Raw genomic sequence first — 57671 nt, 5'->3', positions numbered from 1 at the left:
GTGAACGCGAACGTCTGACCCGCGCACTGGAAGATGCTGGTGCTGAATTCCGTCGTTTCAGTAAGCGTTTTACTGCCAGTGCGCAGAAAGAAAGCGCTGCGATTTTCGATCTCTATTCCCACCTGCTTAACGATGCACGCCTCAAGCGCGAGTTGTTCGCGCAGATTGATCAGGGCGCTGTGGCGGAGTGGGCGGTCAAAAAGGTGGTTGAGGAGTTTGCCGCTCAGTTTGCCAGTTTGCAGGATACTTACCTGCGTGAGCGCGGCAGCGATTTACGTGCGCTGGGTCAGCGACTGGTTTTCCATCTCGATGACACGATCCAGGGCAATACCCAGTGGCCTGAGCGTTTTATTCTGGTTGCCGATGAGCTGACGGCTACTTTGCTGGCCGAAGTGCCGCAAGACCGGCTGGCCGGTGTCGTGGTTCGCGACGGCGCCGCCAACTCCCATGCGGCGATTCTGGTGCGCGCAATGGGCGTGCCGACCATTATGGGCGCTGATATTCAGCCTGCACTGCTGAGCCAGCGACAACTGATTGTTGATGGCTATCGTGGCGAGTTACTGATTGACCCCGAACCCGTGCTGGTCACGGAATATAAACGTCTGATCAGCGAAGAAATGGAGCTGAGTCAGAAAGCTGAAGACGACGTTGAGCAACCCGCCGCGCTGAAAAGTGGCGAACGGGTGAAAGTGATGCTCAATGCCGGTCTGAGTGCCGATCACGAAAAACTGTTCGGCAGCCGCGTTGACGGTGTCGGGCTGTATCGCACGGAAATACCGTTCATGCTGCAAAGCGGCTTCCCTTCTGAAGAAGAACAGGTCGCGCAGTATCAGGGCATGTTGCAGCTGTTTCCGCAAAAACCGGTCACCCTGCGCACGCTGGATATCGGTTCTGATAAACAACTACCGTATATGCCGATCAGCGAGGAGAACCCTTGTCTGGGCTGGCGTGGTATCCGTATTACTCTCGATCAGCCTGAAATTTTCCTCATTCAGGTACGCGCGATGCTGCGTGCTAATGCGGCGACCGGTAATCTCGGCATTCTTCTGCCCATGGTGACCAGTCTTGAAGAGATTGACGAGGCACGTCGTTTAATCGATCGTGCCGGACGTGAAGTTGAGGAACAACTCGGTTACGAGCTTCCACGGACACGTCTTGGCGTGATGATCGAAGTCCCTTCCATGGTCTTTATGCTGCCAGCGCTGGTCGGAAGGGTTGAGTTTATCTCCGTCGGTACCAACGATTTAACGCAGTATCTGCTGGCGGTGGATCGCAACAACACCCGCGTGGCCGGGCTCTATGACAGCCTGCATCCGGCGATGCTGCGCGTGCTCAGGCAGATTATCACCAGTGCAGAAGTCGCCGGACTGGACGTCAGTTTGTGTGGCGAAATGGCGGGTGATCCGATGGGCGCATTGCTGCTTACCGGCATGGGGTTCCGTAACCTCAGCATGAATGGACGCAGCGTCGCCCGTGTAAAATACCTGCTGCGACGCATTGATTTAGCCGATGCAGAAGAGCTGGCCGGACGGGTGTTACAGGCGCATTTCACCACGGACGTGCGTCAAATGACCGCCGCATTTATGGAAAGACGCGGACTGGGCGGCCTTATCCGCGGCGGTAAATAAGCGCCGGACGCCAGGTTTTGCGCTGCAGTATTCTCATCCTGATCGCACTCTGGTGCGGGATGAGATGATTTTTTACAGAACTTTTCCAGCGGCTTAGCCCCGGAAAACCTTCCGGCTATGCTACTATTCGCTCCCTGCTGGCCCCTGACCGGGCAATAATGATAAACAATTTGTGGTGATAGATGAGCAACAGCTATCTGGCGTTTCCCCAGTTTGATCCGGTGATTTTCTCAATCGGACCGGTATCTCTTCACTGGTACGGACTGATGTATCTGGTCGGTTTTGTCTTCGCAATGTGGCTGGCGGTACGCCGTGCTAACAAGCCAGGCAGCGGCTGGACCAAAGACGAAGTTGAAAATCTGTTGTACGCGGGTTTCCTCGGTGTCTTCCTCGGTGGTCGTATCGGTTACGTATTCTTCTACAATCTGCCTTTGTTCCTCGAAAACCCACTGTATCTTTTCAAAGTGTGGGACGGCGGCATGTCCTTCCACGGCGGCCTGATTGGCGTAATCGTGGTCATGCTGATTTTTGCCCGTCGCACTAAGCGCAACTTCTTCCAGGTTGCCGATTTTATCGCTCCGCTGATCCCGTTTGGTCTGGGCGCGGGTCGTCTTGGTAACTTTATCAATGGCGAGCTCTGGGGCCGCGTGACCACGGATGTGCCATGGGCAATGCTGTTCCCGGGTTCCCGTCAGGAAGATATTGCGATTGCCGCCGCTGACCCGAAATGGCAGCCGCTGCTGAACCAGTACGGCGTGTTGCCGCGCCATCCTTCTCAGCTGTATGAACTGCTGCTCGAAGGTATCGTACTGTTCATCATCCTGAACGTATTTATCCGTAAATCCCGCCCGATGGGCGCGGTATCAGGCTTGTTCCTGATCGGTTATGGCTTATTCCGCATCATCGTTGAACACTTCCGCCAGCCAGATGCACAGCTTGGTTTGTTCGACGGGATCATCAGTATGGGACAGGTGCTGTCCATCCCAATGGTTGTCATTGGCCTGATTATGATGGTCTGGGCATATCGCCGTCCGCAGAAACAATTGTCGTGAGGTAACATGAAACAGTATCTGGATTTAATGCAGAAAGTGCTCGATGAGGGCACCCCTAAAGCCGACCGTACCGGTACGGGCACGTTGTCGATTTTTGGTCATCAGATGCGTTTCAACTTGCAGGAAGGTTTCCCGCTGGTCACGACCAAACGCTGCCATTTACGCTCCATTATTCATGAACTCCTGTGGTTCCTGAAAGGCGAAACTAACATTGCTTATCTGCGTGAAAACAATGTCAGCATCTGGGACGAGTGGGCTGACGAAAACGGCGACCTTGGACCGGTTTACGGCAAGCAATGGCGTGCCTGGGGTGCGGCTGACGGCAAGCAAATCGACCAGCTGGCAAATGTGGTTGAACAGCTGAAGAAAGACCCTGACTCGCGTCGTATTATCGTGTCTGCATGGAACGTGGGCGAACTGGATAAGATGGCGCTGGCACCTTGCCACGCTTTCTTCCAGTTCTATGTGGCCGACGGTAAATTGTCCTGCCAGCTGTACCAGCGCTCATGCGATATCTTCCTCGGCTTGCCGTTCAATATCGCCAGCTACGCACTGCTGGTGCATATGATGGCGCAACAATGCGACCTCGAAGTGGGTGATTTTGTCTGGACGGGTGGCGATACGCACCTGTACAGCAACCACATGGAACAGACGCATCTGCAACTGAGCCGTGAACCTCGTGCGTTGCCAAAACTTGTTATTAAACGCAAACCGGCCTCCTTGTTTGATTACAACTTCGAAGATTTCGAGATTGAAGGGTACGATCCGCACCCTGCAATCAAGGCACCTGTCGCTATCTGATCCTTCGTTGTATGCCGCCTGACGCTTGCGTCAGGCGGTCATTCCCCCTCTTCTCCTGCTTTCCAGCTGCCCCACTTTTTACGCCTTTTCCTGACAATTGCTATCCCGATTTATATCCCGGTGCTATCCCTGCGAGACATCACGCAACTTTTTTGTCGCGTGGATTTCGTTGCATCGAAAGTCCTCACGACATCCTGGAAAAAATGACTCTGCCAGTGGCAGAAAAAATCTAAATGCCTATTTTGGCCGCATGAAAACATTTGAGCGGGCAGGGGAAGAGGGAATGTCGCTGATTGAAATGATGGTTGTCGTGGCTCTGGTCGCCATGTGTACGTTGTGGGGGATCCACAGCTGGCGCAATTACCAGCAGGCATTAAAGCTTGAGCAATCTGCTCAGCAGCTGCGTTTGTATCTGTTCGGGGTGCAGGCAGAAGCCAATAATTACAATCGCTCTGCTGTCTTATGGGGCATTGCCGGCACTGATGGATGCGTGGGAACCGGAACTTCTCCTTCAGGTTGTGATAATGCTGTGGGAAAAATATTCGCCACCCGTGGATCCGGTGTGGAGTTACTTGCTGTCAGTGAAAAAAGCATGGGCTTTTACGGGCTGCGTAATGCGGCGCTGGCCGGGCATATCACACTGAAAAATTCAGCGGGAAGTTTGCGGATCGTACTTTCTGTCAGAGGACGGTTGCGTACGTGCAGTGAAGCGCAGCCATTGTTGGGCATCGGCTTATGCCAGTGAGCATACCCCGCTGTCAGGGGTTCACGTTACCAGAAGTCATGATAGCAATGGGGATTGGCAGCATGCTGATGCTCAGTGCCGCACAAATCTATCCGCTGATGCGTCAGAGAAGCCAGAGCCTGGGCCGGCATTATCAGCTCGAGCAACTTTTACGCCAGACTACTTTTGCTATTGGCAAAGATATTCGTCGGGCCGGTTTCTGTAACGGAACCTGTGAGGGCAAATCTGTCATCATCGGCAATGCTGCGGGTGAAGCGGCGAGTTCCTGCATCCTTGTTATCTATGACCTGAACCGTAACGGAAAATGGGATAAGCCCGGGACGGCGGAGTCTGAATACTTTGGTTATCGTTTACGTCAGGGCGGTATTGAGGTTCAGCGCGGGGCAGGTGATTGCAGCAGTTCAGGGTGGGAAAAATTTCTCGACCCTGCTGAAGTCAACGTGACCCGGTTTGTGGTAACCGAGGTAGCAACAAGTGGCTCCGGCCGCCTGTATTCACTGCAACTTGACGCCAGCTGGAGCAAAAATCCTTTTATCCACCGGCAGGTGACCGAAATGATTGCAGGCCACGTTTTATGACAGCGGCTGAAATGCGCGATTCGGTCAGACAGCGGGGTAGTACGATGATCCTGAGTATTATGGTGATGATGGGGTTGGGGTTGATTGCCCTAAACTCACTGCAACAGCAACTTTCCGCGGGACTGGCGCTGACATCGAATCAGCATCGTTATGTTATTGCCTGGGAAAATGCAGCATCAGCGTTAGCGTGGGGTATACGCCAGTCATGGAAAGACAGCAGCGAACCTTTCTGGCAGTGCCGGAATGTGGCAGCAGGCATCATCGCTTCAGGCACCGGCAGAGTGTGTGTCCGGCCTTCATTGCGCCAGGATATTTTCCTGTTTCGTGGCGAAGGAAAAATGGCAGAAGGCAATGAATCTGTTATGCAATATCAGCAGGTCAGTGTGAAAAAGCAGGCCAGCGGAGAGATGATTTTTTCACCCCTAAAACAGGGATGGCTGGATTTTTGCCCTGAGGCTGATGAGCAGGTCTGCAATGAATGAAATCCAGAAAGAACAACAAGGCTTTAGTCTGACAGAGGCTCTGATTGCAATGTTGTTGCTGTCAGTGTCGATACTTGGACTCCTGAACTACTACCAGTCGCTGACATACGGGTTTATGCGGCAGTGGCAGGTTCAGCAGGCGTGGGCAGAAGCACATTCTCAGCTTGAAGCCTATTCATTGACAGGAAAGGGCACTGAGCCTTTTGTCGCGGGTTGGGAATTTCAGCTTACTGGCATTTCAGATGCACAATCCTGCAAGTTAGTCAGTGCTAAGATTCAAACGCCGGCAAAATATCATGCAATGTTGCAGCGCCTGATATGTAATTTCAGCCCCTGAAACGGTGTCCGTCAGCGGCATAACGAAGGACAAAAATACGCTCAAGCCACTTGCAATGGTGAGCTAACAGCTTAGAGTGGTTTAACAGGGTTATTTTTCCCTGTTGGAACATTTGGCTTTATGGCTAAAACGTGACGGAACACAGGAAGAAAATCCCAATGCGATTTTTTTCACAACTATCCTGTTTCTGCGGGGTCTGAACAGACTCATCTGCTCAAAACAGCTTGTTGAGGTTCATCTGTTGTTGAACCCTGTATTTATTGCCCGTGTGGCACGTTTATTCGATTTAGGGAGTGTGGCAATGTTAAAACAGGTTACCCGTATTTCCGGGTTACTGTTGTTATTGACCTTTTGGGCCCCTGTTGTTTCAAGTGCAGCCGACTGGCAGCCTTATCCACAAGCTATCAATAAAAGTCAGAACGACCCGCGTCAGTATCAGGCCATCAAACTGGCGAATGATATGACCGTTTTGCTGGTATCTGATCCTCAAGCCCCCAAGTCTCTCGCTGCACTGGCTATTCCTGTCGGATCACTGGAAGATCCCGGTTCCCAATTAGGCCTGGCTCACTATACCGAACACATGTTGCTGATGGGTTCTAAGAAATATCCTCAGCCTGAAAGCCTTTCTGAATTCCTTAAGAAACACGGCGGTAGTCATAACGGCAGCACGGCGTCTTACCGCACGGCCTTTTATCTGGAAGTGGAAAATGACGCTCTGCCTGAGGCCGTTGATCGCCTTTCCGATGCCATTGGCGAGCCTTTACTGGATCCCGCTAATGGCGACCGCGAGCGTAATGCGGTCAACGCTGAGCTGACGATGGCACGCTCCCGCGACGGAATGCGCATGGCGCAGGTTCGCGCAGAGACATTGAACCCTGAGCATCCGGCAGCCCGTTTCGCCGGGGGGAATCTGGATACCCTGAAAGACAAACCCGGCAGCAAGCTGCATGATGAACTGACGGCTTTTTATCACCGCTATTATTCCGCTAACCTGATGGTCGGCGTGATTTACAGTAATAAGTCTTTGCCGGAACTGGCAGAACTGGCCTCAACGACCTTTGGTCAGATAGCCAATCATCACGCGGTGGTTCCGCCAATCACGGTGCCCACGTTAACCGCTGAACAGAAAGGGGAATTCATCCATTTTGTTCCTGCACAACCCCGCAAAGAATTACGCATTGAATTTGCCATCGATAACAACAGCGCAGATTTTCGCAGTAAAACTGACACCTATATCAGCTATCTGATTGGCAACCGCAGCCCGAATACACTCTCTGACTGGTTACAGAAACAGGGTTATGCTGACGGGATAAGTGCCGGTGCTGATCCGATGGTGAACCGTAATATGGGCGTCTTCAATATCTCGGTTTCCCTGACGGATAAGGGTCTCGCACAGCGTGACACCGTGATTGCTGCTGTATTCAGTTATCTCAACGAGATGCGCGCCAGGGGTATTGAGAAGCCCTATTTTGATGAAATTGCGCACGTGATGGCGCTCGACTTCCGGTATCCGGCATTAACGCGGGATATGGATTACGTCGAATGGCTGGTGGATACCATGCTGCGCGTACCGGTTGAGCACGTTCTCGATTCGCCTTATCTGACAGATCAATACGACCCCAAAGCCATTGGGTCCCGTCTGGATGAAATGACGCCGCAAAATGCGCGCTATTGGATAATCAGCCCAAATGAGCCGCACAATAAAGTGGCTTACTTTGTGAATGCGCCTTATCAGGTCGATAAAGTGCCGCCTCAGACTTATGAGCAATGGAAAACCATCGGGCAAACTATCGCGTTATCACTGCCGGCACTGAATCCCTATATCCCCGAGTCACTCGCGCTGGTGACCAAAGACTCTAAAGCGACAAAACCTGAACTGCTGGTGGACGAAAAAGGTTTACGGGTGTTCTACATGCCCAGCAGATACTTCGCTGACGAGCCAAAAGCCAATGTGACCGTTTCTTTCCGCAACGATCAGGCGCTCAGCACGGCTAAAAATCAGGTGCTGTACGGTCTTACGGATTATCTGACTGGCGTAGCGTTCGATCAACTGAGCTATCAGGCGTCCATCGGTGGGATTACTTTCGGCACATCGCCGGACAATGGCCTGCAATTTACAGCTACAGGTTTTACCGAGTGCCTGCCTGATTTGCTGGCAGCGCTGGTAGACAATTATCCTGACTTCAAACCGACTCAGGAACAGCTGGATCAGGCGAAATCGTGGTATCTCGAACGACTGGCTTCGGCAGATAAAGGAAAAGCGTTTGAACTTGCGCTGCAACCTGTTCAGCTGCTTTCCCGCGTGCCTTATACCGAGCGCAGCGAACGAGAAAAACTGGTTTCCGCCATCACCCTTGAAGACGTGAACGCTTACCGTGAACAACTGGTACATCATGCCGCCGTAGAAGTGATGGTTGTCGGTAATATGACTGCCGCTCAGGTTAAAGCCATGTCGCAACAGATCATGCAAAAGCTTGGCGCACACGGAGACAAATGGTGGCGTGGCGAGCAGGCGCAGGTGACTGAGCCGGTAAAAGCCAATATTCAGCGTGTCGGGACCAGTTCGGACTCCGCGCTGGCTGCCGTTTATGTGCCAACAGGTTACGATGAAGTCCAGAGTATGGGATACAGCGCACTGCTCGGGCAGATTATTCAGCCCTGGTTCTACAGCCAGCTGCGTACTCAGGAGCAACTGGGATACGCTGTCTTTGCTTTCCCTATTCCTGTCGGAAAACAGTGGGGGATTGGTTTCCTGCTACAAAGTAACAGCAAACAACCTGACTATCTGTATCAGCGCTATCTGGCATTTTATCCACAAGCCGAAAAACGCCTGCGTGAAATGAAAGATGCTGAGTTCCTGCAGTACAAGCAGGGTCTGGTCAACGAAATGCAGCAGAATCCGCAAACCCTGGACGAGGAAGCCGACAGATTCGGTAATGATTTTAGTCGCGGAAATGCGCAATTTGATACCAGAGCGAATGTCATCCGCGTGATTGCCGGTCTGACACAAACCCAGCTGGCGGATTACTTCCAGAAAGCGGTGATTAAGCAAGAAGGGCTGGCGATGTTGTCTCAGGTTTCGGGCAATGACAGCAAAACACCGCAATATGCCGCACCGGAAGGTTTTAAAACCTGGCCAGATACGTCGACATTGCAGAAAACGCTAGAACCCAATTCTGCTGAATAATTTTGCAGGAACCAGCAGAAAACTAAAAAAGGACGCTTTTGCGTCCTTTTTGTTTTCTATAAGTCACCGTTCAGTACGGAAAGTTACAGCTCAGATATCAGGATTTTTGAACGGCGCTGATAGTTGTACATTTCCTGTTTCTGGATCGGCAATACATCTACCTCTGCCGGTTTAAAACCGCGCTCCTGGAACCAGTGAATGCTGCGCGTCGTAAGGACAAATAAACGGTTTAGCCCCATCATTTTTGCCTGGCTGGCAACACGCTGCAGCAGCATCTCACCCCGTGAAGAACTGCGGTAATCCGGATGAACGGCAACGCAGGCCATTTCGCCAATGCCTTCGTCATGGAACGGATAGAGCGCGGCGCAGGCGATGGTCAGATTATCCCGTTCGATAATCGTGAATTTATCGATTTCCATTTCCAGCTGTTCACGGGAACGGCGCACCAGAATGCCCTGTTGCTCCAGAGGGCGGATCAGTTCAAGGATACCGCCGATGTCGTTAATGGTGGCGCGGCGAACCTGTTCAGCGCTCTCCATGACGATTTGCGTACCGATGCCATCGCGGGAGAACAATTCCTGAACCAGCGCACCGTCTTCCTGATAACTGATCAGGTGGCTGCGACGAACGCCGCTGCGGCAGGCTTTCACCGCACCACGTAGGAAGCGCACTGTGCCGGAAAGATAATCGCCACTGGATTCCATCTGATCAATCCGTTCCTGCGCGTCATTCGGGAATAATTCGGAAATGATATTACCTTCCTCATTAATAACCCCCTGCGACGAACAGAAGCCGATCATTTTCTCGGCTTTAAGCTTAATCGCCAGCTGCGTTGCCACTTCTTCTGATGTCAGATTGAAGCTTTCACCCGTAACGGAAACTGCAACCGGACCAAGCAATACAATGGCATTGCTGTCGAGCTGACGATGAATGGCTTCTTCATCAATACGGCGGATACGGCCGCTGTGGCAGTAATCGATACCGTCATCTACACCCAGCGGCTGCGCGATAATAAAGTTGCCGCTGACCACGTTGATGTGAGCGCCCTGCAGTGGCGTATTATTCAGGCTCATTGAAAGCCTGGCGGTGATATCAAGCTGTAAAAGGCCGGCAGCCTGCTTAACCAGTTCCAGTGAACGGGCGTCAGTGACGCGGATATTTTTATGGTAAATCGGTTCGTAATTGTGCTCAGAAAGGTTCGCGTCAATCTGCGGACGGGCACCATAAACGACCACCAGACGAATACCTAAGCTGTGTAACAGACCGATATCATTGACAATATTACTGAAGTTCTCATGTTCGATGGCTTCACCACCGAGCATGACAACGAAAGTTTTGCCACGGTGAGCATTGATATAGGGAACTGAGTGGCGAAATCCCTGAACCAGTTCAGTACTACGTTCCTTCACGGCAAAACCTCGTTTGAATTTTTATTCGTAATTTTTGTATTTTTATTCTTTTGGAGCCGTGTGGCAAGTAAGAAATCTCTGTTTTTGAATTAACACTCATTACAAACAGGCAACAAATTGATAAATCGAATAAATGCTAGGGAATGACATGCGGGATTCGATTCGCTAGAATTCGCAAACTGATTTTTTTATCACCTGTTTTTTACTTTTAGATACTTTTGAGACTGCATGACTGACGATAATCACAATCCCGGACGACGACGCCTTCTTCAAACCGTAGCTGCCTCCTGGATGCTTAGTGTCAGTAAAGTAGGTTTTGCCGCCAGCTCACAGGTTATCGCGGTACGCATCTGGCCTTCCTCGACGTATACCCGTATTACTCTTGAATCCAGCACTCCCTTAAAATATAAGCAGTTTCTGCTTAATGATCCGCCGCGAGTGGTCATTGATATTGAGGGCGTCCACCTGAACAGCGTGCTTAAAGGTCTGGGCGAGAAAGTTCAGCAAAGCGATCCTTATATCCGTCAGGCGCGGGTAGGGCAGTTCGATACCAAAACGGTTCGTATGGTGCTGGAACTCAAGCGGGCCATCAGTCCGCATGTCTTTACGCTTAAACCAGTGGCGGAGTTTCATAACCGTCTGGTTGTCGACCTTTATCCGCAAGAAGGGGACGTCAGTGTTCAGGATGATCCTCTGCTGGCGTTACTGGAAGATTACAATCGCGGGGATGTCGCAAGAACGCTGCCGCCGGAAACCAGGAAAGACGGTCAGGCAGGGCGCAGCAGGCCGCTGGTGATCATGCTTGATCCCGGCCATGGTGGAGAAGACCCGGGCGCTATCGGAAAATACAAAACCCGCGAGAAAGATGTCGTATTGCAGATTGGCCGAAGGTTACAGAAGCTGATCGCGCGTGAACCCAATATGAAAGCGCATATGACCCGCAACGAAGACGTATTTATCCCGCTGAAAGTCCGCGTGGCAAAGGCGAGAAAGCTGCGGGCAGATCTGTTTATCTCTATCCATGCGGATGCGTTTACCAGCCGGGCTGCCAAAGGATCGTCGGTGTTTGCGTTATCAACGAAAGGCGCAACCAGTTCAGCGGCACGTTTTCTGGCACAAACGCAGAATGAATCCGACCTGATAGGCGGCGTCAGCAAAAGCGGTGACCGCTATCTCGATCATACGATGTTTGATCTGGTTCAGACGGCGACCATCAGTGACAGCCTGAAATTCGGTAAAGAAGTGCTGACGCGGATGGGCAAGATTAATCATCTGCACAAAAACAAAGTCGATCAGGCGGGATTCGCTGTGCTGAAAGCGCCGGATATTCCTTCGATTCTGGTCGAGACGGCGTTTATCAGTAACATCAATGAAGAGAAAAAACTTCGGACTGCGCATTTTCAGCAGCAGGTGGCGGAGTCCATTCTGGCGGGGATCAAAGCGTACTTTGCTCAGGGCGGGATGTCTGCGAGGGGATGAGTTCGATGTGACGCGGGAAGTGCGTTCCCGCTGTTTACCGGAATTCAGATACAAAAAAACACCCGTTAAGGTGCCTGATGTTTTACTGCTTAATGATACTGATTTTTAGTAGTTGGTTGCGGGGGCCGGATTTGAACCGACGACCTTCGGGTTATGAGCCCGACGAGCTACCAGGCTGCTCCACCCCGCGTCCGTCACTACTTAGCACTGCTTTACTTCATCACATTATCCGAACTGAGCATCTTCATACTTCAGTCTCGAATTGGTTGCGGGGGCCGGATTTGAACCGACGACCTTCGGGTTATGAGCCCGACGAGCTACCAGGCTGCTCCACCCCGCGTCCGTATACTGCTTTACTTCATCGTACAATTCAACTGAGCATTTCATACATCGAAATCGAATTGGTTGCGGGGGCCGGATTTGAACCGACGACCTTCGGGTTATGAGCCCGACGAGCTACCAGGCTGCTCCACCCCGCGTCCGATGGAGGCGAACTATACTCCCCATGAGATTTCGTGCAACCCTTTTTTGAATTTATTCAAATAAAGCACTTAGTTGCTGGCTTTTTATCCACAAAATGGCCGTTTGAAGCACAATTTGGGTCAGTACACTTTTTTCGACTGTGACAATTCCTTTCTGACAGGCCGTTTGTTATCGTTTCGCCAGTCATTTCCCTGAATGTAAGAGAGCGCGGCAATAATGAAAGGACGTTGGAGTAAATATCTGCTGGGTGGTCTGGTGATAGCGGTACTGGCGGGATGTTCCTCGCGACCCACCGACCGTGGCCAGCAGTATAAAGATGGTCGCCTCGATAATGCGCTTGAATACGTGAATGAGCCGAATGCGACGGGCAAACCGGTTAATGCGCTGGATTACTCCAATCAGGTTGCCGCAGTTCAGATTGCCTCTTCTTCTTTATACGGTCGTAACAACACGACATTTCAGGCTGTCGAACAATGGTTACGATCCGGCGCGGATACCCGCAATCTGAGCCAGTACGGCATCAGCGCTTATCAGATGGAAGGTGCTGACAATTTCGGTAACGTTCAGCTGACCGGCTATTACACGCCAGTGGTACAGGCGCGTTATACGCGTCAGGGTGAATTCCAGTATCCGCTTTACCGTATGCCACCAAAACGGGGTCGTCTGCCTGACCGTGCCTCGATTTATTCCGGAGCCCTGAGCGATAATTACGTCGTCGCCTGGACCAATTCCCTGATGGATAACTTCATGATGGAAGTGCAGGGCAGCGGGTATGTCGATTACGGCGATGGTCGCCCGTTCATGTTCTTTGGTTATGCCGGCAAGAATGGCCATGCTTACCGCAGTATCGGCAAAGTGCTGATCGACCGTGGTGAAGTGGCGCGCGAAAACATGTCGATGCAGGCTATCCGTCAGTGGGCCGATACACACAGCGCGGCAGAAGTCCGTGAACTGCTGGAGCAAAACCCGTCATTCGTGTTCTTCAAGCCTGAGCCTTTCGCGCCAGTTCGCGGTGCCAGCGGCGTTCCGCTGATTGCCAAAGCCTCGGTAGCGTCTGACCGTTCGCTGATCCCGGCGGGGACAACATTGCTGGCAGAAGTGCCTGAGCTGAATGATAAAGGCAAGTTTACCGGTAAATATCACATGCGCCTGATGGTAGCACTGGATGTCGGCGGAGCGATTAAAGGACAACATTTCGATATGTATCAGGGTATTGGCCCTGACGCCGGACATTCTGCCGGATTTTATAATCACTATGGACGCGTCTGGGTGTTAAAATCAGCGCAGAACGGCAAACCGCTGTTCACGGCCTACGCGCCCTCTAACTAGATTTCGACACAACGCACTGAGGTTTATCTTTTCATGACAGCTACCTATTCCGACGCTTATCAGCAACGTTTTGGCGGAACTGCCCGGCTTTATGGTCAGCAATCGCTGGAGTTGTTCTCGCAGGCGCATGTCTGCGTTATTGGTATCGGCGGAGTGGGCTCATGGGCGGCGGAAGCGCTGGCGCGAACCGGCATTGGCGCGATAACGCTGATTGATATGGATGACGTCTGCGTGACCAACACCAACCGTCAGATTCATGCCTTGCGTGAAAATGTCGGGCAGGCGAAAACAGAAATCATGGCGCAGCGTATTCTGGCGATTAATCCCGAGTGCAAGGTGACGTGTATAGACGATTTTATTACGCCTGATAACGTCGCTGAGATGCTCGACCAGGGTTTCAGCTACGTTATTGATGCTATTGACAGCGTGCGGCCAAAAGCTGCTCTGCTGGCTTATTGCCGTCGTTATAAGATCCCGGTGGTAACGACAGGCGGTGCGGGCGGGCAGATCGATCCGACACAAATCGCGGTCGTGGATCTGGCGAAAACTATTCAGGATCCGCTGGCGGCAAAACTGCGTGAGCGTCTGAAAAGTGATTTCAACGTGGTGAAAAACAGCAAAGGTAAGCTCGGAATTGACTGTGTATTTTCCAGCGAACCGCTGATGTACCCGCAGGCAGATGGTTCTGTGTGTGCCTCAAGGGCAACGGCAGAAGGGCCGAAACGGATGGATTGCGCTTCCGGTTTTGGGGCGGCGACGATGGTTACCGCGACGTTTGGCTTTGTCGCGGTATCTCATGTGCTGAAGAAAATGATGGCGAAAGCACAGCGTCAGGCTCAGGCCGCCTGACGGGCAAGAGCGATAACGCCTGCTGCCAGCGCGTTAAGTCCGCTTGTGCGGCTGGTGCTGAGCTGCTCACGCAATCCTAATACATCAAATAACGCCAGCGGATCCCGCTTTAAGATCTCGTCTGGCGTTTTGCCTTCTACGGCAGTCAGTAATACGGCCAGCAAACCTTTCACGATCCGACCTTCACTGTCGCCATAAAAATGCATCGTCCCGTTCTCTGATTTTTCCGCGCCAAGCCAGACCCGGTTTTCACATCCAGATAGCTCATTTTCTGGTGTTTTCAGCGCCGTATCCAGCGGTGGTAGGGATTTTGCGAGCAGGATTAACTGGCGGTAGCGGTCTTCCCACTGACGAAATGACGCGAATTTTTCGGTCAGTGAGGCTTCAGTGATCTCATGGCCGAAAGGATGTGGCGCTGACATGGTATTCCCCAAACAATGAATTAATCGGCTAACAGGTCGAGAGCGTATTTTACCGCACCGACCAGCCGCGTGACGTCCTGTTCATTATTATACGGCGCAAATGAGGCCCGTAATGTTCCGCTGATGCCCAGAGCATTCATCAGTGGCTGAGCGCAATGCTGTCCGGCGCGCAAGGCGATCGCCTGTTCGGCCAGCAAAGCTACCAAATCACTGTGATGTACACCGGCAATATCGAATGCCAGAACGGACGAATGGTGACAGCGGAAACTGCGGAAGCCTTCAATCTGCGCAAGTTGTTCTTCAGCCAGTGTCGCCAGCTGTTGTGCATATTTCTCTGCTGCGGGCAGATCGACAGTTTTTAACCATTCCAGCGCAGCAGACATGCCGATCACACCGGCAATATTTGGCGTTCCTGCTTCGAAGCGGTGCGGAACAGCCTGCGGCGTGAAATCTGTCATGGAAGCCTGCGTCAGCATTTTCCCGCCGCCCTGCCATGGCGACATACTGTCGAGTAATGCTGTTTTGCCATACAGCACGCCGATGCCGGTCGGGCCGTAAAGCTTATGACCCGAGAAAGCATAAAAGTCGATATCGAGACGTTGTACATCTGACGGACAATGCACCACACCTTGTGCGCCATCGATAAGCACGGGCGTGCCGTTTGTGTGCGCCAGTTCAACGGCGCGGGCAATATCAGGCATTGCGCCCGTCACGTTCGACATTTGCGTCAGCGCCAGCAGGCGTGTCTTATTGCTCAGCAGGCGGGGAAGGGCGTCGATCTCGGGTATGCCCTGTTTATCCACCGGCAGCGTAACAACGTGCGCCTGACATTGCTGCGCCACCATCAGCCACGGAATAAGGTTCGCGTGATGTTCTGCCTGACTGACGATAATCTCATCACCCGGTTGCAGTCGTGGGCGCAGCCAGCTTTGTGCCACCAGATTGATAGATTCCGTGGTTCCCCGCGTCCAGACGATATTTTCGCTACGTGGCGCATTAATCCATTGCGCCATCTTTACTCTGGCCTGCTCGTACTGTTCCGTCAGGGTTTGCGCCGCACGATGCTGGCTGCGGTGAACGGTAGCGCCTTCCTGAGAGTAGAAATTCACGGTGGCGTCGATCACTGCCTGCGGCTTCAGCGCGGTGGCTGCACTGTCGAGATAGCATTGTCCCTGGGACAGTGCAGGAAAGTGCTGACGGAAAACGGCGGGGTTAAAGTCTTTCATACCAATTCAGATCCTTCAGCCTGAGTTCAAAAATGCAGGTTTTTTGTAACACAAGCCGCTTATTCATTTTAGGAATGGTTACCTGGAAATTTATCAGAAGTTTGTTATGCTGAATTACGTTAACTAAATACATTAGCCTGGAAGTTTAACCAGGATTTTTAAGCATTTTAATCTGCAAGGAGTCTATGATGAAGAAGATCGCCGCCGTAATTTCAGCTGCACTGCTGACCACAACACTTGCCGCCTGTTCAAGCAACTACGTGATGCATACCAACGATGGCCGTACCATTGTTGCTGATGGCAAACCTAGCACGGACAATGATACCGGTATGATCAGTTATACCGATGCGTATGGCAACAAGCAGCAGATCAATAAATCTGAAATCAAAGAAATGGCAGAAGGGAACTAATCCCTCAGGTGCCCCCCCCGAGTGTATGAATCCGGGGTAACCTCACGTTCTGCTCTATGACAAAACCGGCTCTTCTTGCGATGAGGCCGGTTTTGTCACATTATGCGCCCGCATTCCTGTCTCTTTGCCCCAAACTTTTTGCTCCATATTTTTTGCCCCAAACACAGGCAAAAAAAAAGCACCGCAAATAGCGGTGCTGAAAAATCACTTTGGACAGACAGGGTAATGTACAGGAAGTGAAAAGTTTGTAGCATTCAAGCTACGTGTCTGGATTGCCAGACAATTGCAAACACAACATCACAACCACAAGCCAAAAGTATTTCAGCATCCTCATACCAATCTACTTTTCGTTCCGGCTCAGGAAGTGGCGCCACTATAGGTTTTTGCCTGTACATCCTCAACGGACAAATTATAATGTCTCGGATTAAAAAAACTAATATCTAAATCCGCGGACAGGTGCTCCGCTTACCGGCGAATAAGAAGTACCCATTCTATGTCAAAACGTTTACCGCCTTTGAATTCTCTGCGGGTATTTGATGCCGCAGCGCGCCACCTTAGTTTTACTAAGGCTGCCGAGGAATTGTTCGTCACGCAGGCCGCCGTTAGCCACCAGATTAAGTCACTTGAGGACTTTTTAGGGTTAAAACTGTTTCGCCGGCGCAATCGCTCATTGTTACTGACCGAAGAAGGGCAGAGCTATTATCTGGATATTAAGGAGATATTCTCATCCCTGAATGAGGCGACGAGAAAACTCCAGGCACGCAGCGCGAAAGGCGCTCTGACGGTGAGTTTGCCGCCGAGCTTTGCGATTCAGTGGCTGGTGCCAAGATTGTCTGGCTTTAACTCAGCTTATCCGGGCATCGATGTGCGCATCCAGGCTGTGGATCGCGAAGAAGACAAATTATCCGACGATGTCGACGTGGCGATTTTCCACGGCCGGGGCAACTGGCCGGGGCTGCGGGCCGAGCGTTTATATGCTGAGTATTTACTTCCGGTTTGTTCTCCTTCTTTACTGATGAGCGATAATCCGCTGAAGGAACCGGCAGATTTAAGCCACCACACTTTGCTGCATGATGCTTCCCGCCGCGACTGGCTGGCCTACACCAAACAGCTCGGGTTACAACAAATCAATGTCCAGCAGGGGCCTATTTTCAGCCATAGCGCGATGGTGGTTCAGGCCGCCGTCCACGGGCAAGGTATTGCGCTGGTGAATAATGTCATGGCGCAGACTGAAATTGAGGCCGGACGTCTGGTCTGCCCGTTCAGCGAAGTTTTAATCAGTAAAAATGCTTTTTATCTGGTTTGTCATGACAGTCAGGCAGAACTGGGTAAAATAGCCGCCTTTCGTCAGTGGATCCTCGCGCGCGCAGCCAGCGAGCAGGAAAAACTGCGCTTTCGTTTCGATCAGGCATGAAGCCGGATCGCCTGGGAGAGAAAGTCCAGGGTCTGCTTATCAGACTGATTACTTGGGATTTTCATCGGCTAATAACGATAACAGGTAACGCACAATGACCAGTCGTTCAATGTTGATCTTCGCCGCAATCAGCGGCCTTATCTACGTCGCTTTCGGTGCCTTTGGCGCACACGTGTTGAGTCAGTCGCTCGGCGAAGCAGAAATGGCGTGGATCCACACCGGATTAACGTATCAAAGTATTCATACGCTGGCGGTGATGATTTTAGGTGTTGCGATGCAGCGCCAGCGTAATGTGTGGTTCTACTGGAGCAGCGCTTTTTTAGCGCTGGGAACCGTGTTGTTCAGCGGCAGCCTTTATTGTCTGGCGCTGTCGCATCTCCGTTTATTCGTTTTTGTAACTCCGATTGGCGGTACCTTGTTCCTGGTCGGTTGGATTTTGATGTTGATCGGCGCACTGCGCCTGAAGAAAAAGGCCGAACGCCATGAATAAAGTTGCTCTCTACTGCCGTCAGGGTTTTGAAAAAGAATGCGCAGCAGAAATTACCGACAAAGCCGCAAAGATGGAAATCTTCGGTTTTGCCCGCGTTAAAGAAAACAGCGGATATGTGTTGTTTGAATGCTATCAGCCAGATGATGCTGACAAGATTGCGAAGAATTTGCCGTTCCGCGAACTGATTTTTGCCCGTCAGTTAATCGTGGTAGGCGAATTGCTGAAAGATTTGCCGCCGGAAGACCGTGTTTCTCCGATCGTCGGCATGGTACAGAACGTGATCACCAACGGCGGTGAGCTTCGCGTTGAAGTGCCGGACACCAATGAAAGCAAAGAGCTTACCAAGTTCTGTCGCAAACTGACGGTGCCGCTGCGTTCAGCGATGCGTGAACGCAAAGTGCTGGGTAAGAAAGAGAATGCGCTGCGCCCTGTGGTGCATGTGTTCTTTATTGCGCCGGGCTGCTGCTACGTCGGGTATTCCTACAGCAACAACAATTCACCCTTCTATATGGGTATTCCGCGCCTCAAGTTCCCGTCTGAAGCGCCAAGCCGTTCGACACTGAAACTGGAAGAAGCTTTCCACGTCTTTATTCCGGCGGATGAGTGGGATGAACGTCTGGCGAGTGGCATGTACGCGGTCGATTTAGGCGCGTGTCCGGGCGGCTGGACGTATCAGCTGACACAACGCAGCATGATGGTCACGGCTATCGACAACGGTCCGATGGCGCCAAGCCTGATGGAAACTGGCCAGGTTATTCATCTGCGCGAAGACGGCTTCCGCTATAAATCCACCAGTACCAAAAACTACTGGCTGGTCTGTGACATGGTAGAGAAACCGGCGAAAGTGGCTGCACTGATGTGTGACTGGCTGGTCAACGGCTGGTGTCGCGAGGCGATTTTCAATCTGAAGTTACCGATGAAAAAGCGTTACGAAGAAGTGTCTAATATTCTTGAGCGCATCGATGAACGTCTGAAAGAAAATGGCGTGAACGCGGAGATCTTCGCGAAACAGCTTTATCATGACCGCGAAGAAGTCACCGTGCATATCCGCCGTTTCTGGTCGGCGATTGGCGGGCGTCGCGATGAGCGTGATCGCTGATACTCTTCATACTTCGAGTTGCTGATGCGTTGGCTGCATGCACTCACCCGAATCACTTACTCAGGTAAGCTCATCGGGATTCACTTACTTGCCGCCTTCCTGCAACTCGAATTATTTTGAGTATCCTGATTATGGCGTTTCTTAATTAAGAAGCGCCTTTTTTACACCCATTTTATGGCAGGCGCAGTTGCTGTAAGTTGCCATCCAGCGCGACGTCGGTTTGCAGCGTTGAAACCCGTTTGCAGATATAAGCCTGTTCACGGTGTTCCTCCAGCTTCTTACGCCACTTTTCCGGTACGCCTTCCAGATTATCGTAAAGTTCATCCAGCGAGCCGGTTTGCTTCAGTAGCGTGACCGCCGTCTTCGGGCCAATGCCCGGCACGCCCGGAATTTTACTGCTGCTGATCCCCGCCAGACCCCAGTAATCGGTCAGCTGTTGCGGCAGAACACCAAAGATTTCCTGCACAAAAGGCATATCCAGCCAGCGTTTCTGGAAGTAATCGCGGATCTGAACATTCGGTGCCAGAAGCTGGCAATAACCTTTATCGGTTGAAACGATAGTGACCTGATGACCGCCAGACGATACTTTTGCCGCCAGCGTGGCTGCCAGGTCATCCGCTTCATTGCCCGCAGAATGCCAGCAGGCGATGCCCTGCGCTTCGAAACCGGCTTTCAGGCTAGGCATTTCTGCAAACAGATTGTCCGGCATCGGTGTGCGTCCGGCTTTGTAATCAGGCAGGCTCTGATGACGCCAGCTGTCGGCGCGGTCATCTTCGTCAAATACGGCAACGGCGTGCGTGGGCTGAGTATGCTGAATCAGCTGGCCGATGGCATTCTGGCAGGTAACAAGACAAGGCGAGCCCTGAACTGCATGAATACGGCGGATCAGGTTCAGGGCGTCGATAATAAGCAGATGTATTGCCATAATAATCTCCATAATAAAGGCGACTTACGTCGCCCTTAGATCTGCTTTAGAAGTGTGCTTGCCGTGTGAGCGGTCGGTCAGGCACAAATCTCATAACAAGGAATGTACGCGCTGCCCGGCAATTTCATGCGGTGCTGTGCGACGAACCCTTGCAGCAGGCTGTCCATTTTTTTCATTAATGCCGGATCACCATGCAGTTTGAAGCGACCATGTTGCTCGATGGCGTGGATCCCAAACTCTTTCACGTTACCGGCCACAATACCGGAGAAGGCGCGGCGCAATGCAGCGGCCAGTTCCTGCGGCGGCTGGTTTGGATAAAGGTTCAGGTTCGCCATGTTTTCATGGTTTGGTTCGAACGGATGCTGTAAATCAGGCGCAATGCGAATCGACCAGTTAAAGCTGTAAGCATCGCCACTGTTACGGCGGTTTTCTTTTACCAGCGGCATCGCGCGTTTCATCTGACGGGCCACTTCTGTCGGATCGTCGATAATGATGGTGTAGAACTTACAGGCTTCTTCACCGAGCGTTTCTTTAATGAAAGCATCGAGAACGTGGAAGTAATCGGCACTTTCTTTCGGACCGGTCAGGATCAGCGGGAGAACCTGATCGCTGTTTTCCGGATCCATCAGGATCCCCAGCAGATACAGCAATTCTTCTGCGGTACCGACGCCGCCAGGGAAAATAATGATCCCGTGGGCAATGCGAACAAATGCCTCAAGCCGTTTTTCAATATCAGGCATGATGATCAGTTCGTTGACCAGCGGATTAGGCGGCTCAGCGGCAATAATTGAAGGTTCTGTCATGCCTATAAAGCGGCCTGATTTGTAACGCTGTTGTGCGTGACCGACGGCGGCACCTTTCATTGGCGCTTCCATCGCACCCGGGCCACAGCCGGTACAAATGTTCAGTTCGCGCAAACCCAGCTGGCTGCCGACGTTACGGGCGTACTGGTATTCGATTTCATTAATAGAGTGGCCGCCCCAGCACACGACCATGTTTGGATCTTCATCCAGATGCAGGGCGCGGGCGTTGCGTAAGATTGAAAACACCAGGTTGGTCAGATGCGCTGAATTTTCGGTATTCAGATGCTGAAAACGACCAGCGTTATCAATTTGCCCGCTGACGAAGAGGATATCGCGCAGCACGGCAAACAGGTTGGCCTGCAATGAACGGATAATCCGGCCATCCACAAAGGCATCTTCCGGCGGGTTTACCAGTTCAAGTTTCACGCCACGCTCTCTGCGCAGCACGTTGATATCAAAGCTTTCGTAACGTTCTAAAAGTTCTTTACTGCTGTCAGTCTGGCTGCCGCTGTTGAGGACGGCCAGTGAACAATTTCGGAAAAGGCGATAGAGGTCGCTGCTCGCCGTGCGTTTGAGCATGTCGACTTCCAGCTGCGACAACAAATCCATTGAGCCTAACGGGCTGATATGTGTAATCAAAGTTGCTCCTTGACACCAACGGGTGCAGTGATTCTTTCTGCTACCTGATTGCGGCGCATGATTTTTCGGATCATGTTTTTTGCGCCGTATGCAATTTAACAGTAACCCTGTCATCAGGCTTTTACCAATGCTCACAGAGCGTTAGCTCAGTTCTTGAGCAACGTCTCGCATTATTGTCTGACAAGTCTCGCTGTTGCAGGTTCAAACGGGAAGTTGGATCTCCACGGATTGATATCCAGCCCGCCGCGACGAGTGTAGCGGGCGTACACGGCGAGTTTTTCCGGCTGGCAGAAACGCAGCATATCGTTGAAGATCCGTTCGACGCATTGTTCGTGGAATTCGTTGTGATGACGGAAAGACACCAGATAGCGCAGCAAGGCTTCGCGGTCGATTTTCGGGCCACGATACCGGATTTGCACGGAACCCCAGTCGGGCTGATGGGTAATCAGACAGTTTGATTTCAGCAGATGACTCACCAGTGACTCTTCAACGATTTCCTCACCTTTGGCACTGGCCAGATAATCAGTGCTGAATTCGTAGCTGTCGATTTCAATATCCTGCTCATCAATACAGATACCGTCGAAACGTCCTACCCGCGTGCCTTCAATTTCAGACAGGCGGCTGACCGTTACGGTCACGTCACCTTGCGCACAGGCGCTCAGGTCACGGGTTAAGGTTTCCTGTACTGTTTCCCAGTCGGGGAAGACGGTCTGATTAAAACTGTTCAGATAGAGTTTGAAACTTTTGGATTCAATCAGGTTCTGACTATTAGCATTCAGGCTGATTTCGCCCACAGCAACCTGTGGCAATCCCTTCGCGTTGAGCCAGGACAGTTCATACAGCGTCCAGATATCTGCGCCATGAAACGGTAAGTTATCCGGATATAAGCCCAGCGGCTCACGGTTCATGCTGCGCGGAACGGCCTGTAATAAAGACGCATCGTAATGGTCAACGTAAGCCGTACTTTTGCCCAGCGTCAGTTGCGCCAGAGCGGGGTTATCCTGATATGAGGACATGCTGTCACCTTGCTTAGAGATCGGTACAATAGAGAATAGTCACCAGTTTAACCCAGCCTTAGCGGAAGATGAGAGAATTATGGAGTCTGAAGTTTCAGTAGCATTGCGTGAATTTACTCAGCGTTTTGTCGATCTCTGGCAACAGGAAACCGGCATGCCGCCTGCCAGTGAAGCTCTGTTTGGGGTGGCTTCGCCGTGCGTGGTGAAGACGGAAGAAGACAAAGTCTACTGGCTGACTCAGACGTTCAGCCCGCAGGCGACCCTGGAAAATGTTGAACGCGCGATGGAATTACAACTGCGCCCGGAGGCGCATGCGTTTTATACCACGCAGTTTGCCGGAGACATGACCGCCAGCTGGCAAGGCAATGCGCTGACACTGTTGCAGGTCTGGAGCCCGGAAGATTTCACCCGTTTGCAGGAGAATCTGATTGGTCATCTGGTGACGCAAAAGCGTCTGAAGCTGACGCCAACGACTTTTCTGGCGACCACAGATTCCGAGCTGGATCTGGTTTCGCTGTGTAATGTGACCGGGAATGTTGTGCTGGAACAGTTCGGCAGTAAAAAACGAACTATACTCTCGCCATCGTTGTCAGAATTCCTTACAATGCTGACCGCTGTTTACCCCGCCTGATTTTATTGTCGATGTACCCCATTCCGCAGAGCACAAATGGCTCACAAGCGTGTGAGAGATCTCTCACAAAGACTGTAAGAGATCTCGCTAATTTGACTTAATTACTTCACGATAAAAACTCATATAACAATCAATATCAATAAGTTAACTCACTTATTCTTCGTGAGGCGGCTTACATTCCCTGATATTGGCTTACAGCCTGTCTTGTCCGGAAGGGCAAAATCAACGATTCTAGTCGTGCACCAAGGAAGCATGAGACAGAACATCAGGATGATGGCTGAATCATTAAAGAAGGGGACGGCTCAGGAAGAGTCAGGACGGCATCGGATTATGCCAGGATGTTTCAGGATGAAACCAGGGACACCTCCAGGACGGAGAAGAGAGCTCACAAAGGAAGCTGAGCGGGTCACAGATGACCAAGGGATATCAGTCAGGATGACTTAGGATAGAACGTCAGGATGAAAGTTGGACGATGCGAAGGACAGCCGGTTAGGATAACCGCAGGAAAAGTTTTCAGGGATTGAGCAGGGAGCACTTAGGTAGCTGGATTGCTATAAAACGAACCGGGGGCACTGTGTAAACAGTGCCCCCAACTTTTTGTCTGAATCTTTTCTCGCACGCCTGAATATTCTGATAACAGAAGGCGTTCCGCGATATCCGAAGCGCCTCTTAGTTATTAACCAATTGCCCCTAAGACATCATCCTGCCCCTGTTTTTTCGGCAGCAGGAATAACGTGGCGAAGATATCCAGCAGGTAAATCGCAGCCAGTAACGTAATCGCTGCGGTAAACGACACCTGCGCGACCAGTATCCCGATCACCAGCGGACCAAAACCGCCCACACCACGTCCGAGATTAAATAACAGATTCTGCGCCGTCGCCCTGACGTGTACCGGATAGAGATCGGATATCAGTCCGCCGTAACCGCCAATCATGCCATTCACAAACATGCCCATCAGCGCACCCGCGAACAACATCAGCGTCGGATCGGTTAGCTGCGCATAGCACACCACCATAATGACCGCACCGACCTGATAAATCAGGAAGATTTTCCAGCGCGGGAAACGGTCAGAAAGCATGCCGAACAGCCAGATCCCAAACGTCATCCCTACAACCGTGACCGCCGTCCACAGGCCGGATTTAGTCAGCGAGAAGCCGAAGTTTTTCGACAGATAGCTTGGCATCCAGATCATCAGACCGTAATAGCCAAAGTTCTGCACAGAACACAGGATCAGAATGCCGATACTGGCTTTCGTCGTGACTTTATCGCGAAACAGTAACTTAATGCGGCTGAACAGTGAGCCATCATTGTTGCTGGCAGTGTGTTTAACGAAAGCTTCCGGTTCGCCCATGGTGCGGCGGATAAGGAAAGAAGCCAGCGCCGGTAACAGGCCGACCAGGAACATGCCGCGCCAGCCGATAATGCCGAGCAGCATTGGCGTCAGGAAGGCTGCCATTAACACGCCGAGCTGCCAGCCCATGCCGACATACGCTGAGGCGCGGTTACGTTTTTCCGCCGGCCACGCTTCTGCAATCAGCGCCATGCCGATACCGAACTCGCCACCGAGCCCGACGCCTGCCAGCGTGCGGTAAATCAGTAAATCCCAGTAGCCTTGTGCGAAAGCACATAAACCAGTGAACAGGGAGAACATCAGAATGGTGAAGGTCAGTACACGGATGCGGCCGAAGCGATCGCTGATGGGGCCGAAAATCACGCCGCCCAGTACGGCACCAATCAGAGTCCAGGTGACCAGAGAGCCACTTTGTGAGGATGACAAACCAAATTCGCTGGTGATAGCGGGAAGCATGAAGCCGAGGATCAGTAAATCAAAGCCGTCCATGGCGTAGCCGGTGACGGAGGCCAGCATAGCTTTTGCCGGTGTTGCGTGTGCTTTTTGAGTATGTTGTGCGGACATTTTTACACATCTGTGAAGAAAAAAGTGGCGGTAGTTTGCCCGTAACGGGCGTTTATCGCCACCACGAAAAACTTATGGCTGGATTGATTAATTGGATACGATGCAGAAAGTTGGGGCATCAGTCCTTCAATGTTATGCTTTGCGCCCCCGGCGGAGGCTGCCCGGGGCCATGAAAGAAGAGAGTCATTGATGAATACAGAAAACCAGGTTCGCCAGATTTTAGAAGATATCGAGCAGGTCATGCGTGATGACAAGTTGTGGCACGCCACACCGCCGGAAGCGGAAGCCTTTGAAAGCAAAGAGCCGTTTTCTGTGGATACTATGTCTGCTGAGCAATGGCTGCAATGGGTGCTGGTTCCCCGTATGTACGCGTTGCTGGAAGCTCAGGCGCCACTGCCAACCCGTTTTGCAATCACCCCCTATTTTGAAGTGGCGATGCCGGAAGCACTCCGTTTGCTGACACAGCTGCAACGCCTCGACGATTTGCTGAATATAGAAGACTGACATGCTGGAAATTTTGTATCAGGACGAACATCTGGTCGCAGTGAATAAACCTGCGGGCATGCTGGTTCATCGCAGCTGGCTGGACCGCCATGAAACGGTGTTTGTGATGCAAACATTGCGTGATCAGATTGGTCAGCATGTGTTTACGGTTCACCGGCTGGATAAACCGACGTCAGGCGTTTTGCTGCTGGCGCTGTCCAGCGAAGTGGCTCGTTTGCTGTCGCAGCAGTTCGAAAATAATCAGATGAGCAAAACCTATCACGCCGTAGTTCGAGGGTATGTGCCACAAGACGGCACCCTGGATTACGCGCTGATCGAAGAGCTGGATAAAATCGCTGATAAGTTTGCGGATCCGGATAAAGCGCCACAGCCTGCGGTGACGCATTATCGCGTCGTCGCACAGGTCGAAATGCCAGTGGCTGTAGGACGTTACGACACCGCGCGCTACAGTCTGATGGAACTGAAACCAGAAACTGGCCGTAAGCATCAGTTGCGCCGTCATATGTCGCATTTGCGTCACCCGATTATTGGTGACAGCGCGCACGGCGATTTAAAGCAAAACCGCGGCATGACGCAGCATTTTGGCTGTTCGGGGCTGATGCTCCACGCCAGCCATATGCAATTGCCACATCCGGTAACCGGTGAACCTCTGTCGATTCAGGCGCGCTGGGATCCTCGCTGGCAGAATGTGGTGACACAGTTTGGCTGGCAGGGAAAAATCCCTGAGCTTGAAAGGGTTGAGTTTGCAGAAACTTGCGGTCAGGATAGTCCACAAATTTAAGTCCTTTGATTGAAATATTGGCATCACACAGGAGTGAAACCCATGGCAGAAGTCGGAATTTTCGTCGGTACGGTGTACGGCAATGCGTTACTGGTAGCAGAAGAAGCGGAAACCGTGCTGAAAGGCCAGGGCCATGACGTCAAATTGTTCGAAGAAGGCACGCTGGAAGCCTGGCAGTATTACCGTCATCATTTTGTCCTGATTGTGACTTCAACCACCGGTCAGGGCGATTTGCCGGACAGCATCGCGCCTTTGTATGCCGCGATCCGTGACACCGTCGGTTATCAGCCGGAACTGCGCTACGGTATGATTGCGCTGGGCGATATCAGCTACGATCATTTCTGTGGTGGCGGCCATAAGCTGGATGATTTATTGCAGGAGCAGGGCGCGTCGCGTATCGGCGAATTGCTGGAAATTGATGCAATGGAAACCGCCGAGCCGGAAACGGTCGCTGTTCCCTGGGTGGAAAAATGGGGCCAGTTACTTAAATAATTTCGCAGCCGTCTCTTCTGCGCACAATAAAAAAGGTCAGGCAAATGCCTGACCTTTTTACTTTCTCAATCTTCTGGCTGCGAATAATCAGCGACCGCTGGTCAGTTTTTCCAGATCGGATTCAATTTCAGTAATCTTATTCGCTACAACGGATTCCAGGTGACGCAGGTCATCAAGAATTTTACGCTTCAGATCCACTTCAACCTGATCGCGCTGGCAGATTTGGTCCAGCTCATCAATTACATAGCGCAGGTTAGGGCTGATTTCATGAATTTCTTTATAACCTTGCCCTGCGTTATCGGCAACGATGGTTTTGCGCTGGCGTGGATATTTAAATTTCACGCTTTTAGCAAAAAACTCACCTTTATCTCTGCGGAAGTAGATCTTCAGAATGTCGTTATTGGCCTCCTGACGCAGGCTGTAACGATCAATATCGTCGGGATTATTAATGCCCAGGCTTTTCAGATTGTCATACATAGCGCTACCTTCGTTTAGGAGAATATTTAACGGTCATGATGAACCGAAGAAGAATTCGAATCGTTGATTAATGACACAATTTGCTATCAACAAGATAAAAAAATAGCGGGTAACTGATGACCCGCTATTTTTAATCTTAGTCGATGGTTCGCAATAACTCATTCAGGCCGGTTTTGCCCAGAGTTTTCGCATCTACTTTCTTGACGATGACAGCACAATACAGGCTGTATTTACCGTCTTTAGAAGGCAGGTTGCCGGAAACGACAACGGAGCCGGCAGGGACGCGGCCGTAATGCACTTCGCCCGTTTCGCGGTCATAAATTTTGGTGCTCTGGCCGATGTAAACGCCCATGGAAATCACAGAGCCTTCTTCGACAATCACGCCTTCAACGATTTCAGAACGCGCGCCGATGAAGCAGTTGTCTTCGATGATGGTCGGGTTAGCCTGCAAAGGCTCCAGAACGCCGCCGATGCCTACGCCGCCGGACAGGTGTACGTTTTTACCGATCTGCGCGCAAGAACCTACCGTCGCCCAGGTATCAACCATGGTGCCTTCATCAACGTATGCGCCGATGTTGACGTAAGAAGGCATCAGTACGGTGTTGCGTGCGATGAATGCGCCTTTACGTACGGCAGCAGGTGGCACCACGCGGAAACCTTCACGCTGGAAACGCGCTTCATCGTAGTCCGCGAATTTCATTGGCACTTTATCGAAGTAACGGCTTTCTCCGCCTTCCATCACCTGATTGTCATTGATTCTGAACGAGAGCAGTACCGCTTTCTTCAGCCACTGATGCGTCACCCATTCGCCATCAATCTTCTCAGCCACGCGCAATTCGCCGCTGTCGATTTTGTTGATAACCTGAGTGATGGCGTCGCGCGTTACGCTGTCAACGTTAGCCGGAGTAATGTCTGCACGGCGCTCGAAGGCTTGTTCAATAACGGTTTGTAGTTGCTGCATCCTGTTCTCTTTCCTGAATTGGTTTTAAAAGATAGTGGTACTTGTATCACATTTTATCGCCAGGGTTGAGTGCCTCAGTTAATCGGCGAGTGATTTCCTGACGAGTTTGCTTATCCAGCGCGCGGCGCTCACTGTTAGCAAGAATAAATAAGTCTTCTACGCGTTCGCCGATGGTTGAGATGCGCGCACCGTGCAGCGACAGTCCCAGGTCAGAGAACACTTCCCCGACGCGTGCCAGCAGACCGGGCTGATCCAGCGCCACCAGTTCCATGTACGTGCGGCGGTCGGTATGTGTTGGCAGGAAACTGACTTCGGTCTGTACGCTGAAATGACGCAGTTTCGGCGAAGGACGTCGGGCGCGCGGCGGCTGATAAGCCTGCGTCATCGACTGTTCCAGCGCATAACGGATTGCTTCATGGCGATCCTGTGCCAGCGGGCTGCCGTCCGGTTCGAGCACGATAAAGGTATCCATCGCCATGCCGTCGCGATTGGTGAAAATTTGCGCGTCATGAATGCTCAGGTTACGTCTGTCCAGCTCACCGGCAACGGTGGCAAACAGATACGGGCGGTCAGGACTCCAGATAAATATCTCCGTACCGCCGCGCGTTGCCTGACGGCTGACCAGCACCAGCGGTTTGGTGGAGTCGTGCTCCAGCAAATGTCTTGCGTGCCACGCCAGCTGATTCGGTGAGTGACGCAGGAAGTAATCCGCCCGGCAGCGGCTCCAGATGCGGTGCAACGCTTCCTCATCAATATTATCCATGCGCAGCAAGGCCAGCGCCTGCAGGCGGTGATGACGTACGCGCTCACGCAGATCCGGCGTATTTTGCATACCGCGGCGCAGCTGTTTCTCGGTGGCGAAATACAACTCACGTATCAGGCTCTGTTTCCAGCTGTTCCACAGAGTTTCGTTGGTGGCACAAATATCGGCTACGGTCAGGCTGACCAGATAGCGCAGACGGACTTCGGTCTGCATTTCCGCCGCGAATTGCTGAATTTCATTAGGATCCTGAATATCGCGGCGTTGCGCTGTTACTGACATCAGTAAGTGACAACGAACCAGCCAGGCGACCAGCTGAGTTTCACGGGAATTCAACCCGTGCAGTTCGGCAAACTCCAGCACATCCTGCGCGCCAAGAATCGAGTGATCGCCACCACGGCCTTTGGCGATATCGTGAAACAGCGCGGCCATCAGCAGCAGTTCAGGTTGCGGCAGGCGCGGGTACAGTTCCACGCACAAAGGATGCTTTGGTCGCGTCTCTTCATGGGCAAAACTTTCCAGTTTTTGCAGCACACGGATGGTGTGTTCATCGACCGTATAGGCGTGGAACAGGTCGAATTGCATCTGCCCGACGATTTGTCCCCATTGCGGCATATACGCCCACAACACGCTGTGGCGGTGCATCGGCACCAGCGCACGCGACACGGCACCCGGATGGCGCAGAATCGCCATAAACATTTCGCGTGCCTGCGGGATCATACACAGCGGCTCTTTCAGATGACGGCGGGCATGGCGCAGTAAGCGAACGGTCGTTGAGTAAATCCCTTTGATTTCACGGTGACGTACCATCAGGTGGAACATGCTGATGATGGTTTCCGGACGGGTATCGAACAGGGATTCGTCGCGCAGATCGATAAGGTCGCCGCGTAACTGAAAATGTTCATCCAGCGGGCGTGGTTTTTCATTCGGGCCAATCGCCAGAATTGCTTCATCGAACAACTGCAATAACATCTGATTCAGCTCGCCGACCCGGCGGGTCATGCGATAGAAATCTTTCATCATGCGTTCGACCGGCTGGTTGCCTTCGCCCTGATACTGCAACAGCTGCGCCACGCTTTGCTGACGGTCGAACAGCAGGCGGTTGTCATATCTTGGCAAGACCAGATGCAGGGCGAAACGGATACGCCACAGGAAGCTCTGACACTCCAGCAGCTCGTTGCGCTCAGCTTTGGTGAGGAAGCCAAACGCCACCATTTCATCGAGCGATGTGGCGCCAAAATGGCGGCGGGCCACCCACAGAATGGTGTGGATATCACGCAAGCCGCCCGGACTGCTCTTAATGTCCGGCTCAAGGTTATAGCTGGTGCCGTGATAACGCTGATGGCGCTCATTCTGCTCTGCAATTTTAGCGCGGAAAAAATTCGGTGAAGGCCAGAATCCGTCGCTGAAAATGTGTTTCTGCATACTGAGAAACAGCGCCACGTCGCCGCAAATCAGGCGTGATTCGATAAGGTTAGTCGCGACGGTTAAATCGGCCAGACCTTCTAACAGGCACTCTTCCAGCGTGCGGACGCTGTGGCCGACTTCAAGTTTGAGATCCCACAGCAAAGTGATCAGCTCGCCAATCCGCAGCGCCTGTTCGTCGTTGAGGCGTTTCTGGCTCAGTACCAGCACGTCGATATCGGATAAAGGATGCAGTTCACCACGGCCGTAACCGCCGACGGCCACCATCGCGGTTTCAGGGATATTGTCGAACCCGTAGAACGTCCACAGACGTTGCAGCAGCTGGTCGATGTAATGTGTTCGCGCATCCACCAGCTCTTCCGCCCGTTGCCCGGCATTGAAGGCATCCGCCAGCCATACCTGAAACTGTTCCATATGCTGTTTCAGGCTCTGACGGTTTAAATCGTCATCCGGATAGACAGAAGGGGAGGCAGGTTGTGGCGGGAATGTGTGGATAAGATCCTGCGTGGTTTGTGGTTGCAGGCTCTTTTCAGCCGGAAAATTTTCAATCATGGGTGCGCAGCCCTACACGTGAGAGACCAATAAACGTGAAAGATAAAAAAACCGGCTTTCGCCGGTTTGATTCACAGATTTATACCCTCTCCGCAGAGCGGGCGACTGTTAGTCGTGCGTCAGAATAGCCGGGATGGTGTCATCCTCACGCAGCGTCATAATTTCACAACCGTTATCTGTCACCACAATAGTATGCTCGTACTGAGCCGACAAGCTGCGATCTTTAGTTTTTACCGTCCAGCCATCTTTCATGGTGCGGATACGGAAATCACCGGCGTTGACCATCGGTTCAACCGTGAAAGCCATGCCAGCCTGTAATACCACACCGCCGTCATCTGCATCGTAATGCAGAACCTGAGGTTCTTCGTGGAAACCTTCACCGATACCGTGACCGCAATATTCGCGAACCACAGAGAATTTCTCAGCTTCGACGAATTTCTGGATCTCTTTACCCAGTGTGCGCAGACGGATACCCGGTTTGATCATGCGCAGCGCGATATACAGGCTTTCCTGCGTGATGCGGCAAAGACGCTCACCCAGAATAGTCGGTTTGCCCGCGATGAACATCTTGGAGGTGTCGCCATGAAAACCATCTTTAATCACGGTGACATCGATATTGACGATATCGCCATCTTTAAGGATTTTGTCGTCGCTCGGAATACCGTGACATACCACTTCGTTAATGGAAATGCAGACAGATTTCGGGAAACCGTGGTAATCCAGACAAGCAGAAACCGCTTTTTGTTTGTTCACGATGTGATCGGCACAAATGCGATCAAGCTCACCGGTACTCACGCCAGGTTTGACGAAAGGCTCAATGATTTCCAGCACTTCGGCGGCCAGACGGCCAGCAACGCGCATTTTTTCGATGTCTTCAGGGGTTTTGATTGAAATAGCCATGTGTTGTCCTGCAGGTTCTGTGCATCAGGTGTGCTTTATTTCTACACCGATGTCGTCAATAATTAGCTGTGGCTTATGGTATCAGCCCTGATATTTGCTGCCAAACTATCATTTCCCGCTAAGCAATTCGGTGAACAAAAGTTGCTGTCCGGCCGTTATTTATGATATAAAGCGCGCCGGCAATCCGCTCTGGGTCTTACGACGCTGAGGGATTAAAGCCAAAATCACTCATTGTGTACTTATTCACGTAAGTAATAACACACACGTATCGACACATACGCCGGGGTGCCTTGGGAATTCGTTCTTCGGGGTCGGTTGTATGGGATACGTGGAGGCATAACCCCAACTACTTAATAGAGGTTTTATCATGGCAACTGTTTCCATGCGCGACATGCTCAAGGCCGGTGTTCACTTCGGTCACCAAACCCGTTACTGGAACCCGAAAATGAAGCCATTCATCTTCGGCGCTCGTAACAAGGTTCACATCATCAACCTTGAGAAAACTGTTCCAATGTTCAACGAAGCTCTGGCTGAGTTGCAGAAGATCTCCTCCCGTAAAGGTAAGATCCTGTTCGTTGGTACTAAACGCGCAGCAAGCGAAGCGGTAAAAGAAGCTGCACACAACTGCGACCAGTTCTTCGTGAACCATCGCTGGTTGGGCGGCATGCTGACTAACTGGAAAACTGTTCGTCAGTCCATCAAACGTTTGAAAGATCTGGAAGTTCAGTCTCAGGACGGTACTTTCGAGAAGCTGACCAAGAAAGAGGCGCTGATGCGTACTCGTGAACTGGCTAAGCTGGAAAACAGCCTGGGTGGTATCAAGGATATGGGTGGTCTTCCTGATGCTCTGTTCGTAATCGATGCTGATCACGAACACATTGCAATCAAAGAAGCTAACAACCTGGGTATCCCGGTATTCTCCATTGTTGATACCAACTCCGATCCGGATGGCGTTGACTTTGTTATCCCTGGTAACGATGACGCAATCCGTGCAGTAAATCTGTACCTGAGCGCTGTTGCTGCCACTGTTCGTGAAGGCCGTTCGCAAGATCTGGCTGTTCAGGCAGAAGAAAGCTTCGTAGAAGCTGAATAATAAGGCAAGCTCAGCAGAGCCCTTATTAACCAGGTATTGAAATATGTTGGTTAGGGGGCCTTTATTGGCCCCCTTTGCTTATCTTAAATGCGAGAAATATCTCACCGCAAAAACCCTTTTTGCACTGAGATAATCGAGGAAAATACAATGGCTGATATTACCGCTGCCCTGGTAAAAGAACTGCGCGAACGTACTGGCGCTGGCATGATGGATTGTAAGAAAGCTCTGGTTGAAGCGAATGGCGACATCGAGCTGGCAATCGAAAACATGCGTAAATCTGGCGCGATCAAAGCTGCGAAAAAAGCAGGCAACGTAGCTGCTGACGGCGTGATCAAAACCAAAATCGAAGGCAACTTCGGCGTGATTCTGGAAGTTAACTGCCAGACTGACTTCGTCGCTAAAGATGCTGGTTTCCAGGCTTTCGCTGACAAAGTGCTGGACGCTGCTGTTGCAGGCAAAGTGACTGATGTTGACGTTCTGAAAGCTCAGTTCGAAGAAGAGCGTATTCAGCTGGTTGCTAAAATCGGTGAGAACATCAACATCCGTCGCGTTCAGATCCTTGAAGGCGATGTGCTGGGCAGCTACCTGCACGGCGCACGTATCGGTGTTCTGATCGCAGCTACTGGCGCTGATGAAGAACTGGTTAAGCAAATTGCAATGCACGTTGCAGCAAGCAAACCAGAATTCGTTAAGCCTGAAGATGTGTCTGCAGAAGTTGTAGAAAAAGAGTACCAGGTTCAGCTGGACATCGCGATGCAGTCTGGCAAGCCGAAAGAAATTGCAGAGAAAATGGTTGAAGGCCGCATGAAGAAATTCACCGGCGAAGTTTCTCTGACTGGTCAGCCTTTCGTTATCGACCCAAGCAAAACTGTTGGTCAGGTTCTGAAAGAACACAACGCTGATGTGACTAACTTCATCCGCTTTGAAGTGGGCGAAGGTATCGAGAAAGTTGAGACTGACTTTGCTGCTGAAGTTGCAGCAATGACTAAACAGTCTTAATCAGTATCTGATACACCCTAAAATGGAACCGCTGCGAAAGGGCGGTTCCGTTTTATCCAGCCCCAAATTCCTATTACATTGTGCGTAAAGTCATTCTGGCAGCGCTATGATGTAAAGACCGACTATCCATTAAGACACATTGCTTCTAGGACAGACACCATGGCTACCAATGCGAAACCCGTTTATCAACGTATCCTGCTCAAACTCAGTGGCGAAGCCCTGCAGGGCAGTGAAGGTTTTGGTATCGACGCGAGTGTATTAGATCGTATGGCTCAGGAAGTAAAAGAGCTGGTCGAACTCGGCATTCAGGTAGGTGTTGTGATCGGCGGCGGTAACCTGTTCCGTGGCGCGGGCCTCGCACAGGCGGGCATGAATCGTGTTGTAGGCGACCATATGGGTATGCTGGCGACTGTCATGAACGGCCTGGCAATGCGCGATGCATTACACCGTGCCTATGTAAACGCGCGCCTGATGTCTGCAATCCCTTTGAACGGTGTTTGTGATAATTACAGCTGGGCTGAAGCTATCAGCTTGCTGCGTCATAACCGTGTGGTGATTTTCTCCGCCGGTACCGGCAATCCTTTCTTTACCACTGACTCAGCAGCCTGTCTGCGCGGTATCGAAATCGAAGCTGATGTGGTATTAAAAGCCACCAAAGTTGACGGCGTGTATTCCGCTGATCCGGTGAAAAACCCGGAAGCAACGCTGTATGAAAGACTGACCTATCAGGAAGTGCTGGAACAGGAATTGAAAGTGATGGATCTGGCGGCCTTTACGCTGGCCCGCGATCACAATCTGCCAATTCGTGTTTTCAACATGAATAAGCCTGGTGCACTGCGTCGCGTGGTGATGGGTGAAAATGAAGGGACGCTGATTTCTAAAGCGGAGTGATCCTTCACAATTGAACATTGCGTTCAGCCAGCCTCTGCTGGCATGAGTATTCACGGACTATACTGATGTTATGGTCTGCCAGGTAACCCGCTTTCAAAGGTTAACAACGTGATTAACGAAATCAAAAAAGACGCTGAAATTCGTATGGAAAAATGCGTCGAATCATTCAAAACGCATATCAGCAAAATCCGCACCGGCCGTGCTTCACCAGGCATCCTGGATGGCATCATGGTGGAATACTACGGTTCAGCGACACCTTTACGCCAACTGGCCCAGGTGACTGTTGAAGATTCCCGTACTCTGGCAATCTCCGTATTTGACCGTTCAATCAGCGCTGCGGTAGAAAAAGCGATCATGACCTCTGATCTGGGTCTGAACCCTTCTTCAGCAGGCGCAACTATCCGCGTTCCACTGCCAGCACTGACCGAAGAACGTCGTAAAGACCTGATCAAGGTTGTTCGTGGCGAAGCAGAGCAGGGCCGTGTTTCTGTGCGTAACGTGCGTCGCGATGCGAACGATAAAACCAAAGCTCTGTTGAAAGATAAAGAAATCAGCGAAGATGAAGATCGCCGTTCTCAGGACGACATTCAGAAACTGACTGATATTTTCATCAAGAAAATCGACGTTGCTCTTACTGAGAAAGAAGCCGAGTTAATGGAGTTCTGATCCAATTTTCAGCTTCCACCCAAGCGCCGCAATTGCGGCGCTTTGTTTTTAACGGGCTTTAATTCTTTTACCGGTTCGCACAATCTCATAGACAAGCCGGATAAGAGGTTTCAGACTGTGCACTTTCCGAATTTACGAGCGCTATCCCGGGCATTTTCATGAAACAAATGACTATTCTTGGTTCGACAGGGTCTGTCGGCACCAGCACGCTTTCCGTTGTCCGGTCTAATCCTGACGATTTCACCGTTAAAGCACTGGTTGCAGGGCGCAATGTTGACGTTATGGCGCAGCAGTGCCTTGAATTTCAACCTGCTTACGCTTCCATGGCGGATGAAGCCTCTGCCCGCGCGCTGAGAGCTATCCTGGCTGAACAGGGATGCCGTACCGAAGTGCTTTCCGGTCAAGATGCTGCCATAGAACTTGCGGCCATTGATGATGTGGATCAGGTGATGTCGGCTATCGTGGGTGCTGCGGGCTTGTTACCGACACTCGCTGCGGTCCGTGCCGGTAAACAGGTGCTTCTGGCCAACAAAGAGTCGCTGGTCACCTGCGGACGTATCTTTATGGATGCCGTTCGCCAAAGTCAGTCTCAGCTTCTGCCTATCGACAGTGAACACAATGCGATTTTCCAGAGCCTGCCTGAGACTGTACAAACACAGCTGGGGTTTGCTTCTCTCAAAGAACATGGCATTTCACGCATTATCCTGACCGGCTCCGGCGGCCCGTTCCGCGAACTCCCTTTGAATCATTTTAGCGATGTGACGCCTGAACAGGCCTGTGCTCATCCAAACTGGTCAATGGGGCGCAAGATTTCCGTGGATTCGGCCACCATGATGAATAAAGGCCTTGAGTACATTGAAGCGCGCTGGTTGTTTAATGCCTCTGCTGCTGAGATGGAAGTTATTATTCATCCGCAATCTGTGATCCACTCGATGGTCCGGTATTGCGACGGGAGCGTGCTGGCTCAGCTGGGCTCACCGGATATGCGTACACCCATTGCACACGCGATGGCCTATCCGCAACGTGTGAAGACTGAAGTCGAAGCGCTGGATTTCTGCAAAATGGGCGCCATGACCTTCGGTGCGCCTGATTATGCGCGTTATCCGTGCCTGCAACTGGCTATTGAAGCCAGCAATACCGGGCAGGCTGCCACCACGGCGCTGAATGCCGCCAATGAAATTTCCGTCGCCGCTTTCCTCAATGGTGAACTCCGCTTTACTGATATTGCTTCTCTTAACCGCGAGGTTATGGAGCAACTTGTCAGTGCTGAACCCGATTCTGTTGAGGAAGTGTTGCATATAGACGCATTGGCGAGGGCGCGTGCGAAAGATAAACTTCGTACTTTTGCGGTCTAGGCCTGTTTTAGTACTTATGCAGCAGTTTGTTAGCATCACACTGAGATGGTATAGTCTGCGCCACACTGGCAGTAGATTTGGCTTTTCAGAGACTGAATGTTACAGGTGGAATCGGTGAGCTGTCAGTTGAGCCGTGCCTGAAAGGGAGACACGGCTTTTTTGCGCGTGTAGTCGCATTAGCGATAAACAGGTGCAGCGCCAGCCGGTTGTTCTGGTGTAAGCCTGAAGAGCGTTATGCCAGCCTGAAAGCCGTTGTGTTCTGATAAAAGGAAATGAGTACGCGTTATGTCCCTCGAAAATCAACAGATGTCTGATATGTGTTGCTCTCAACCTCGCCATGTTGCCATTATCATGGACGGTAACGGACGCTGGGCAAAACGTCAGGGTAAAATGAGGGTATTTGGTCATAAAGCGGGAGTGAAGTCAGTGCGCAAAGCCGTGAGTTTTGCTGCCAGTCATCACCTCGATGCGCTCACGCTTTATGCCTTTAGTAGTGAAAACTGGAATCGCCCTGCTCAGGAAGTTTCCGCACTCATGGAACTGTTCGTTCGTGCTCTGGACAGTGAAGTGAAAAGTCTGCACAAACATAATGTCAGGCTGCGAATCATCGGCGATGTCAGTCGCTTTAGTGCTCGTCTGCAGGAACGCATTCGTCGTTCAGAAACACTTACTCAAAATAATGACGGTTTGACGCTCAACATCGCTGCGAATTACGGTGGCCGATGGGATATTATTCAAGGCGTTAAGACACTGGCTGGTCAGGTTGAAGCCGGTACACTGCGGGCAGAGCAAATTACAGAAGAATTGCTGAATTCAGCGATCTGTATGAGCGAACTGGCACCCGTCGATTTGGTGATCAGAACCGGTGGGGAACATAGGATCAGTAATTTCCTGTTGTGGCAAATTGCCTATGCAGAACTGTATTTTACCGATGTCCTCTGGCCTGATTTTGATGAAAATACCTTCGAAGGTGCGCTGACTGCTTTTGCACAACGCGAGCGCCGTTTCGGAGGGACTACACCTATCGGCGCTGATGCGTCCTAGGGAGAACATTTGCTGAAGTATCGCATTATCACAGCTTTGATTTTAATACCGATTGTTATTGCAGCACTCTTTCTGCTACCACCGGTAGGTTTCGCCATTGTCACCTTAGTGGTGTGCATGCTGGCGGCGTGGGAGTGGGGGCAACTGGCCGGTTTTGCAACACGTAATCAGCGCATCTGGCTTGCCATACTCTGCGGTTTTCTGCTGGCGGCCATGTTGCTGAGCATACCGGCTTATCAGCAAAGTGTGCATCTGATGCAGGTTGGAGGGTCTTTATGGGCCGGACTTGCATGGTGGTGTGTGGCGCTGGTGTTAGTCGTGGGTTATCCGGCGTCGGCAGGATTCTGGCGCCATTCCCGCGTGTTGCGGGTAATATTTGGTGTGCTGACGATTGTGCCATTCTTCTGGGGCATGATCGCATTGCGCCAATATGGTTATGCTGAGAATCATCACACTGGCGCATGGTGGTTGTTATATGTGATGCTACTCGTCTGGGGGGCAGACTCCGGCGCGTACCTGTTTGGTAAATTATTCGGTAAGCACAAACTGGCACCCAAAGTTTCGCCAGGAAAAACCTGGGAAGGGTTTGCCGGCGGGCTTCTGATGTCAGCCCTGATAGCCTGGTTGTTTGGCCGTTATGCACCGTTAACTGTGCAGCCTTCGATCCTGCTGATTTGTTCCGTTGTCGCAGCGCTGGCTTCTGTGCTGGGCGACCTGACGGAAAGTATGTTCAAACGCGAGGCAGGAATCAAAGACAGTGGTCATATGATCCCTGGTCACGGCGGAATACTCGATCGTATCGACAGCCTGACGGCTGCGGTGCCTGTATTCGCCTGTCTGATGCTGTTAGTGTATTAATCCGTCGCAGACGGTGATGTTTCTAAGGAATAGTTAGACATATGATGAACATACTCTGGAGCCTGGCCGCCTTTATCGTCGCATTGGGGGTGCTTATCACCGTGCACGAGTTCGGCCATTTCTGGGTTGCTCGTCGTTGTGGTGTCCGTGTAGAACGTTTCTCTGTCGGTTTTGGGCGTGCGCTCTGGCGCAGAACCGACCGTCAGGGAACTGAGTATGTACTGGCCATTATTCCTCTTGGCGGCTACGTCAAAATGCTCGACGAGCGAGTCGAAGCCGTTGCCCCTGAATTTCGTCATCAATCTTTCAATAACAAAAAGGTCTGGCAACGTGCAGCTATCATCAGTGCCGGACCGATTGCCAATTTCATTTTTGCCATTTTTGCGTACTGGCTGGTCTTCGTTATCGGCGTGCCCAGCGTGCGTCCGGTCATCGCGAATATCACTGCTAATTCAATCGCTGCGCAATCGAATATTTCCTCAGGTATGGAACTTAAGTCTGTTGCGGGTATCGAAACGCCTGATTGGGAATCAGTTCGTATGGCGTTAATGGGCGAAATTGGTGATGATCAAACGACGGTAGGGGTTGCGCAGTTTGGCTCATCTCAGGTCGTTGAGAAAACTCTGGATTTGCGCCAATGGCATTTTGATCCTGAAAAGGAGGATCCGGTGGTTTCTCTGGGTATGATTCCCAGAGGTCCGCAGATAGAATCTGTACTGCAGGAAGTGCAGCCTGATTCAGCCGCCCAAAAGGCGGGTTTGCAAGCCGGGGACAGGATCGTTAAAGTCGATGGTCAGATTCTGGATAGTTGGCAGTCATTTGTCATACAGGTTCGTGACAATCCGGGTAAACCTATTACGCTGGAAGTCGAGCGGGGTGGGGATTCGGTTGCTTTAACATTAACGCCGGACACGAAGTCCGCAGGTAAAGGCAAAATACAGGGTTTTGCTGGCGTGGTACCGAAGGTGATACCGCTGCCTGACGAATTTAAAACAATCCGTCAGTATGGTCCGTTTGTGGCGTTTTATGAGGCCGGGGATAAAACCTGGCAACTGATGAAACTCACTGTGAGCATGCTGGGTAAGTTAATTACCGGAGATGTGAAGCTGAACAATCTGAGTGGCCCAATATCCATCGCACAGGGCGCAGGAATGTCAGCAGAGTATGGTTTGGTGTCTTACCTCACGTTTTTGGCACTCATTAGTGTCAATCTGGGGATCATCAACCTCTTCCCATTACCGGTATTAGATGGTGGACACCTGCTTTTTCTCGCAATAGAAAAGCTAAAAGGTGGGCCAGTTTCCGAGCGAGTTCAGGACTTCAGTTACCGCATTGGTTCAGTTTTGCTGGTGTTGTTGATGGGGCTTGCACTTTTCAATGATTTCTCCCGTCTTTAAGGCCGGAGATTAGGTTAGGAAGAACGCATAACAACGATGGCGATCAAAAAGTTGCTCATAGCGTCGCTGCTGTTTGGCAGCGCCACCGTATACGGTGCAGACGGTTTCGTAGTGAAAGATATTCATTTCGAAGGCCTGCAGCGAGTTGCCGTCGGTGCGGCGTTACTCAATATGCCGGTTCGCGTCGGTGATACGGTTACTGACGATGATATCAGTAACACCATTCGTGCATTGTTTGCCACTGGCAACTTTGAGGACGTCCGCGTCCTGCGCGATGGTGATTCTCTGATTGTTCAGGTCAAAGAACGCCCAACTATTGCCAGCATCACTTTCTCCGGTAACAAATCGGTAAAAGATGACATGCTCAAGCAAAACCTGGAAGCCTCTGGCGTCCGTGTTGGCGAAGCGCTTGACCGCACTACCATCGGCAGTATCGAGAAAGGTCTCGAAGACTTCTATTACAGCGTGGGTAAATACAGTGCGTCGGTGAAAGCGGTTGTGACCCCTTTACCGCGTAACCGTGTTGACCTGAAACTGGTCTTTACCGAAGGTGTTTCTGCCAAAATTCAGCAGATTAACATCGTGGGTAACCACGCCTTTACGACTGATGAGCTGATCTCACGCTTCCAGTTGCGTGATGAAGTGCCATGGTGGAACGTCGTCGGTGATCGTAAATACCAGAAACAAAAACTCGCGGGTGACCTTGAAACCCTGCGCAGTTTCTATCTGGATCGCGGTTATGCCCGTTTCAATATTGATTCGACTCAGGTCAGCCTGACGCCGGACAAAAAAGGCATCTACATCACGCTGAACATTACAGAAGGTGAGCAATACAAACTTTCTGGCGTGGAAGTGACTGGCAGCATGGCGGGTCACTCAGCAGAAGTTCAAAGCCTGACTAAAATTGATAAAGGCGAGCTGTATAACGGCGCCAAAGTCACCAAAATGGAAAACGACATCAAACAGATGTTGGGGCGTTATGGCTACGCTTATCCACGTGTGACGACACAGCCAGAAATTAATGATGCAGACAAAACCGTTAAGCTGCACATCAACGTTGATGCGGGTAACCGTTTCTACGTGCGTCACATCCGCTTTGAAGGCAATGACACCAGTAAAGACAGCGTACTGCGCCGTGAAATGCGTCAGATGGAAGGTGCCTGGTTAGGCAACGATCTGGTCGATAAAGGCAAAGAGCGTCTGAACCGTCTGGGTTACTTCGAAACGGTGGATGTGGATACGCAACGTGTTCCGGGTTCACCGGATCAGGTTGATGTGGTCTACAAGGTGAAAGAACGTAACACCGGTAGCTTCAACTTTGGTGTGGGTTACGGTACAGAAAGCGGTGTCAGCTTCCAGGTCGGTGTTCAGCAGGACAACTGGCTGGGGACGGGTAACTCTGTCGGCATCAGCGGTACCAAAAACGATTACCAGACGTACGCGGAATTCACCATCACTGACCCATACTTCACCGTTGACGGCGTAAGTTTGGGTGGTCGTATCTTCTACAACGACTTTAAAGCTGATGATGCAGATCTCTCCAGCTATACCAACAGAAGTTATGGTATTGGCGGGAACCTGGGCTTCCCGATTAATGAGAACAACTCATTACGTCTGGGTCTGGATTATGTCCATAACGATCTGTCCAATATGGAACCACAGATTGCTATGTTCCGTTATCTGAACTCTGTTGGTCTGAAACCACCGGTGACCACCAGTGATAATGCTGATGCTGACTTCAGTGCGAATGATTTCTTCGCCAACCTCGGCTGGGGTTATAACAACCTTGACCGTGGCTACTTCCCGACGTCAGGGACTAAAGCCAGCTTGAACGGTAAAGTGACTGTTCCGGGTTCTGATAACGAATATTACAAAATCACATTTGATTCAACCAGTTACTTGCCACTGAATCAGGATCGTGATTGGGTGCTGATGGGCCGTGCGCGTGCAGGTTACGCAGATGGTCTGGGCGGTAAAGAAGTGCCGTTCTACGATAACTTCTATGCCGGCGGTTCGAGCAGTGTTCGTGGTTTCCAGTCGAACACCATCGGTCCTAAAGCAGCGTATTACAAATGTACTACTGCTAATACCTCTTACAGCGGCTGTCCGATCGATAACTCGAACGATGCAGTAGGTGGTAACGCAATGGCAGTGCTGAGTGCGGAACTGATTGTTCCTACTCCGTTTGTCAGCGAGAAATACGCGAACTCACTGCGTACTTCCCTGTTTGTGGACAGTGGTACAGTCTGGGATACCGGTTGGGAAAATACCCCAGAGTCTCAGGCCGCGGGCGTTCCTGACTACAGTAAACCAGGCAACATTCGTGTTTCTTCAGGTCTTGCATTGCAGTGGATGTCTCCACTGGGACCCTTGGTCTTCTCCTATGCACAGCCAATTAAGAAATATGAAGGCGATAAGGCAGAACAGTTCCAGTTTAACATTGGTAAAACCTGGTAACGTCCTGCCTGGGCAGAATTTGTTCAGCAGAATCGCAAAGGCCAGATGCTGAATTTGATACACGGGTTTCGGCCCGTGTATTGTTTTCATATCGGGTGTTTTGTGTAATTTACTGTGCCATCTGGCACAAACGGGTGATGGAAGGAGTTTATAGTGAAAAAGTGGTTATATGCCGCAGGCCTCGGTTTAGTTATGGCTTCTTCAGCTAGCGTTCAGGCTGCTGATAAAATTGCTATCGTTAACGTAGCAAGCATTTTCCAACAAATGCCTGCTCGTGAAGCAGTAGCAAAACAGCTGGAAAACGAGTTCAAAAGCCGTGCGACAGATTTGCAGTCTCAGGAACGTGATCTGCAAACCAAAATGCAACGTCTGCAACGTGATGGCTCTACTATGAAAGCCAGCGATCGTTCTAAACTTGAAAAAGACGTTATGGCTCAGCGTGAAGCTTTCTCTTCTAAAGCGCAGCAGTTCGAGCAAGACAACCGTCGTCGTCAGGCTGAAGAACGTAACAAAATCCTGAGCCGTATTCAGGATGCTGTGAAATCTGTAGCGAGCAAAGAAGGTTATGATGTTGTTATCGATGCAAACGCCATCGCGTATGCAAACAATGACAAAGATATTACTGCTGATGTGCTGAAACAGGTTAAATAAACATGTCTTCAATTCGACTGGCTGATCTCGCACAGCAGTTGGATGCACAATTGCACGGTGATGGCGAAATTGCCATCACCGGCGTTGCTTCAATGCATTCCGCACACTCTGAGCAAATCACGTTTTTATCAAACAGCCGTTACCGTGAACAGTTGGCTTCCTGCAATGCAGGTGCCGTAGTGTTGACGGAAGCGGATCTGCCATTTTGCCCTACAGCGGCATTAGTGGTTAAAAACCCTTACCTGACCTATGCGCGTATGGCGCAGTTGCTGGATACCACTCCGGCGCCGGCACAGGATATTGCTGCGAGTGCGGTGATTTCTGACAGTGCTTCTTTGGGTAAGAATGTCTCGGTTGGCGCAAATGCAGTTATCGAATCCGGCGTTGTACTGGGTGATAACGTCATCATCGGTGCGGGCTGCTTTATCGGTAAAGACGCAAAAATAGGGGCCGGAACCCGCCTTTGGGCTAACGTTTCTATTTACCATCGCGTTGAGATTGGCGAACAATGTCTGATCCAGTCTGGAACAGTGATTGGCGCTGATGGCTTTGGTTACGCTAACGATCGCGGTAACTGGATCAAAATTCCTCAGCTTGGCACGGTGATTATCGGCGACCGCGTTGAAATTGGCGCGTGTACCACAATCGACCGTGGCGCGCTGGATGACACCATTATCAGCAACGGCGTTATTATTGATAACCAATGCCAGATTGCACACAACGTCGTGATTGGAGACAATACGGCGGTTGCCGGTGGTGTTATCATGGCCGGCAGTCTGAAAATCGGACGCTACTGTCAAATCGGCGGAGCTAGTGTTATCAACGGTCACATGGAGATTTGTGACCAGGCTGTCGTGACGGGAATGGGAATGGTAATGCGACCAATCACTGAACCTGGGGTATACTCCTCCGGTATCCCGTTACAACCGAATAAAGTTTGGCGTAAGACGGCTGCATTGGTAATGAATATTGACGAGATGAATAAGCGCTTGAAAGCTGTCGAGCGTAAAATCGAAAAAGACTAATTACCACCTACGATGCTGCTTTGTGTTCCCTTTGTTGAGTGAACCTGCGACATACGTTCCTATTTGCGGCCTGCCTGATGACCTTCTTTTGGGGTCTGGCAGGCCGTGTTATTGATGCCATCAGTTTTTATAGACAGGAAGAGTATTTTGACTACTGACACTCATACTCTGCGTATTGAAGAGATACTGGATTTATTGCCGCACCGTTACCCGTTCTTGCTGGTTGACCGCGTGCTGGACTTTGAAAAAGGGAAATTTTTGCGCGCCGTGAAAAACGTTTCTTTTAACGAACCGTTCTTCCAGGGGCATTTCCCGGGTAAACCTATTTTTCCAGGCGTTTTGATTCTGGAAGCGATGGCTCAGGCCACCGGTATTCTGGCGTTTAAAAGCGTAGGAAAACTGGAACCGGGCGAATTGTATTACTTTGCAGCAATCGACGATGCACGCTTTAAACGTCCGGTCTTGCCGGGTGACCAGATGGTTCTGGAAGTTGAATTCATTAAAGAGCGTCGTGGCGTTGCTCGTTTCAAAGGTGTCGCGAAAGTTGATGGTGAGATAGCTTGCGAGGCATCAATGATGTGCGCCCGTCGCCGGGAGTCTTAATACATGATTGATAAAACCGCCTTTATTCATCCAAGCGCTATTGTTGAAGACGGTGCCGTGATTGGCGCCGGAGTCCATATCGGTCCTTTCTGCTACGTGGGATCCCAGGTAGAAATTGGTGAAGGTACTGAGCTTAAATCACACGTAGTGATTAATGGCGTGACCAAAATTGGTTGCGATAACCGCATATTCCAGTTCGTTTCCATTGGTGAAATTAACCAGGATCTGAAATATGCCGGTGAACCCACACGCGTTGAGGTCGGCGATCGCAACAATATTCGTGAGAGCGTTACCATTCATCGTGGTACCGTTCAGGGCGGTGGCCTGACAAAAGTGGGCAGCGATAATCTGTTAATGGTTAACGCGCACATTGCTCACGATTGCGTCATTGGTAATCGCTGTATTCTGGCGAACAACGCGACCCTCGGTGGTCACGTTGAAGTTGATGATTTTGCGATCATTGGCGGTATGACGGCGGTGCATCAGTTCTGTATTATCGGCGCGCATGTCATGGTGGGTGGATGTTCCGGCGTTGCTCAGGACGTTCCTCCGTTTGTGATTGCGCAGGGTAACCACGCTACACCTTTCGGTATCAATATCGAAGGGCTTAAGCGCCGTGGTTTCGAAAAAGCCGATCTGCATGCTATCCGCAATGCCTATAAATTACTGTATCGCAGCGGTAAAACGTTGGAAGAAGCCCAGCCGGAAATCGCTGCAATTGCGGCTGAATTCCCGAAAGCTAAACCCTTCAGTGATTTTTTTGCCCGCTCAACACGCGGCATTATCCGCTGATCTGCGCTACGGAAAACAATGCAAAAGCCTGTTCTGACAATTGGCCTGGTGGCCGGTGAAACGTCCGGTGACATTCTTGGCGCCGGGTTAATTCGAGCCTTAAAAAAGCATCATCCTGATGCCCGTTTTGTGGGTGTCGCAGGCCCGCTGATGCAGGCTGAAGGATGCGAAGCCTGGTACGAAATGGAAGAACTGGCGGTGATGGGCGTGGTGGAAGTGCTTGAACGGCTGCCACGCCTGTTGAAAATCCGCAAAGATCTGACCCAACGTTTTAGCGAACTCCGGCCTGATGTGTTTGTGGGCATCGATGCCCCGGACTTTAACATCACTCTGGAAGGCCGCTTAAAACAGCGTGGTATCCGCACGATTCATTATGTCAGCCCGTCTGTCTGGGCCTGGCGACAAAAGCGCGTTTTCAAAATCGGCAAAGCGACAGATTTAGTCCTGGCATTCCTGCCCTTCGAAAAAGCGTTCTATGACAAATTCAATGTTCCCTGCCGTTTCATTGGCCATACCATGGCTGATGCGATGCCGTTGCATCCTGACAAACAGGCGGCACGTCTGGCGTTGGGGATCCCTGAAGATGTTCATTGCCTGGCGTTATTGCCGGGGAGTCGTCATGCGGAAGTGGAAATGCTCAGCGCAGATTTCCTGAAAACCGCGTTGCAACTGCGACAAACCTATCCTGATTTGCATATCGTTGTCCCGCTGGTGAATGCGAAACGACGCGAGCAGTTCGAGCGTATCAAGGCTGAAATTGCACCTGATTTGCCTGCTCACTTGCTCGATGGCAAAGGCCGGGAAGCGATGATTGCCAGTGATGCGGCATTGCTGGCTTCAGGGACGGCTGCACTCGAATGTATGCTGGCGAAATGCCCAATGGTGGTGGGTTATCGCATGAAACCTTCCACGTTCTGGCTGGCTGAGCGTCTGGTGAAAACGCCGTATGTTTCGTTGCCCAACCTGCTGGCAAGACGCGAAATCGTCACTGAATTACTGCAAACCGAATGTGTGCCTGAAAAGCTTTCTGCTGCCTTGCTGCCTTTACTGGCTGGCGGAGAGAAAAGCCACGCGCTGCGTGAAACGTTCCTTGAACTGCATGAAAGTATTCGCCGTGATGCAGACGAACAGGCTGCTCAGGCCGTCATGGAGCTGGCAAACCGATGAGCGATGTATTTATCTATCCACAGGCCGTCTGTATCGCGGGTGTGGATGAAGTGGGACGCGGCCCGTTAGTGGGCGCTGTAGTGACAGCTGCTGTGATCCTCGATCCGGCCAATCCGATTAAAGGCCTGGCGGATTCTAAAAAACTGTCTGAAAAGCGTCGTGAGGCGTTGTACATCGAAATAAAAGAGAAAGCGCTGGCCTGGAGCCTCGGCCGCGCTGAACCCCATGAAATCGATGAACTGAATATTCTGCATGCCACCATGCTGGCCATGCAAAGAGCGGTTGCTGGTTTAGGTATCACGCCTGATATGGTGCTGATTGATGGCAACCGCTGCCCTAAACTTCCGATGGCGTCACAGGCGGTCGTGAAAGGGGACAGCAAAGTCGCTGAAATCAGCGCGGCTTCAATTCTGGCTAAAGTCACCCGCGATCGCGAAATGGTTGAACTGGATCTTCAGTTCCCTGAATATGGTTTTGCGAAGCACAAAGGTTACCCGACGCCGGTGCATCTCGAAAGCCTTGCCCGCCTTGGAGCAACAGCACATCACCGACGCAGTTTCTCTCCGGTGAAACGCGCGCTCGGGCTGGCATAACGCATCACTTGTTCCTGCCCCGTTTTGCGGGGTATACAACCCTTAATTCACTCATTTCTGGACTCTGGATATGGCCGAACCTCGTTTTATTCATCTGCGTGTACATAGCGACTACTCCATGGTGGATGGGCTCGCGAAAGTGGGCCCGCTGGTGAAATGCGCAGCGTCACTCGGCATGCCCGCTCTGGCCATAACTGATTTCACCAACCTTTGCGGACTGGTGAAATTTTACGGTGCGGCCCATGGCGCCGGTATTAAACCGATTATCGGTGCAGACCTGAATGTTCAGAGTGAAATCCTCGGTGATGAGCTTGCTCAACTGACCGTGCTGGCGATGAATAATCAGGGCTATCAAAATCTGACCCTGCTCATCTCCAGAGCTTACCAGCGTGGTTATGGCGCTGCCGGTCCGATTGTCGACCTCGAATGGCTTGCTGAACTGAACGAAGGGCTGATCCTGCTTTCCGGTGCAAGAATGGGGGATGTAGGTAAGTTCCTGACCCGCGGCAATGATTTGCAGGTCAATCAGTGTCTGGATTTCTACCAGCAATATTTCCCTGACCGCTATTACCTCGAATTAATTCGTACCGGACGTGCAGAAGAAGAAAACTATCTTCATGCTGCCGTTGCGCTGGCGACAGAGCGTGGCTTGCCGGTCGTGGCCACCAACGACGTACGTTTTATGGTGCCGACCGACTTCGATGCCCATGAAATCCGCGTTGCTATCCACGACGGTTTCACTCTCGACGATCCTAAACGCCCGCGCAATTACACTTCGCAGCAATATATGCGCAGTGAAGACGAAATGTGTGAGCTGTTTGAAGATGTCCCAGAAGCGCTGCAAAACAGCGTGGAAATCGCCAAACGCTGTAACGTGACCATCCGTCTGGGCGAATATTTTCTGCCGCAATTCCCGACCGGTGATATGACCACAGAAGACTTCCTGGTCGAAAAATCAAAAATTGGGCTGGAAGAGCGCCTCGAGTTTTTATTCCCTGATCCGCAAGTGCGCGCGCAGCGACGTCCTGAGTATGACGAGCGTCTGGATATCGAACTCAAAGTTATCAACCAGATGGGATTCCCGGGATACTTCCTGATCGTAATGGAATTCATCCAGTGGTCGAAAGATAACAGCGTGCCGGTAGGTCCCGGGCGTGGTTCCGGTGCCGGTTCTCTGGTCGCATATGCGCTGAAAATTACCGATCTGGATCCGCTCGAGTTTGACCTCCTGTTCGAACGTTTCCTCAACCCTGAACGTGTTTCCATGCCCGACTTCGACGTCGACTTCTGCATGGAGAAACGCGACCGGGTTATCGATCACGTCTCCGAAATGTACGGTCGTGAAGCGGTTTCGCAGATCATCACTTTCGGTACGATGGCTGCCAAAGCGGTTATCCGCGATGTAGGGCGCGTCCTCGGTCACCCTTACGGTTTCGTTGACCGTATTTCAAAACTGGTGCCACCTGACCCAGGTATGACGCTTGAAAAAGCGTTTGCAGCAGAACCCCAGCTACCAGAAATTTATGAGGCTGACGAAGAAGTTAAGTCGCTGATCGACATGGCTCGTCAGCTTGAAGGTGTCACCCGTAACGCCGGTAAACACGCCGGTGGGGTGGTCATCGCGCCAACCAAAATTACCGACTTCGCGCCGCTATATTGCGATGCTGAAGGTAACCACCCGGTTACCCAGTTCGATAAAAACGACGTGGAATATGCCGGGCTGGTGAAGTTTGACTTCCTCGGTCTGCGTACGCTGACCATCATCGACTGGGCGCTGGCAATGATTAACGCCCGCCGTGAGAAAGCCGGTGAGCCACCGCTGGACATTGCGGCCATCCCGCTCGATGACAAAAAAAGCTTCGACATGCTGCAACGCTCGGAAACCACAGCGGTATTCCAGCTTGAATCGCGCGGAATGAAAGATTTGATCAAACGTCTGAAGCCCGACAGTTTCGAAGATATGATCGCACTGGTGGCGCTGTTCCGTCCGGGGCCTTTGCAGTCAGGCATGGTAGATAACTTTATCGACCGTAAACACGGGCGCGAAGAGATTTCCTATCCGGATATTCAGTGGCAGCATGAATCCCTGAAACCTGTACTGGAGCCGACTTACGGCATTATCCTCTACCAGGAACAGGTCATGCAGATTGCGCAGGTTCTGGCGGGTTATTCGCTGGGTGGTGCAGACATGCTTCGTCGTGCGATGGGTAAGAAAAACCCGGTCGAAATGGCCAAGCAGCGCGGCGGCTTTGAAGATGGTGCCAAATCTCGCGGAATTGACGGCGAACTGGCGATTAAAATCTTCGACCTGGTAGAGAAATTCGCCGGTTATGGTTTTAACAAATCACACTCAGCCGCTTATGCATTAGTGTCGTATCAGACGCTGTGGCTTAAAGCGCACTATCCGGCAGAATTCATGGCGGCGGTAATGACCGCGGATATGGATAACACCGAAAAAGTGGTCGGGCTGGTCGATGAATGCTGGCGTATGGGATTGAAGATTCTGCCGCCGGACATCAACAGCGGTTTGTACCATTTCCACGTGAACGACGAAGGTGAAATTGTCTACGGTATTGGCGCCATCAAAGGCGTGGGCGAAGGCCCGATTGAAGCCATTATCGAAGCGCGTAACGAAGGCGGTTATTTCAAAGAGCTTTTTGATCTCTGCGCGCGCGCTGACGTTAAAAAACTGAATAAACGCATTCTCGAAAAACTGATCATGTCCGGTGCCTTTGACCGCCTCGGGCCGCATCGTGCCGCACTGATGAGTTCTTTGCCGGACGCACTGAAAGCGGCTGATCAGCATGCTAAAGCTGAAGCAATTGGTCAGGTGGATATGTTTGGCGTTCTGGCCGAAGCGCCGGAACAAGTCGAAAAATCCTACGCTAACGTAATGCCGTGGCCGGAACAAACGGTGCTGGATGGCGAGCGCGAGACGCTCGGACTCTATCTGACCGGCCATCCGATCACTCAGTATCTGAAAGAAATCGAGCGTTATGGCGGCGGCCAGCGCTTGAAAGATATGCACCCGACAGAACGGGGCAAAATGACCGTCGCAGTGGGACTGGTGCTCGCTGCACGCGTTATGGTCACCAAGCGCGGCAACCGCATTGGGATCTGTACATTGGATGACCGCTCAGGTCGTCTGGAAGTCATGTTGTTCACCGAAGCATTGGAAAAATTTCAGCATTTATTGGAAAAAGACCGTATCCTTATCGCCACAGGACAGGTCAGCTTTGATGACTTCAGTGGCGGGCTTAAAATGATGGCCCGCGATGTAATGGACATCAGTGAAGCACGGGAAAAATATGCTCGCGGTCTTGCTATATCGCTGACTGACAGGCAAATTGATGACCAGCTTTTGAACCGTCTCCGCCAATCGTTGGAACCACATCGATCGGGGACGATACCAGTGCATCTGTATTACCAACGAGAAAACGCAAGAGCCCGGCTACGATTCGGGGCGTCATGGCGTGTTACGCCAACGGACAAACTGTTGCTGGATTTGCGAGGCCTGGTCGGTAGTGAGCAGGTGGAACTGGAATTTGACTAAAATAGGAATGCTATGAGTCTGAATTTTCTTGATTTTGAACAGCCGATTGCGGAACTGGAAGCGAAAATTGACTCGCTGACTGCAGTCAGCCGTCAAGACGAAAAATTAGATATTAATCTGGACGAAGAAGTTGCACGCTTGCGCGAAAAGAGCGTTGAACTGACCCGTAAGATTTTCTCTGATCTGGGTGCCTGGCAAATTGCCCAACTGGCGCGCCATCCTCGTCGCCCTTACACCCTGGATTACATCAAACATATCTTTACCGATTTTGATGAACTCGCAGGTGACCGTGCCTTTGCAGACGATAAAGCTATCGTTGGCGGTATCGCCCGTTTAGGTGAACGTGCCGTGATGATCATTGGTCATCAAAAAGGCCGTGAAACCAAAGAGAAGATTCGTCGTAACTTCGGTATGCCTGCACCTGAAGGGTATCGCAAAGCGTTACGCCTGATGGAAATGGCAGAACGTTTCAAACTGCCAATCATCACCTTTATCGACACTCCGGGTGCTTATCCTGGTGTTGGCGCTGAAGAACGTGGTCAGTCTGAAGCTATCGCCCGTAACCTGCGCGAAATGTCCCGCCTGAATGTTCCGGTTATCTGCACCGTTATCGGTGAAGGTGGTTCCGGTGGCGCACTGGCGATCGGCGTTGGCGACAAAGTTAACATGCTGCAATACAGCACCTATTCGGTCATTTCACCGGAAGGATGTGCATCTATCTTGTGGAAGAGCGCGGATAAAGCGCCTCTGGCTGCGGAAGCAATGGGTATTGTTGCGCCGCGTCTGAAAGAGCTGAAACTGATCGACTCTGTGATCCCGGAACCTTTGGGTGGCGCTCACCGCAACGTGGAAGCCATGGCCGCTTCTCTGCGTGCGCAACTGGAAGCTGATCTCAGCGATCTGGATGTTCTCAGCACTGAAGAACTGCGCAACCGCCGTTATCAGCGTCTGATGACTTACGGTTACTGCTGATTTGCGAGTGATTTTGAAAAGGCCATGCTTATGCATGGCCTTTTTTATTGCCTGTTTTCCCGCTTATTTCACGCCCGATTTTTCCTGCAATCTTACATGTAATCTTAAAGTCTTCCCGTTTTACCCTAAACTCACCCACAAAGGGTACACAGCAGCGAGCAACCGTGTTTCTATTAATACCTGAGAGAAAAACAACAGAAGGATTTGTCAGATGAATATTATCGCTATCATGCGCCCGGAAGGGGCTTACTACAAAGAGGAGCCAATCCGCGAACTGGATAGCGCACTGACGCTTCTTGGGTTTCAGATAATTTATCCGCGTGACCGGGCTGACTTACTTAAACTCATCGAAAATAATGCGCGGATCTGCGGCGCAATTTTCGACTGGGATCAGCATAGCGAAGAGTTGTGTACCGAAATAAACGAACTAAATGAATACCTGCCGCTTTATGCTTTCATCAATACGCATTCGACGCTGGACGTTGACGTCAATGAAATGCGCATGGTGCTGTATTTCTTTGAATATGCGCTGAGTGCCGCCGATGACATTGCCAAACGCGTCCGTCAGTACACCGATGAATATATCGATACGATCACGCCGCCGCTGACAAAAGCGTTATTCACCTATGTGGAAGAAGGGAAATACACCTTCTGTACACCCGGGCATATGGCCGGTACGGCTTTTTTGAAAAGTCCGGTGGGAACGCTATTCTATGATTTTTTCGGCGCTAAAACGCTGAAAGCGGATGTGTCGATTTCGGTAACTGAGCTGGGTTCTTTGCTCGATCATACCGGCCCGCATCTTGAGGCCGAAGAATATATCGCGCGGACGTTTGGCTCTGAACAGAGTTATATCGTTACCAATGGTACCTCGACGGCGAACAAAATTGTCGGCATGTATGCGGCACCGGCAGGGAGCACGGTGCTGATTGACCGTAACTGTCATAAATCACTCGCGCACCTGATGATGATGACTAATATCGTGCCGGTCTATTTGCGGCCGAACCGCAATGCTTACGGCATTCTTGGTGGTATCCCGCAGCGTGAATTCACCCGCGAAAGCATCGAAGAGAAAATTGCCCAGACCGCGAATGCTACCTGGCCGGTTCATGCCGTCATCACCAATTCCACCTACGATGGCTTGTTGTACAACACCGATTACATTAAGAACACGCTGGATGTTCCGTCGATTCATTTTGATTCCGCATGGGTGCCGTATACCAACTTCCATCCGATTTATGATGGCAAAAGCGGAATGAGCGGGGAACGGATCCCGGGAAAAGTCATCTATGAAACGCAGTCGACGCACAAATTGCTGGCCGCTTTCTCGCAGGCTTCGATGATTCATATTAAGGGCGATTATAACGAAAGCACGTTTAATGAAGCCTACATGATGCACACCACCACCTCGCCAAACTACGGTATTGTTGCTTCGGCGGAAACCGCAGCGGCGATGTTGCGCGGGAACCCCGGCCGACGTCTGATCAACCGATCAGTTGAACGTGCGCTGCATTTTCGTAAAGAGATCCAAAGGCTTCGCGAAGAGACTGACGGCTGGTTCTTCGATATCTGGCAGCCCGAACATATTGATGAAGCTGAATGCTGGCCGCTGGATCCGGATCAAAACTGGCACGGTTTTGCCAACGCCGATACCGATCATATGTATCTGGATCCGATCAAAGTGACCATCCTGACACCCGGCATGAATGAAATGGGTAAGCTTGAAGAGGAAGGGATCCCGGCTGCGTTAGTGGCGAAATTCCTGGATGAGCGCGGCGTGGTGGTGGAAAAAACCGGCCCCTACAATCTGCTTTTCCTGTTCAGTATCGGCATTGATAAAACCAAATCTATGAGCCTGATGCGCGGACTGACCGATTTTAAACGCAGTTATGATCTCAATTTGCGGGTCAAGAATATGCTGCCAGATCTCTATGCGGAAGATCCTGATTTCTACCGCAATATGCGAATTCAGGATCTGGCGCAGGGGATCCACAAGCTGATCGTCCGCCACGACTTGCCGCGGTTAATGCTGGAAGCCTTTGATGTGCTGCCGGAAATGAAAATGACGCCGTACGAAATGTTCCAGCATCAGGTTCGCGGCCATATTGATGAATGTGATATCGATGAGCTGATCGGCAAAGTATCCGCTAACATGATCCTGCCTTACCCGCCGGGCGTGCCGGTGGTGATGCCGGGAGAGATGATCACCGAGGAAAGCCGCGCGGTGCTCGATTTCCTGATTATGTTGTGCTCAATAGGCGAGCGTTATCCCGGCTTTGAAACCGATATTCATGGAACGCGTCTCACAGAAGACGGACGCTATCTGGTGAAAGTCTTAAAACTTCCGGAAGCGGAGTAACAAACAGCCCTCTTCGTGGACTGCACCCCAAAAGTTGGACACCCAACTGAGTAAGGTGCAGTTTTTTATGGCGAAGCCAAAATATACCCTCGAAACCAGAATGGCTGTGGTCAGCCATTACCTCTACGGCAATGACGGGACACAACGGACCGCAGAACGTTTTGGTGTCGAAAGAACATCCGTTCGTCGCTGGGTCAGAGCCTGGCAATTACACGGTATTGATGGCATTACCTGGAAAAATGACCGCCATTCTCCGGCATTCCGGATTGCTGTTGTCCGGACTGTTCTCGGTGAAGAACTTTCAATGCGCGAAGCTGCCGCACGGTTTAATATCTCAAACGAGACCGTCGTCCGGCACTGGGTTAATGTCTACAAAGACGCTGGTGAGAATGGACTTCTGAGCATAAAACCCGGCCGGAGCAAAGGCATGACAAAACCCAAAAAAGCATCCCCACTTACCGATGAGGCGCTGGAAAAGTTATCTCCCGAAGAGCTGCGGGCTGAGCTCCGTTACCTGCGTGCAGAGAATGCCTACCTAAAAAAGCTAAAGGCCTTAGTTCAAAGCGAGAAAAACGGCAAAAAGCCGCAATAATCAGTGAGCTAAGGCGTAATTATGCGCTTAGTGACCTTCTGCGTGCAGCGGGGATGTCCCGCAGTACGTGGTATCACAATATGAACGCGCTGAAGCGAGTGGACAGGCATGCCGGACTGAAAGACAAAATCAGAGAGATATACCACCATCATAAAGGGCGTTATGGTTACCGCAGGATCACGCTCTCACTGAGAAAGCAGGGGCTGCTGGTGAACCATAAAACAGTACAGCGGCTGATGGCAGAGGTGTCGCTCCGGTCGCTTATCAGGGTGAAGAAATATCGCGCCTGGAAAGGGGAAGCGGGCAAGGCAGCCTCCAACCTCCTGAGTCGGGACTTCAGTGCATCAAAAGCCAACGAAAAGTGGGTTACGGATGTTACAGAGTTCTCGATACAGGGTAAAAAGTTGTACCTGTCACCGGTTCTCGATCTTTTTAACCGGGAAATCATCTCATACAGCCTGTCGGAAAGACCGGTGATGGAAATGGTGAATACCATGCTGCGTGATGCGTTCGCAAAGCTCAGTCCAGAAGATGCCCCGTTGTTGCACTCGGATCAGGGTTGGCAGTATCGAATGGCAGCCTATCAGGCAAAATTAAAGGCAGAGGGCATAACGCAAAGTATGTCGCGTAAAGGAAACTGCCTGGATAATGCTGTAATGGAGAACTTCTTCGGTACGCTGAAATCGGAGTGTTTTTACCTGAGCCAGTTCGGGAGTCTCAGGGAACTGAGGGAGGCGATAGAGGGGTATATCCATTACTACAACAACGAAAGAATAAGCCTGAAATTAAAAGGCCTGAGTCCGGTAGAATACCGAACCCAGGCCCTGAAAGCCGCTTAACATGAACTGTCCAACTTTATGGGGTCAGTCCATCATGAGGGCTTTTTATTGACGACTCCGGACAGCCTGAGTAACGTTCACCTCAGAAATCAACAGGACATGACTATGCTTAATCTTCGCCAGATCCATCACATTGCTATTATTGGTTCCGATTATGAGGCCAGTAAACACTTCTACTGCGACATTCTCGGGTTCACGTTGCAGGGCGAGTTTTACCGTGAAGAGCGTGATTCCTGGAAGGCCGATCTGGCGCTAAACGGTCAGTACACCATTGAGCTATTTAGCTTCCCGCGACCACCGGAACGACCAACTCGTCCGGAAGCCTGTGGATTGCGCCATCTTGCTTTCAGCGTGGAAGATATCGAACAGTCCATTTCTGCGCTCACTGCGGCGGGTGTTGTCAGTGAACCGGTAAGAATCGATCCGTATACCGGTAAAAAATTCACCTTCTTTAACGATCCTGATGGTTTACCGCTGGAACTGTACGAACTTTGAATATTCTATGAACTCAAGAATTGCCCCGACATTTCTGACTGAGCATCTGCGCCATAAAATCGGTGACGCACGAAAACTTTGCGTGGCGTTCAGTGGCGGGCTGGATTCTTCTGTCCTGCTGGCCGGGCTGGCAGAGTTACGTGATACTACGCTACCGCAGGTCGAACTGCGTGCGCTGCATATTCACCACGGATTAAGTCAGTTTGCCGATGACTGGATGGCGCACTGCCAGGCGTTTTGCCATCAACGTAATATTCCTTTTTCCGCCGTTAAAGTTCAGGTCGATGCGCATAAAGGCGGCATCGAAGCCGCCGCGAGAACGGCGCGGTATCAGGTTTTTGCCGGCAATCTGGCTGAGAATGAAATCTTACTGACCGCGCAGCATCTCAACGATCAATGTGAAACTTTTATGCTGGCGCTTAAGCGTGGCAGCGGCCCTGCCGGTCTTTCCGCGATGAGCGCGGACAGCTCGGTTCACGGTTATCGTTTGTTACGGCCTTTGCTGGATCTCAGCCGTGAGCAGCTTGAAGAGTGTGCGGCACGGCTTCAGATCAGCTGGATTGAAGACGACAGTAACCGGGATGCCCGCTTTGATCGCAATTTTCTGCGACTCGATATTTTGCCTGCTCTTTATCAGCGCTGGCCGCATTTTGCCTCGGCTACAGCCCGTAGCGCTTTGCTCTGCGCAGAGCAGGAGACGTTACTGGATGAATTGCTCAGTGAGTTGCTCACAGCGTTAACTGACGATGAGGGCAGTTTGTCAGTCGAGGGTTTGAAGGCGTTTTCGGCAGTAAGGCGCTCTGCGTTATTGCGTCGCTGGCTGGCATCGTGTGGTGCAAAGATGCCTTCGCGGGAACAACTGCAAAGAATATGGGACGAGGTGGCACTCAGCCGCGAAGATGCGCAGGCACAGTTAGTGCTCGGCTCTTTGGTCATCAGGCGTTTTCGCCAGCGTTTGTATTTATTGCCAGAATTCCAGTCACTGAAAGATGTGGTGATCCAATGGGATCCAGCTGAGAAATTAACGTTACCCGACTGGCTGGGGTATCTGAAGGCCGATCCAGATCCT

At 51.3% G+C, this 57671-nt stretch carries 51 protein-coding genes and 3 tRNA genes (2 of these 54 cut by a window edge); 40 read left to right on the top strand and 14 right to left on the bottom strand.

Annotated elements, in window-relative coordinates; genetic code table 11:
• The 8 genes from ptsP to ptrA form a co-directional block, all read left to right on the top strand.
• A protein-coding gene (gene ptsP / locus CKQ54_RS20700; RefSeq protein WP_112288299.1) for a phosphoenolpyruvate--protein phosphotransferase crosses the window boundary here: on the top strand, positions 1 to 1628 show its 3' portion. 619 nt of this gene lie to the left of the window's left edge; 1628 of the gene's 2247 nt are visible here — the last part of the coding sequence; its start codon lies beyond the left edge, outside the window; it ends in the stop codon at positions 1626 to 1628.
• Between the two features lie 182 nt (positions 1629 to 1810).
• Positions 1811 to 2680, top strand: a complete 870-nt coding sequence (gene lgt / locus CKQ54_RS20695) for a prolipoprotein diacylglyceryl transferase (RefSeq protein WP_112288300.1) — start codon at positions 1811 to 1813, stop codon at positions 2678 to 2680.
• A gap of 6 nt (positions 2681 to 2686) precedes the next feature.
• Positions 2687 to 3481: a thymidylate synthase gene (thyA, locus tag CKQ54_RS20690; RefSeq protein WP_113877596.1), complete on the top strand. Its 795-nt coding sequence runs from the start codon at positions 2687 to 2689 to the stop codon at positions 3479 to 3481.
• Positions 3482 to 3764: 283 nt separating this feature from the next.
• Positions 3765 to 4226 carry a prepilin peptidase-dependent protein gene (locus CKQ54_RS20685; protein ID WP_113877597.1) on the top strand — a complete coding sequence of 154 codons (462 nt, stop codon included), beginning with the start codon at positions 3765 to 3767 and terminating at the stop codon, positions 4224 to 4226.
• Entirely contained in the window at positions 4217 to 4804 is a 588-nt protein-coding gene (locus CKQ54_RS20680; protein ID WP_112288303.1) for a prepilin peptidase-dependent protein, read from the top strand. The genes CKQ54_RS20685 and CKQ54_RS20680 overlap by 10 nt, the downstream gene beginning before the upstream one ends.
• On the top strand, positions 4801 to 5286 hold the full coding sequence (locus tag CKQ54_RS20675) for a YgdB family protein (RefSeq protein ID WP_244220238.1): 486 nt from the start codon (positions 4801 to 4803) through the stop codon (positions 5284 to 5286). Before CKQ54_RS20680 ends, CKQ54_RS20675 begins: the two co-directional genes overlap by 4 nt.
• Positions 5279 to 5623 carry a prepilin-type N-terminal cleavage/methylation domain-containing protein gene (locus tag CKQ54_RS20670; protein WP_120163093.1) on the top strand — a complete coding sequence of 115 codons (345 nt, stop codon included), beginning with the start codon at positions 5279 to 5281 and terminating at the stop codon, positions 5621 to 5623. Before CKQ54_RS20675 ends, CKQ54_RS20670 begins: the two co-directional genes overlap by 8 nt.
• 301 nt (positions 5624 to 5924) lie before the next feature.
• Entirely contained in the window at positions 5925 to 8810 is a 2886-nt protein-coding gene (gene ptrA, locus CKQ54_RS20665) for a pitrilysin (protein WP_120163115.1), read from the top strand.
• Positions 8811 to 8893: 83 nt separating this feature from the next.
• Here the strand turns inward: ptrA and argA are convergent, their stop codons facing one another.
• Positions 8894 to 10219 (bottom strand): amino-acid N-acetyltransferase, encoded by a 1326-nt coding sequence (gene argA / locus CKQ54_RS20660; RefSeq protein ID WP_112288305.1) that lies wholly within the window; start codon positions 10217 to 10219, stop codon positions 8894 to 8896.
• A gap of 228 nt (positions 10220 to 10447) precedes the next feature.
• Here argA and amiC point away from each other — a divergent pair, with 228 nt between their 5' ends.
• Positions 10448 to 11698, top strand: a complete 1251-nt coding sequence (amiC, locus tag CKQ54_RS20655) for an N-acetylmuramoyl-L-alanine amidase AmiC (RefSeq protein ID WP_120163094.1) — start codon at positions 10448 to 10450, stop codon at positions 11696 to 11698.
• Positions 11699 to 11811: 113 nt separating this feature from the next.
• On the opposite strand, the gene CKQ54_RS20650 is transcribed toward amiC, so the two are convergent.
• The 3 genes from CKQ54_RS20650 to CKQ54_RS20640 all read right to left on the bottom strand — a co-directional run bounded on the left by CKQ54_RS20650 (position 11812) and on the right by CKQ54_RS20640 (position 12177).
• Positions 11812 to 11888: transfer RNA gene (locus CKQ54_RS20650), tRNA-Met, on the bottom strand.
• 73 nt (positions 11889 to 11961) lie between these two features.
• Positions 11962 to 12038: transfer RNA gene (locus CKQ54_RS20645), tRNA-Met, on the bottom strand.
• A gap of 62 nt (positions 12039 to 12100) precedes the next feature.
• Positions 12101 to 12177, bottom strand: a tRNA-Met gene (locus tag CKQ54_RS20640).
• A gap of 220 nt (positions 12178 to 12397) precedes the next feature.
• On the opposite strand from CKQ54_RS20640, the gene mltA reads away from it, so the two are divergent.
• Together mltA and tcdA are read left to right on the top strand one after the other, a co-directional pair.
• Positions 12398 to 13510 carry a murein transglycosylase A gene (gene mltA / locus CKQ54_RS20635; protein ID WP_112288307.1) on the top strand — a complete coding sequence of 371 codons (1113 nt, stop codon included), beginning with the start codon at positions 12398 to 12400 and terminating at the stop codon, positions 13508 to 13510.
• A gap of 33 nt (positions 13511 to 13543) precedes the next feature.
• On the top strand, positions 13544 to 14359 hold the full coding sequence (gene tcdA, locus CKQ54_RS20630; RefSeq protein WP_112288308.1) for a tRNA cyclic N6-threonylcarbamoyladenosine(37) synthase TcdA: 816 nt from the start codon (positions 13544 to 13546) through the stop codon (positions 14357 to 14359).
• Here the strand turns inward: tcdA and csdE are convergent.
• Together csdE and csdA are read right to left on the bottom strand one after the other, a co-directional pair.
• Positions 14347 to 14781, bottom strand: a complete 435-nt coding sequence (gene csdE / locus CKQ54_RS20625; RefSeq protein ID WP_120163095.1) for a cysteine desulfurase sulfur acceptor subunit CsdE — start codon at positions 14779 to 14781, stop codon at positions 14347 to 14349. The two genes, tcdA and csdE, sit on opposite strands and share 13 nt — an antisense overlap.
• Positions 14782 to 14801: 20 nt before the next feature.
• Positions 14802 to 16007, bottom strand: coding sequence for a cysteine desulfurase CsdA (gene csdA / locus CKQ54_RS20620; protein ID WP_120163096.1), 1206 nt, complete (start codon positions 16005 to 16007; stop codon positions 14802 to 14804).
• A 188-nt stretch (positions 16008 to 16195) separates the two neighbouring features.
• Here csdA and CKQ54_RS20615 point away from each other — a divergent pair, with 188 nt between their 5' ends.
• The 4 genes from CKQ54_RS20615 to rlmM all read left to right on the top strand — a co-directional run bounded on the left by CKQ54_RS20615 (position 16196) and on the right by rlmM (position 19420).
• Entirely contained in the window at positions 16196 to 16417 is a 222-nt protein-coding gene (locus CKQ54_RS20615; protein ID WP_112288311.1) for a YgdI/YgdR family lipoprotein, read from the top strand.
• 493 nt (positions 16418 to 16910) lie between these two features.
• Positions 16911 to 17831: a transcriptional regulator GcvA gene (locus CKQ54_RS20610; RefSeq protein ID WP_112288312.1), complete on the top strand. Its 921-nt coding sequence runs from the start codon at positions 16911 to 16913 to the stop codon at positions 17829 to 17831.
• Between the two features lie 94 nt (positions 17832 to 17925).
• On the top strand, positions 17926 to 18321 hold the full coding sequence (locus CKQ54_RS20605; RefSeq protein WP_120163097.1) for a DUF423 domain-containing protein: 396 nt from the start codon (positions 17926 to 17928) through the stop codon (positions 18319 to 18321).
• Positions 18314 to 19420, top strand: a complete 1107-nt coding sequence (gene rlmM / locus CKQ54_RS20600; RefSeq protein WP_113878228.1) for a 23S rRNA (cytidine(2498)-2'-O)-methyltransferase RlmM — start codon at positions 18314 to 18316, stop codon at positions 19418 to 19420. Before CKQ54_RS20605 ends, rlmM begins: the two co-directional genes overlap by 8 nt.
• Before the next feature lie 172 nt (positions 19421 to 19592).
• Here the strand turns inward: rlmM and xni are convergent, their stop codons facing one another.
• The 3 genes from xni to queF all read right to left on the bottom strand — a co-directional run bounded on the left by xni (position 19593) and on the right by queF (position 22803).
• The gene (gene xni, locus CKQ54_RS20595; protein WP_120163098.1) at positions 19593 to 20345 is read right to left on the bottom strand and encodes a flap endonuclease Xni; all 753 of its coding nucleotides are present in this window, start codon (positions 20343 to 20345) and stop codon (positions 19593 to 19595) included.
• A 77-nt stretch (positions 20346 to 20422) separates the two neighbouring features.
• Positions 20423 to 21787 carry a nucleotide 5'-monophosphate nucleosidase PpnN gene (ppnN, locus tag CKQ54_RS20590; protein ID WP_120163099.1) on the bottom strand — a complete coding sequence of 455 codons (1365 nt, stop codon included), beginning with the start codon at positions 21785 to 21787 and terminating at the stop codon, positions 20423 to 20425.
• 170 nt (positions 21788 to 21957) lie between these two features.
• Positions 21958 to 22803 carry an NADPH-dependent 7-cyano-7-deazaguanine reductase QueF gene (gene queF / locus CKQ54_RS20585; protein ID WP_120163100.1) on the bottom strand — a complete coding sequence of 282 codons (846 nt, stop codon included), beginning with the start codon at positions 22801 to 22803 and terminating at the stop codon, positions 21958 to 21960.
• Between the two features lie 79 nt (positions 22804 to 22882).
• Between queF and syd the strand changes: the two genes are divergently transcribed.
• Positions 22883 to 23434: a SecY-interacting protein gene (gene syd, locus CKQ54_RS20580; RefSeq protein ID WP_120163101.1), complete on the top strand. Its 552-nt coding sequence runs from the start codon at positions 22883 to 22885 to the stop codon at positions 23432 to 23434.
• 676 nt (positions 23435 to 24110) lie between these two features.
• Here the strand turns inward: syd and CKQ54_RS20575 are convergent.
• The gene (locus CKQ54_RS20575; protein WP_112288319.1) at positions 24111 to 25349 is read right to left on the bottom strand and encodes an MFS transporter; all 1239 of its coding nucleotides are present in this window, start codon (positions 25347 to 25349) and stop codon (positions 24111 to 24113) included.
• Between the two features lie 189 nt (positions 25350 to 25538).
• Here CKQ54_RS20575 and CKQ54_RS20570 point away from each other — a divergent pair, with 189 nt between their 5' ends.
• From CKQ54_RS20570 to CKQ54_RS20560, 3 genes are read left to right on the top strand one after another with little or no spacing between them, the layout of a single operon-like run.
• Positions 25539 to 25853: a YqcC family protein gene (locus CKQ54_RS20570; RefSeq protein ID WP_112288320.1), complete on the top strand. Its 315-nt coding sequence runs from the start codon at positions 25539 to 25541 to the stop codon at positions 25851 to 25853.
• Between the two features lies 1 nt (position 25854).
• Positions 25855 to 26634: a tRNA pseudouridine(65) synthase TruC gene (gene truC, locus CKQ54_RS20565; protein WP_120163103.1), complete on the top strand. Its 780-nt coding sequence runs from the start codon at positions 25855 to 25857 to the stop codon at positions 26632 to 26634.
• A 42-nt stretch (positions 26635 to 26676) separates the two neighbouring features.
• Positions 26677 to 27126, top strand: coding sequence for a flavodoxin (locus tag CKQ54_RS20560; RefSeq protein WP_112288322.1), 450 nt, complete (start codon positions 26677 to 26679; stop codon positions 27124 to 27126).
• Between the two features lie 87 nt (positions 27127 to 27213).
• On the opposite strand, the gene CKQ54_RS20555 is transcribed toward CKQ54_RS20560, so the two are convergent.
• The 4 genes from CKQ54_RS20555 to map all read right to left on the bottom strand — a co-directional run bounded on the left by CKQ54_RS20555 (position 27214) and on the right by map (position 32201).
• Positions 27214 to 27603 (bottom strand): DUF3461 family protein, encoded by a 390-nt coding sequence (locus tag CKQ54_RS20555; RefSeq protein WP_056781756.1) that lies wholly within the window; start codon positions 27601 to 27603, stop codon positions 27214 to 27216.
• A 136-nt stretch (positions 27604 to 27739) separates the two neighbouring features.
• Positions 27740 to 28564: a 2,3,4,5-tetrahydropyridine-2,6-dicarboxylate N-succinyltransferase gene (gene dapD / locus CKQ54_RS20550; protein ID WP_101079222.1), complete on the bottom strand. Its 825-nt coding sequence runs from the start codon at positions 28562 to 28564 to the stop codon at positions 27740 to 27742.
• 46 nt (positions 28565 to 28610) lie between these two features.
• Entirely contained in the window at positions 28611 to 31301 is a 2691-nt protein-coding gene (glnD, locus tag CKQ54_RS20545) for a bifunctional uridylyltransferase/uridylyl-removing protein GlnD (RefSeq protein ID WP_120163104.1), read from the bottom strand.
• A 108-nt stretch (positions 31302 to 31409) separates the two neighbouring features.
• Complete coding sequence (gene map, locus CKQ54_RS20540; RefSeq protein ID WP_120163105.1) at positions 31410 to 32201, bottom strand: type I methionyl aminopeptidase; 792 nt, start codon at positions 32199 to 32201, stop codon at positions 31410 to 31412.
• 367 nt (positions 32202 to 32568) lie between these two features.
• On the opposite strand from map, the gene rpsB reads away from it, so the two are divergent.
• The 21 genes from rpsB to tilS form a co-directional block, all read left to right on the top strand.
• Positions 32569 to 33294: a 30S ribosomal protein S2 gene (gene rpsB, locus CKQ54_RS20535; RefSeq protein WP_095923217.1), complete on the top strand. Its 726-nt coding sequence runs from the start codon at positions 32569 to 32571 to the stop codon at positions 33292 to 33294.
• A 147-nt stretch (positions 33295 to 33441) separates the two neighbouring features.
• Complete coding sequence (tsf, locus tag CKQ54_RS20530; RefSeq protein ID WP_112288325.1) at positions 33442 to 34293, top strand: translation elongation factor Ts; 852 nt, start codon at positions 33442 to 33444, stop codon at positions 34291 to 34293.
• Between the two features lie 159 nt (positions 34294 to 34452).
• The gene (gene pyrH / locus CKQ54_RS20525) at positions 34453 to 35184 is read left to right on the top strand and encodes a UMP kinase (protein ID WP_095923215.1); all 732 of its coding nucleotides are present in this window, start codon (positions 34453 to 34455) and stop codon (positions 35182 to 35184) included.
• Positions 35185 to 35292: 108 nt separating this feature from the next.
• On the top strand, positions 35293 to 35850 hold the full coding sequence (gene frr / locus CKQ54_RS20520; protein ID WP_112288326.1) for a ribosome recycling factor: 558 nt from the start codon (positions 35293 to 35295) through the stop codon (positions 35848 to 35850).
• A 158-nt stretch (positions 35851 to 36008) separates the two neighbouring features.
• Positions 36009 to 37205, top strand: coding sequence for a 1-deoxy-D-xylulose-5-phosphate reductoisomerase (gene ispC / locus CKQ54_RS20515; RefSeq protein ID WP_120163106.1), 1197 nt, complete (start codon positions 36009 to 36011; stop codon positions 37203 to 37205).
• Positions 37206 to 37490: 285 nt separating this feature from the next.
• Positions 37491 to 38249: a (2E,6E)-farnesyl-diphosphate-specific ditrans,polycis-undecaprenyl-diphosphate synthase gene (ispU, locus tag CKQ54_RS20510; protein ID WP_112288328.1), complete on the top strand. Its 759-nt coding sequence runs from the start codon at positions 37491 to 37493 to the stop codon at positions 38247 to 38249.
• A gap of 9 nt (positions 38250 to 38258) precedes the next feature.
• Positions 38259 to 39107 (top strand): phosphatidate cytidylyltransferase, encoded by an 849-nt coding sequence (gene cdsA / locus CKQ54_RS20505; protein WP_112288329.1) that lies wholly within the window; start codon positions 38259 to 38261, stop codon positions 39105 to 39107.
• A 41-nt stretch (positions 39108 to 39148) separates the two neighbouring features.
• Positions 39149 to 40504 (top strand): sigma E protease regulator RseP, encoded by a 1356-nt coding sequence (gene rseP / locus CKQ54_RS20500; protein ID WP_120163107.1) that lies wholly within the window; start codon positions 39149 to 39151, stop codon positions 40502 to 40504.
• Between the two features lie 36 nt (positions 40505 to 40540).
• Positions 40541 to 42961: an outer membrane protein assembly factor BamA gene (bamA, locus tag CKQ54_RS20495; RefSeq protein ID WP_120163108.1), complete on the top strand. Its 2421-nt coding sequence runs from the start codon at positions 40541 to 40543 to the stop codon at positions 42959 to 42961.
• 153 nt (positions 42962 to 43114) lie between these two features.
• A complete protein-coding gene (gene skp, locus CKQ54_RS20490; protein ID WP_112288332.1) occupies positions 43115 to 43612 on the top strand; it encodes a molecular chaperone Skp in 498 nt (165 codons plus the stop codon).
• 2 nt (positions 43613 to 43614) lie between these two features.
• Positions 43615 to 44637 (top strand): UDP-3-O-(3-hydroxymyristoyl)glucosamine N-acyltransferase, encoded by a 1023-nt coding sequence (gene lpxD / locus CKQ54_RS20485; protein ID WP_120163109.1) that lies wholly within the window; start codon positions 43615 to 43617, stop codon positions 44635 to 44637.
• A 147-nt stretch (positions 44638 to 44784) separates the two neighbouring features.
• Positions 44785 to 45240: a 3-hydroxyacyl-ACP dehydratase FabZ gene (gene fabZ / locus CKQ54_RS20480; RefSeq protein WP_095923207.1), complete on the top strand. Its 456-nt coding sequence runs from the start codon at positions 44785 to 44787 to the stop codon at positions 45238 to 45240.
• Positions 45241 to 45243: 3 nt separating this feature from the next.
• On the top strand, positions 45244 to 46032 hold the full coding sequence (lpxA, locus tag CKQ54_RS20475; protein ID WP_113878219.1) for an acyl-ACP--UDP-N-acetylglucosamine O-acyltransferase: 789 nt from the start codon (positions 45244 to 45246) through the stop codon (positions 46030 to 46032).
• Positions 46033 to 46050: 18 nt separating this feature from the next.
• On the top strand, positions 46051 to 47199 hold the full coding sequence (gene lpxB, locus CKQ54_RS20470; RefSeq protein ID WP_120163111.1) for a lipid-A-disaccharide synthase: 1149 nt from the start codon (positions 46051 to 46053) through the stop codon (positions 47197 to 47199).
• A complete protein-coding gene (rnhB, locus tag CKQ54_RS20465; RefSeq protein ID WP_113878217.1) occupies positions 47196 to 47792 on the top strand; it encodes a ribonuclease HII in 597 nt (198 codons plus the stop codon). The genes lpxB and rnhB overlap by 4 nt, the downstream gene beginning before the upstream one ends.
• 70 nt (positions 47793 to 47862) lie before the next feature.
• Positions 47863 to 51345 carry a DNA polymerase III subunit alpha gene (dnaE, locus tag CKQ54_RS20460; RefSeq protein WP_112288337.1) on the top strand — a complete coding sequence of 1161 codons (3483 nt, stop codon included), beginning with the start codon at positions 47863 to 47865 and terminating at the stop codon, positions 51343 to 51345.
• Between the two features lie 12 nt (positions 51346 to 51357).
• The gene (accA, locus tag CKQ54_RS20455; RefSeq protein WP_101079205.1) at positions 51358 to 52317 is read left to right on the top strand and encodes an acetyl-CoA carboxylase carboxyl transferase subunit alpha; all 960 of its coding nucleotides are present in this window, start codon (positions 51358 to 51360) and stop codon (positions 52315 to 52317) included.
• Positions 52318 to 52528: 211 nt separating this feature from the next.
• Complete coding sequence (locus CKQ54_RS20450) at positions 52529 to 54676, top strand: lysine decarboxylase LdcC (protein ID WP_120163112.1); 2148 nt, start codon at positions 52529 to 52531, stop codon at positions 54674 to 54676.
• A gap of 67 nt (positions 54677 to 54743) precedes the next feature.
• Positions 54744 to 56107, top strand: a protein-coding gene (locus CKQ54_RS20445) for an IS3 family transposase (protein WP_120349682.1) whose coding sequence is annotated in 2 segments (ribosomal slippage) — positions 54744 to 55233 and positions 55233 to 56107 — 1365 coding nt in all. Because the reading frame shifts where the segments join, the coding sequence is not laid out codon by codon here.
• A gap of 105 nt (positions 56108 to 56212) precedes the next feature.
• A complete protein-coding gene (locus CKQ54_RS20440; protein WP_120164093.1) occupies positions 56213 to 56602 on the top strand; it encodes a VOC family protein in 390 nt (129 codons plus the stop codon).
• A 7-nt stretch (positions 56603 to 56609) separates the two neighbouring features.
• Positions 56610 to 57671, top strand: partial view of a tRNA lysidine(34) synthetase TilS gene (tilS, locus tag CKQ54_RS20435; RefSeq protein WP_120164094.1) — the 5' portion only. Its footprint extends 285 nt past the window's final position; only the first 1062 of its 1347 coding nucleotides appear in the window; the start codon lies at positions 56610 to 56612; the stop codon falls past the right edge of the window.

It is taken from the genome of Rahnella variigena, assembly GCF_003610915.1.
Taxonomy (GTDB): domain Bacteria; phylum Pseudomonadota; class Gammaproteobacteria; order Enterobacterales; family Enterobacteriaceae; genus Rahnella; species Rahnella variigena.
Note: the sequence above shows the minus strand (reverse complement) of the source record. Positions and strands in the feature narration are given on the sequence as shown.

Bases quoted from the DNA above. Each gene is read 5' to 3' on its own strand.
- rseP (WP_120163107.1), top strand. From the start codon at position 39,149: ATGATGAACATACTCTGGAGCCTGGCCGCCTTTATCGTCGCATTGGGG.
- csdE (WP_120163095.1), bottom strand. From the start codon at position 14,781: ATGTCAGCGCCACATCCTTTCGGCCATGAGATCACTGAAGCCTCACTG.
- CKQ54_RS20570 (WP_112288320.1), top strand. From the start codon at position 25,539: ATGAATACAGAAAACCAGGTTCGCCAGATTTTAGAAGATATCGAGCAG.
- lpxB (WP_120163111.1), top strand. From the start codon at position 46,051: ATGCAAAAGCCTGTTCTGACAATTGGCCTGGTGGCCGGTGAAACGTCC.
- rpsB (WP_095923217.1), top strand. From the start codon at position 32,569: ATGGCAACTGTTTCCATGCGCGACATGCTCAAGGCCGGTGTTCACTTC.
- tsf (WP_112288325.1), top strand. From the start codon at position 33,442: ATGGCTGATATTACCGCTGCCCTGGTAAAAGAACTGCGCGAACGTACT.
- CKQ54_RS20555 (WP_056781756.1), bottom strand. From the start codon at position 27,603: ATGTATGACAATCTGAAAAGCCTGGGCATTAATAATCCCGACGATATT.
- xni (WP_120163098.1), bottom strand. From the start codon at position 20,345: ATGGCAATACATCTGCTTATTATCGACGCCCTGAACCTGATCCGCCGT.
- thyA (WP_113877596.1), top strand. From the start codon at position 2,687: ATGAAACAGTATCTGGATTTAATGCAGAAAGTGCTCGATGAGGGCACC.
- glnD (WP_120163104.1), bottom strand. From the start codon at position 31,301: ATGATTGAAAATTTTCCGGCTGAAAAGAGCCTGCAACCACAAACCACG.
- lgt (WP_112288300.1), top strand. From the start codon at position 1,811: ATGAGCAACAGCTATCTGGCGTTTCCCCAGTTTGATCCGGTGATTTTC.
- queF (WP_120163100.1), bottom strand. From the start codon at position 22,803: ATGTCCTCATATCAGGATAACCCCGCTCTGGCGCAACTGACGCTGGGC.
- ispC (WP_120163106.1), top strand. From the start codon at position 36,009: ATGAAACAAATGACTATTCTTGGTTCGACAGGGTCTGTCGGCACCAGC.
- mltA (WP_112288307.1), top strand. From the start codon at position 12,398: ATGAAAGGACGTTGGAGTAAATATCTGCTGGGTGGTCTGGTGATAGCG.
- amiC (WP_120163094.1), top strand. From the start codon at position 10,448: ATGACTGACGATAATCACAATCCCGGACGACGACGCCTTCTTCAAACC.
- accA (WP_101079205.1), top strand. From the start codon at position 51,358: ATGAGTCTGAATTTTCTTGATTTTGAACAGCCGATTGCGGAACTGGAA.
- pyrH (WP_095923215.1), top strand. From the start codon at position 34,453: ATGGCTACCAATGCGAAACCCGTTTATCAACGTATCCTGCTCAAACTC.
- CKQ54_RS20440 (WP_120164093.1), top strand. From the start codon at position 56,213: ATGCTTAATCTTCGCCAGATCCATCACATTGCTATTATTGGTTCCGAT.
- bamA (WP_120163108.1), top strand. From the start codon at position 40,541: ATGGCGATCAAAAAGTTGCTCATAGCGTCGCTGCTGTTTGGCAGCGCC.
- dapD (WP_101079222.1), bottom strand. From the start codon at position 28,564: ATGCAGCAACTACAAACCGTTATTGAACAAGCCTTCGAGCGCCGTGCA.
- tcdA (WP_112288308.1), top strand. From the start codon at position 13,544: ATGACAGCTACCTATTCCGACGCTTATCAGCAACGTTTTGGCGGAACT.
- CKQ54_RS20685 (WP_113877597.1), top strand. From the start codon at position 3,765: ATGTCGCTGATTGAAATGATGGTTGTCGTGGCTCTGGTCGCCATGTGT.
- CKQ54_RS20575 (WP_112288319.1), bottom strand. From the start codon at position 25,349: ATGTCCGCACAACATACTCAAAAAGCACACGCAACACCGGCAAAAGCT.
- CKQ54_RS20610 (WP_112288312.1), top strand. From the start codon at position 16,911: ATGTCAAAACGTTTACCGCCTTTGAATTCTCTGCGGGTATTTGATGCC.
- CKQ54_RS20605 (WP_120163097.1), top strand. From the start codon at position 17,926: ATGACCAGTCGTTCAATGTTGATCTTCGCCGCAATCAGCGGCCTTATC.
- CKQ54_RS20670 (WP_120163093.1), top strand. From the start codon at position 5,279: ATGAATGAAATCCAGAAAGAACAACAAGGCTTTAGTCTGACAGAGGCT.
- syd (WP_120163101.1), top strand. From the start codon at position 22,883: ATGGAGTCTGAAGTTTCAGTAGCATTGCGTGAATTTACTCAGCGTTTT.
- ispU (WP_112288328.1), top strand. From the start codon at position 37,491: ATGTCCCTCGAAAATCAACAGATGTCTGATATGTGTTGCTCTCAACCT.
- csdA (WP_120163096.1), bottom strand. From the start codon at position 16,007: ATGAAAGACTTTAACCCCGCCGTTTTCCGTCAGCACTTTCCTGCACTG.
- lpxA (WP_113878219.1), top strand. From the start codon at position 45,244: ATGATTGATAAAACCGCCTTTATTCATCCAAGCGCTATTGTTGAAGAC.
- ptrA (WP_120163115.1), top strand. From the start codon at position 5,925: ATGTTAAAACAGGTTACCCGTATTTCCGGGTTACTGTTGTTATTGACC.
- truC (WP_120163103.1), top strand. From the start codon at position 25,855: ATGCTGGAAATTTTGTATCAGGACGAACATCTGGTCGCAGTGAATAAA.
- CKQ54_RS20675 (WP_244220238.1), top strand. From the start codon at position 4,801: ATGACAGCGGCTGAAATGCGCGATTCGGTCAGACAGCGGGGTAGTACG.
- dnaE (WP_112288337.1), top strand. From the start codon at position 47,863: ATGGCCGAACCTCGTTTTATTCATCTGCGTGTACATAGCGACTACTCC.
- map (WP_120163105.1), bottom strand. From the start codon at position 32,201: ATGGCTATTTCAATCAAAACCCCTGAAGACATCGAAAAAATGCGCGTT.
- CKQ54_RS20560 (WP_112288322.1), top strand. From the start codon at position 26,677: ATGGCAGAAGTCGGAATTTTCGTCGGTACGGTGTACGGCAATGCGTTA.
- rlmM (WP_113878228.1), top strand. From the start codon at position 18,314: ATGAATAAAGTTGCTCTCTACTGCCGTCAGGGTTTTGAAAAAGAATGC.
- CKQ54_RS20615 (WP_112288311.1), top strand. From the start codon at position 16,196: ATGAAGAAGATCGCCGCCGTAATTTCAGCTGCACTGCTGACCACAACA.
- CKQ54_RS20450 (WP_120163112.1), top strand. From the start codon at position 52,529: ATGAATATTATCGCTATCATGCGCCCGGAAGGGGCTTACTACAAAGAG.
- rnhB (WP_113878217.1), top strand. From the start codon at position 47,196: ATGAGCGATGTATTTATCTATCCACAGGCCGTCTGTATCGCGGGTGTG.
- lpxD (WP_120163109.1), top strand. From the start codon at position 43,615: ATGTCTTCAATTCGACTGGCTGATCTCGCACAGCAGTTGGATGCACAA.
- CKQ54_RS20680 (WP_112288303.1), top strand. From the start codon at position 4,217: ATGCCAGTGAGCATACCCCGCTGTCAGGGGTTCACGTTACCAGAAGTC.